This window comes from Ruegeria sp. G7, from assembly GCF_056535465.1.
Genome location: NZ_JBQFIL010000001.1, coordinates 2651994 through 2708141 on the forward strand (window position 1 = coordinate 2651994; position 56148 = coordinate 2708141).

The following is a 56148-nucleotide window of genomic DNA, read 5'->3' on the forward strand; positions in this document are numbered from 1 at the left end:
CACGACTGCGCCTGAACGTGCAGCGCGGGATGCAAAAAGTTGGGTGATCCAAGGATCGGGGTTTGGCCTGCGGGTTATCATGCCGGGAGCTTTGCCCAACAGGGTTAATCCTCCCTTAAGGCGTCAGCAGTTTTCTGTAGAGGGTTTCGACAAATGATCCGGCACCGTCGAAGGGGTCTTCCTCTCCCAGAATGGCGCGGACCTGGACGTCGAAATCGGCGTAGTGCTGGGTCAGCGCCCAGATCGAGAAGATCAGGTGATAGGGATGAACACGCGCAATTTTTCCCTGATCCATCCAGTCGGTCAGGATCGCGGTTTTTGCATCGACCAGTTTCTTCAGATCCGTCGACAGCGACTCGTGAATGCGCGGAGCGCCCTGAACCAGTTCATTGGCAAACAGGCGGCTCTCGCGGGGCAGATCGCGGCTCATCTCAAGCTTGCGGCGGATATAGGACAGGATCTCTTCAAGCGGGTCGCCGGTTTCATCAAGCGTGTGCAATGGGGCCAGCCAGACCTCGAGCAGGCCGGACAGAAGGGCGGTGTGAATCGCCTCTTTCGAGGGGAAGTAATACAGCAGGTTGGGTTTGCTGAGGCCCGCCTCGGCCGCGATCTGGTCGACGGTTGCGCCGCGAAACCCATGGGCTGAGAACACGTTCAGGGCGGCGTCCAGAATGGCGGCGCGGTTTTTCTGCTGGATCCGGGTTGGGGCGCGGTCTTTGGGCATGTTCACCTGATGTCTCTTTTTCGGCCAGTCGGGTGCTGAATATGTCGAAAATTCCGGCAGGGCACTGCAATTTCTTGACTGATATCGAACCCGTGATAGCGTGAGTTTGACCAGATGGTCAAATCAAGACATCAAAAGCGAGCCAAATCGCAAGCGATAGGGAAGAACAGGATGGCAGCTCCGGCGCAGAACCTCAGGATCAATGGCGACAGGTTGTGGGACAGCCTGATGGAGATGGCCAAAATTGGCCCGGGCGTTGCGGGCGGCAACAATCGTCAGACACTGACGGATGAAGATGCTGAAGGGCGTGCGCTTTTTCAGCGATGGTGCGAGGACGCCGGCTGCACCATGGGTCTGGATCAGATGGGGAACATGTTTGCCCATCGCGAGGGGACGGACCCCGAGGCCCTGCCGGTTTATGTGGGCTCGCATCTGGATACCCAGCCTACGGGCGGTAAATATGACGGCGTGCTGGGTGTGCTTGGCGGGTTGGAGATTATTCGCACGCTCAATGATCTGGGCATCAAGACTAAGCACCCTATCGTGGCTACGAATTGGACCAACGAAGAGGGGACGCGATATGCCCCGGCGATGTTGTCATCAGGTGTGTTCGCCGGAATGCACACTCAGGACTGGGCCTACGCGCGAGAGGATGCCGAAGGCAAGACGTTGGGAGATGAACTGAACCGTATTGGCTGGCGTGGTGATGAACAGGTCGGTGCGCGCAAGATGCACGCTTTCTTTGAGTTGCACATCGAACAGGGGCCAATTCTTGAGGCTGAAGGCAAGGATATCGGTGTCGTCACCCATGGTCAGGGCTTGAGCTGGACCCAAATCACTGTGACCGGCAAGGATGCGCATACAGGGTCCACTCCGATGCCGATGCGCAAGAATGCCGGGCTGGCGATGGCGCGTATTCTTGAGAAAGTGGACGAGATTGCGTGGTCGCATGCACCCCATGCGGTTGGGGCTGCCGGGCATATTGATGTCTATCCGAACTCGCGCAACGTGATCCCGGGCAAGGTGGTGTTTACGGTCGATTTCCGCTCGCCCGAGTTGGAGGTGATCACCGATATGGAGAACCGGTTGCGGGTCGCGGCAGAGGATATTGTCAATGAGATGGGTTTGCAGATCGAGTTCGAGAAGGTCGGCGGCTTTGACCCGGTGAAATTCGATGAGGGCTGCGTGGCCGCCGTGCGCGATGCGGCCGAGCGGTTGGGGTATTCGCATACGGATATCATATCGGGTGCCGGGCATGATGCCTGCTGGATCAACCGGGTCGCGCCGACGGCGATGGTAATGTGCCCTTGCGTGGATGGGTTGAGTCACAATGAAGCTGAAGAGATCAGCAAGGAGTGGGCTGCATCCGGTGCGGATGTTCTGTTTCACGCGGTCGTTGAGACGGCCGAGATCGTGGAATAGGGGGCTCTGCCCCCGTCGCCTAGGGGCGCTCCCCCGGGATATTTTTAGCCAGATGAAGCAAGCGGCGCAGACCGCATCAGGGAGTTTAAGATGAGCACTGTGATCAAGAACGGAACCGTTGTGACCGCTGATCTGACCTATATGGCGGATGTGAAGGTTGAGGGTGGGGTGATTACCGAGATTGGCCCAGACCTGCGGGGTGACAAGGAACTGGATGCGACCGGCTGTTATGTGATGCCGGGGGGGATTGATCCGCATACGCATTTAGAGATGCCGTTTATGGGGACCTATTCCAGCGACGATTTTGAAAGCGGGACGCGCGCGGCTTTGGCGGGTGGAACCACGATGGTTGTGGATTTTGCGCTGCCCAATCCGGGTGAGAGTCTGCTGGATGCGTTGAAGCGTTGGGACAACAAATCGACACGGGCGAATTGTGACTATTCCTTCCATATGGCCGTAACCTGGTGGGGCGAGCAGGTGTTTGATGACATCAAAACCGTCATCGAGACGCGCGGTATCAACACGTTCAAACATTTTATGGCCTATAAAGGCGCTCTGATGGTGAATGACGATGAGCTGTTTGCATCGTTCAAACGCCTGGCGGAGTTGGGCGGTACCGCGATGGTGCATGCCGAGAATGGCGATGTGGTGGCTGAGTTGAGCGCCAAGCTGTTGGCCGAGGGCAATACGGGCCCCGAGGCGCATGCCTATTCGCGCCCGCCGCAGGTTGAAGGTGAGGCGACCAACCGCGCGATCATGATTGCGGATATGGCTGGCGTGCCTTTGTACGTTGTGCATACGTCCTGCGAAGAGGCGCATGAGGCTATTCGGCGGGCCAAGATGCAGGGCAAGCGGGTTTGGGGAGAACCTCTGATCCAGCACCTGACCTTGGATGAGAGCGAGTATTTCCACCACGATTGGGAACATGCGGCGCGGCGGGTCATGAGCCCTCCGTTCCGGAATAAGCAGCATCAGGACAGCCTTTGGAATGGTCTTCAATCGGGGACGTTGAGCGTGGTCGCCACGGACCATTGTGCCTTTACGACCGAGCAGAAACGCTATGGTGTGGGCGATTTCACCAAGATCCCGAACGGCACCGGAGGGCTGGAGGATCGGATGCCGATGCTGTGGACCTATGGGGTGAATACCGGGCGGTTGACTCCGAACGAGTTCGTGGCCGTCACTTCAACGAATATCGCCAAGATATTGAATTGTTATCCGAAAAAGGGGGCGGTTCTGGTCGGTGCTGATGCGGATCTGGTGGTTTGGGACCCGGACAAGGCCAAGGTGATCAGCGCGGATACTCAGCAATCGTCGATTGATTACAACGTGTTTGAGGGCAAAGAGGTGCGCGGTTTGCCCCGGTTCACTCTGACCCGAGGCGCGGTGGCGGTGCATGATGGCGAGATCAAAACTCAGGAAGGGCATGGGACGTTTGTGGCACGTGAGGCGAATACACATGTGAACAAGGCACTAAGTACCTGGAAGGAGCTGACGGCTCCGCGCCCAGTAGAGCGGACGGGGATACCGGCGACGGGGGTTTAAGGTCTTTGATCCAACCGTTTGGTGATCCGGGTTCGGGTTTCTTCAAGGCAATGGAATGAATACAGAAAATACTACTCAGCCGGTCGTTGAGGCAAGCCAGCTCGATCTTACGTTTCAGACGAATGACGGGCCCGTCCACGCGCTGAAAGACGTAAACCTGACAATCGACAAGGGTGATTTCGTCAGTTTCATCGGCCCTTCGGGCTGTGGCAAGACCACCTTCTTGCGCTGTATCGCGGCGCTTGAGCATCCGACCGGCGGGTCTTTGACCGTCAACGGCATGACCCCCGATGAGGCGCGTCGGAACAGGGCATATGGGTATGTGTTTCAGGCCGCTGGGCTGTACCCGTGGCGGACGATTGCGAAGAACATCAAACTGCCGCTTGAGATCATGGGGTATTCTGCTGCGGAACAGGACGAGCGGGTGAAGAGTGTTCTGGAACTTGTTGATCTGAAGGGATTTGGTGGCAAGTTTCCGTGGCAGCTTTCGGGTGGGATGCAGCAGCGGGCCAGTATCGCGCGGGCGCTTGCGTTCGATGCGGACATCCTGTTGATGGACGAACCCTTTGGTGCGCTGGATGAGATTGTGCGCGACCACCTAAATGAACAGCTTCTGGATCTATGGGCGCGCACGGAAAAGACCATTGGGTTCGTAACGCACTCGATCCCCGAAGCGGTATATCTAAGCACCAAGATCGTGGTGATGAGCCCACGGCCCGGGCGGATTACGGATGTGATCGACAGCCCTCTGCCGAAAGAGCGGCCCTTGGACATTCGGGATACGCCGGAATTCATCGAGGTCGCGCATCGGGTGCGGGATGGGTTGCGGGCAGGGCGCTCCTATGACGACTGATGAGGCCTCATACCAGATCAGGCGTGCGGCGCGCCATGAGGTGCCAGCCTGTGCCAAAGTCGTGCACGATTGGCTGTGCCAGACGGAATGGATGCCTGATGAACTGTCCGTCGGACAGTTGACGGCCCTGATCGAAGAAGCCTTCGATGCACGCGATATCTGGGTCGTCGGAGATTCGGTAGAGGGTTACATGTCGGTGGATCCAAAAGAGCATAAGATTGGAGCGCTGTACTGCCGCCGAACCGGGCAGGGGCTTGGCAAGCGCTTTGTTGACAAGGCCAAGGAGGGGCGTGATTTCCTGTGGCTGACTACGCATATCCCGAACCGGGGTGCGCAAAGGTTCTATCAACGCGAGGGGTTTGAGATCATCGCAGAGGAACCTCCGGTGCCGCCCGATACCGTCGCTGTTTACCGGATGGAGTGGCGCGCATGAAGCAGTTCCTCTCGGTTATGGCGGTTTTGTGTGCGATTGCTGTGCTTTGGTATCTGGCCGTTGCGCCGATGAATATCCGCGTCTCGCTGGATCAGGCACAGCGGGCGGGGGAAACCGTGACACCCGAAGCCTCGCGGGATCGTCAGCAGATCTCGGTCTGGGTTCTGATGGCGCAGAACCCCTCGCAGATCGCGCTGGGGTATGCGTTGGATCGCCCACGTTTGCCGACGCCGGTTCAGGTGGGGCAGGAGCTGTGGAAAACCACCGCAGAGATGGCGATGAAAGGTCGCGCGATGTCGAAGCGGTCGTTGATCTATCATAGCTGGATCACGTTGCAATCGACGCTGTGGGGCTTTGTGCTTGGCACGACGGTTGGCATTCTGGCTGCCGTTGCGATCGTGTATTCCCGCGTGGTTGATATGAGCCTGATGCCATGGGCGATCATCAGCCAGACGGTTCCGATTGTGGCCTTGGCCCCGATGATAATCGTGCTGAGTTCCCAACTGGGGATACAGGGACGCGGCGTTCCCAAGGCGATCATTTCGGCCTATTTGTGCTATTTCCCGGTTCTGGTCGGCATGGTCAAAGGGTTGCGATCCCCCGCTGTGTCGCAGCTCGACTTGCTCAGGACTTACAACGCAACCGGATTGCAGGCGTTCCTGAAACTACGCCTGCCGTCTTCGGTGCCGTATCTGTTCACCTCGCTCAAAGTTGGAATCGCGGCGGCTTTGGTCGGGACCATAGTGGGTGAGCTTCCGACCGGAGCGATTTCGGGCCTTGGCGCGCGCATCCTGATCGGCGATCAGTTTGGTACGCCTCTGGCGATTTGGGCGGCCCTTTTCGCGGCGGCCATCCTGGCCGGTCTGTTGGTGACCTTGCTGGATATTCTGCAGAGGATCACCCTGAAACGCATGGGGATGAGCGCATGAGCTGGCTGATTTTTGCGCTGATCTTCTGGGCGGGTGCTTGGGCGCTGAATGCTTGGCTGGCGCGTTCGATCTACCGTGACTCGAAAGGCGTGCGCGTCTTTGTGCCTGTGCTGTTTGGCGTCACGCTGCTGATCCTGTGGGAAGGGGTGGTCCGTGGGCTGAATGTCTCTCCGGTCATTCTGCCACCGCCTTCGATGGTGGCGCAAACCTTTGCAAGCTCGACCGATATTCTGTGGCAGGACTTTAAGCAGACTGTGTTCAAGGGGGCCTTTACCGGCTTTGCCATCGGCAGTGTCGCCGCCTTTCTGACTGCAATCCTGATTGACCGCTCTGTCTTTCTGACCCGTGGGCTGCTGCCCATCGGCAACTTCGTGGCCGCATTGCCGATCGTCGGCATTGCCCCCATTCTGGTCAGTTGGTTCGGGTTTGACTGGCAATCCAAGGCCGCGGTGGTCGTGGTCATGGTGTTCTTTCCCATTCTGGTGAACACTGTTCAGGGCCTGCGTGAGGCGGACGCGATGCAGCGCGACCTGATGCGAACCTATGCGGCCAGCTATATGCAAACGCTGCTGAAGCTGCGCTTGCCTGCGGCGATGCCGTTCATTTTCAACGGGCTCAAGATCGCGACGACGCTGGCGTTAATTGGTGCTATCGTGGCCGAGTATTTCGGCTCACCGACCCGGGGTATGGGGTTTCGTATCTCGACCGGTGTGGGCAGTTTGTCGATCGACCTTGTCTGGGCCGAGATCGTCGTGGCCGCGCTGGCCGGGACGGCATTTTATGGGCTCGTGGCTCTGCTCGAAAAAACGGTGACCTTCTGGCACCCATCGCAGCGAGGATAAGAATTCAACAGACCCCGCCAACGGGGCGATAACTAGCAACTAGGAGACTTGAAGATGAAGAAGCTACTTAGCGGGGCGGTTGCCGCCTTCAGCCTGGCCGCCACCACGGCCTGGTCGGCGGATGAGGTCACATTGCAGCTGAAATGGGTGACGCAGGCACAGTTCGCGGGCTACTACGTGGCCAAGGACAAAGGGTTCTACGAGGAAGAGGGGCTGGACGTCACCATCCTGCCCGGTGGCCCTGACATCGCACCCACTCAGGTGATTGCAGGTGGCGGTGCAGACGTCACCGTGGAATGGATGCCCGCTGCGCTGGCGGCGCGGGAAAAGGGCCTGCCGCTGGTGAATATCGCGCAGCCGTTCAAAAGCTCAGGCATGATGCTGACCTGTTGGAAGGATGCCGGGATTTCCTCGCCCGATGATCTGAAGAACCGCACGCTGGGCGTCTGGTTCTTTGGTAACGAGTTCCCGTTCATGAGCTGGATGAGCCAGCTTGGCATCGACACCGGCGGCAAAAGCGAGAACGGTGTCGAGGTGCTGAAACAGGGATTCAATGTTGATCCGCTGTTGCAGCGGCAGGCGGATTGCATCAGCACCATGACCTACAACGAATACTGGCAGGTCATTGATGCGGGCGTCGCGCCCGAGGAACTGGTGACGTTCAAATACGAAGACCAGGGCGTGGCCACACTTGAAGACGGTTTGTACGTGCTGGAAGAGAATCTGAGTGATGCGGCTTTTGTCGACAAGATGCAGCGTTTCGTACGTGCCTCGATGAAGGGCTGGAAATACGCCGAAGAGCATCCGGATGAGGCCGCCGATATCGTGCTTGAAAATGACGCGACCGGCGCACAGACGGAAGAGCACCAAAAGCGCATGATGGGTGAGATCGCCAAGCTGACCGCTGGATCGAATGGCGCGCTGGACCCTGCGGATTTCGAGCGCACGGTGGCGACACTGCTGGCGGGTGGCTCTGATCCGGTGATTACCGCCCAGCCCGAGGGGGCCTGGACGCATCAAATCACCGATGGGGCGCTGAACTAGCGGCGGCGCGCATCGACTTCTTAGGCGCGGTCCCCTCGGGGGCCGCGTTTTTCTTTGGGGTGTCGGTTTTGTGTCTGTACTTGTTTGGCTGATGAATTAGTATTTCTATGTAATTTAAGGCATTTCGCGATGATATGCCAAATTATTGGAATGAAATGCAGGGATTTGCATCGGAATTCAGTCACGCGTTGGCTCTGATCCTGAACGGGGATGCAGAGCTTTGGGCGATTGTCCTGCTCTCTTTGCGGGTCTCGGTGTTTGCCGTGTTGATTTCGGCTGCGATCGGGATGCCCGTCGGGGCGGCGCTGGCGGTTGCGCGGTTTCCGGGGCGGCGGGCGCTGATCATCCTGATGAACGCGCTGATGGGCTTCCCCCCGGTTGTCGTCGGGCTGCTGGTCTATCTGATGCTGTCCCGCTCAGGTCCGCTGGGGGTGTTGGAACTGCTTTATACGCCAACAGCCATGATCATCGCGCAAGTGGTTTTGGTGACGCCCATCGTAGCGGCCTTGACCCGGCAGGTGGTCGAGATGTTGGCCGAGGAATATTCCGAGCAGTTGCGCTCACTGGGCGTATCCCGTCTGGCTTCGGTCCCGGTGCTGCTGTGGGATGCGCGCCTTGCGTTGGTCACGGCTCTGCTGGCCGGATTTGGGCGCGCCATCGCCGAGGTGGGCGCGGTGATCATTGTCGGCGGCAACATCAACCATGTCACCCGCGTGATGACCACGACGATTGCGCTTGAGACCTCAAAAGGCAATCTGGCGCTGGCATTGGCTTTGGGGGCGATCCTTATCGGCATCGCGGTCGCAGTGAACGCGATGGTCAGCGCGCTGACCCTGCGGGCCGAGCAGGAGGGGCTGCGCCATGCGTGACGTCGTCTCCGAAATAACCGGCACGCTTGACGTGCGCGATCTGTATATCAGTCGCAACGGCACGGCATTGCTGGACGTCTCGCGCCTCAGCCTGCGGGGACCGGGTCCGACTTTGATACTGGGACCGAATGGTGCGGGCAAAAGCCTATTGCTGCGCTGCCTGCATGGTTTGATTGTGCCGGATCGGGGGCGCGTGTGTCAGGATGGGGAACCCCTGGGTGCGAGTCACAAGGCGCGCCAGGCGATGGTGTTCCAGAACCCTGTCCTGCTGCGGCGTTCGGTTGCAGCGAACCTTGATTTTGTGCTGAAACGTCAGGCCCTGCCGCGCAGCTTGCGTAAACAGCGGATCGCCGAATTGCTTGCGGAAGGCGGCCTTGAGGGCAAGGCGCGCCAGTCCGCCCGCTCGCTGTCGGGCGGTGAGGCGCAGCGGCTGGCGATCTTGCGCGCGCTGGCCATTGGGCCCGAAACTCTGTTTCTGGACGAACCCACCAGCGCGCTGGATCCGAATGCAACACAGATGATCGAGCGGATGATCCTGCGCGCCTCAGAGCGCGGGGTACGCATCGTTATGGTCACACATGACATCGGACAGGCACGGCGACTGGCGGCGGACATCGTCATGATGCAGGCTGGCCATGTGGTGGAACAAGGACCGGCCCGGCAGGTGCTTGAGGCCCCCCAAAGCAGCGCGTCGCGCCGGTATCTGGCAGGCGGCTTAATCACTTGATTTATGTAAAACGGAGATTTCGGATGATCCGGAAAACTATTCTGGCGTCGTTGGTTTCGCTTGGGCTGGCCGCTTCGGCTGGGGCTGAAGAGCCCTTTATCGTGCTGCAATCCACGACATCTACGCAAAACTCGGGATTGTTGGATTACATACTGCCGGGGTTTGAGGCCGAGACCGGCATAGATGTACGCGTGGTCGCCGTTGGCACCGGTCAGGCAATCCGCAATGCGGTGAATGGGGATGGTGATGTGTTGCTGGTGCATTCCAAGCCTGCGGAAGAGCAGTTCGTGGCTGATGGCTGGGGCGTCGAGCGGCTGGATGTCATGTATAACGACTTTGTTCTGGTCGGCCCGAAAGCCGACCCGGCCGGGATCGGAGGCGGTGATGATATCGTCGCCGCGCTGGATGCCGTGGCGCGGGCGCAGGTTCCGTTTGCATCGCGCGGGGATGACAGCGGTACACACAAGGCCGAGATGCGCCATTGGCAGACGACGGGCGTCGATCCGACTGGCGCCTCTGGCACGTGGTACCGTGAAACCGGTTCGGGAATGGGGGCGACGCTGAATGTCGCCAGCGGCATGGACGCCTATGTTCTGACCGACAGGGCGACGTGGCTATCGTTCGGGAATCGGGGCAACCTGCAAATCCTTGTTGAAGGTGATCCGCGCTTGTTCAATCAGTATGGCGTTATCCTAGTGAACCCCGAAAAACACCCGGGCGTTCGCGCCACCGCCGGTCAGCGGTTCATCGATTGGCTCACTGGGCCTGATGGTCAGGATGCAATTGCATCCTATCGGCTGGAGGGCGAGCAGCTGTTCTTTCCAAACGCGCAGTAGTTTCGCCTTCGGCGAGAGTATTTGGAAAAAGATGAAGTTCTAGCCACTGGCGCCATTATGGTGGATCTGTCCCAGATCGCTCAGGTCATATCCTCCCAGTTCGGTTGCCCGTTCGCTGAAGCGCTTGGATTGCAGGAAGTGTATCAAAGTCTGCATGGGAGCCTCGAAGTAAGCGCGACGCCAGATGGCAAGGTCCAGACGCTCGGAATGGGTGGGAACGAAGCTGAGGTCATAGGGGCGCGCGAGCGCCCCAAGCCCAAATCCGGCCTCGGCCTTGCCATCGCGCAGGGCGGTGGCCAATTCCTCTTCGGTCCTTGCGCAGACAGGTAGGGTGTTCAGGTCGTCGCGGCTTAGCCCATGGGCGCTAAGTTCGGCATCGAACAGCCGTTGGCTTGCGGCGCTGTCCTGACGCAGGATCACCCGTCTCTCTTTCAAGTCTTCGAAGCCAGCGATGCCAGAGGTACCGGGGGCCAGTAGCAGGCCGCGTTGTCGGTGCGCGATCTGATAGAGGATCACCGGGGCCTCGCCCATTGCATCGCTCAGGGCCTGCGTATTGAACCCGTTGGCTTCATGAATGTGAAGCGCCGCCGCTTGTGCGCTGCGGTCAGCAAGACGGCTAAGGCCATCGAAAGACCCGTCGTAGTAAGTCGCCAGCCCTGAACCGCTTTCCCGCAGCGCCCAGTCCAGCAGCGGATCGTGGCTGCCTGCAACAATCGGGGGCAGGGGCGGCTCGGCGACGTCCGGGCCGGAGCGCGAGGCGTTGAGCCATGCGATGATCTCGGCCTTCGGGAAAAGCAATTTGCCCATCGCGCGCACGCAGGGAATCTCGCCCGAGGAGGCCAGATCATAGGCCTTGCGCTCACCAATGCGCAGAAGATCCGCCAGCTCGCGGGTGGTCAGGTATTGTGGCATTCAGTCGAGGCGTACAGCTGAACCGGACGTCTGGTCCTGCGCACTGAACCCGAACTGATCCAGGGTATAGGGCGCCGCGACAGTAATTACGACCATCGCGACGACGGCTGTCAGAAAGGCTTTCATGGTCTCCTCCGGCTCAGTCCTGTGATGCGGTGGCGCTGCGCAGGAACGCGATCAGATCGATCCGGTCCTGTGCTTGCGTGATCCGCTGCATCGGCATCTTTGACCCCGGAATGTAGTGGTCCGGACCCTCGTCGAAAAGAGCATTTATGGTCTCTTCATTCCAAATGATATCAGAGTCTTGCAACGTGTCCGAGTAGAAATATCCGGGCAGGCTGCCGGCGCGGCGTCCGAAGATGGCGTGCAAGGTCGGACCGGCGCGCCGTTCGCTGTCTGGCGTCAGGCTGTGGCAGATCGAGCATTTACGGGCGAATTGCCGTTCGCCATTTTCCATCTCGTTGGGGTCCTTGAGAAAGCTTGGCTCGGCAGCCGCCATCTGTTCCTGATCGCGCAGGGCGGCAACTGGCCAGCTGTACATCGCCTCATCAATACCTCCTGCATGGATGTTCTGCCCGTCTGCAGAGAAGGCCAGTGCCCAGACCGGTCCGCGCAAGGTGGCGCGGAAATCCTGTGCGATGCGCCAGTCGACCGTGTCGATGATCATGATGTAGCCTTCGCCGTCGCCAACCGCCAAAAGCCTGCGGTCGGGGCTGAGCGCCATGGCGAGGATGGGCCTGCGGTCCAGTGTGAAATCACGCTCGTCCCCGGTGGCCGGGTGCAGGATGCGCGTCACACCGTCAACCGCCCCATAGGCGATCCAGCCGTCTTGTGTGTTGAGCACCAGTTCGTTGATACCGAACCCATGTTCGACCAGTCGATCCGTTTCCTGACCGCTGTCCACATCCCAGATGCGCAGCGTACCATCGACCCCTGCCGAATAAAGCTGCGCGCCGTCTGGTGCGAAGGCCACGGCATTTACACCGCTGCCGGTAGGACCAAGCAGGGTAGGCTCTGATCCGTCTACGGGCCACAATCCAATTGTGCCGTCCCAACTGGCCGTTGCAATGTGGGTTTTCGAGGCTGCGATGCCCACGATTTTGCCCTTGTGACGTCCAACCACCGCGCCGCCCGGCCAGCGTCGCAAGGTGAAATCATCCCCTGCGGAATAGATCGCGGTGCCATTGAACGTGACCGAGTTCACGGCGGCCTCGTGCCCTTCCAGCCACTCGGGTGTCTGGTCAGTCCACAGGCCGATAGAATTGTCGAAACTTGCAGTGGCGATGCGCCCGTCCGGTGCGGTGGCGATCCCCATGATAGGACCGCCATGCCCCTTGAGCGTGAAGAATTCGGACCACGCGGGCAGGGGGATCAGGGCAAGCGCGACAGCGATCCAGCGCATCTATTCCGCGGGCGAGGCCGCTGCCTTGCTGGCCTCTTTGTCCTGCACCTCTTCCAGCCATAGCGAGTGATGTTCACGGGCCCATTGCTCTTCGACCTCGCCTGATCCCATGGCATCAAACGCGCCCTCCATCCCGACCGACCCAAGGTAGATATGGGCGATGATGATCGCGATGAACACATAGGCCACCATCACGTGCCAGACTTGGGCATACTGCATTTCTTCTTGTGGTGACATCTGCACCGGCAGGTTCAGTCCCAAAGCCTGCGGAATACCCGTGGAATTGGCGACTGCGAAGGTCTTTGCGAACATTGGCAATTCGAATGGGAACAGCAAAGACAGCCCCGACAGGCTTATCGAAACGCCCAGCAGAATGCAGGCCCAGAAGATTACCTTTTGGCCCGCGTTGAATTTCTTGGCGGGCGGGTGGCTGCCTTTGGTGAACAGCCCCCCTCCGGCGGCCAGCCATTTCAGGTCGGTCCGGTTGGGGATGTTATGGGCGATCCAGTTCACGGTGACGATGATCAGGCCCAGCATAAAGGCCCAGGCAAGGTTGTTGTGCAGCCATTTGCAGGCTTGCGCAATCGTGGCAAATCCTTCTTTGCCGAAAATCGGGATCAGGAAGTCGCGACCATAGAGCGTGAGCAGGCCAGTAACCCCCAGGATCAGGAACGACCCGGCAAACAACCAATGACCGAAGCGTTCGAAACTGTTGAAGCGCAGTACGGTACGGCCCGTCTTTTCGCCGTCTATGCGGATTTTTCCGCGGAGCAGGAAGAACAGCACGATGATCGCCACCATTCCTGCAATGATATAGCTGCCGTATTCGCGCAGCGGCCCGGTGCGGAATTCCCACCACCACATGCCGCCGTCCTGGATCAGGACACTGTCGGCAGGGCCGTGTGAGGACACGGTGACGTCCGCCGATCCAAAGCGCAGCGCGCGATATACGTCACTGTCCGAGGACACACCGCTGGGCCCAAACTGGCCCAAAAGACCTTCGACATTCCCCTGGCCGGTGTTTTCCGAGCGAAAGGTATTGTCAACTTTCTCGCCGCGTTGCCGGGCCAGAATATCTTCAAGCGTTGTTGCACCGCCGGTCGAGGCGCGCTCATTTGCAGGGGCCTCGGCCCCATCGGTTTGTGCGACGGTGGCTTGTGCCAGCCCGATGGTGAACAGCAATGCGATGAGTAAGCGGAGCATCTGAACCTCGGTCAAAATCCCTGTTCAGGCGACCCACATCTGCAGGTCGCCTGTTTAGGTCATGGAAAGCGGGCTTAGCCGTCTTTCTGGTCGTAGGCCGTGCCCCAACCCCATGCGCCCGAGCCAAAGCCGCGGGCGACGACGCGCTCGCGATAGATGGCCGAGACCACGTCGCCGTCTCCGGCGAGCAGGGCCTTGGTGGAACACATCTCGGCGCAGATGGGCAGTTTGCCCTCGGCGATCCGATTGCGACCATATTTGGCGAACTCTGCGGTCGAGTGCGTTTCCTCGGGGCCGCCGGCGCAGAAGGTACATTTGTCCATCTTGCCGCGCGATCCGAAGTTGCCCGCCTGCGGGTATTGCGGCGCGCCGAAGGGGCACGCGTAGAAGCAATAACCACAGCCAATGCACAGGTCTTTGGAGTGCAGGACGACCCCTTCTTCGTTCTGATAGAAGCAGTCGACCGGGCACACCGCCATGCAGGGCGCATCCGAGCAATGCATACAGGCCACCGAGATCGAGCGTTCGCCCGGGTCACCGTCATTGATCGTCACCACCCTGCGGCGGTTCACGCCCCACGGCACCTCGTGCTCGTTCTTACACGCGGTGACGCAGGCATTGCACTCGATGCAGCGTTCGGCGTCGCAGAGAAACTTTGCTCTTGCTGCCATTTTCTCTTCTCCTCCTTACGCTGCCCAGATCTTGCAAAGAGTCGCTTTGGTCTCTTGCATCTGGGTCACTGAATCATAGCCATAGGTCTGGGCAGTGTTGGTACTTTCACCCAGCACATAGGGGTCAGCACCGGCAGGGTATTTGTGCCGCTGATCTTCGCCCTGGAAATGGCCACCAAAGTGGAACGGCATGAAGGCCACACCGGCACCGACCCTGTTGGTCAGCATCGCCATAACCTTGACCTTGCCGCCCTCAGGACCTTCGACCCAGACCTGTGATCCGTCCCGAATGCCAAGGTTGTTGGCATCGCGCGGATTGATCTCAACGAACATATCCTGCTGCAGCTCGGCCAGCCACGGGTTCGACCGTGTCTCATCGCCGCCGCCTTCATATTCGACCAGACGACCTGACGTTAGGATGATCGGATAATCCTTTGAAAAGTCGTTCTTTTGGATCGAAGCATAAAGGGTGGGCAGGCGATAGGCCTGACGGTCGTCGTAGGTCGGATAGTCCTCCACCAGATCGCGCCGGTTCGTATAGAGCGGCTCGCGATGCAGTGGGATCGGATCCGGGAAGGTCCAGACGACCGCGCGGGCTTTGGCGTTCCCGAAGGGCGCACAGCCATGCTTGATCGCAACCCGCTGGATACCGCCGCTGAGGTCGGTTTTCCAGTTGGTCTCTGGCCCCGCAACAGCGTCGATCGCTGCGCGTTCCTCAGCCGTCAGGTCGCCATCCCAGCCAAGGTCCATCAGCATCTGCATCGTGAATTCCGGATAACCATCCTGAATTTCCGATCCAACGCTATAGACCCCTTCGGCCAGCAGGTTGTCACCATCGCGTTCCACGCCAAAGCGCGCGCGGAAGGTCAGGCCACCTTCGGCCACCGGTTTGGACATATCATACAGGTTCGGTGTCCCCGTATGACCCATTTCGGGCGTTCCCCAGCAGGGCCACGGCAGGCCATAATACTCGCCGTCGTTTGGTCCACCGATGGCTTGCAGCGTGGTTCTGTCGAACGTGTGCTGGTTGGCCATGTGGCTTTTCAGACGTTCAGGCGACTGACCGGTATAGCCGATTGTCCAGAGGCCCTTGTTGAACTCACGCGTGATGCTTTCAACATTCGGGGTTTCCGGGTCGTCCATCTCGATATTGCGGAAGAACCGATCCGCCCAGCCGAACTTGTTGGCGAACTTGGCCATGATGACCTCGTCCGGCAGACTTTCGAACAGGGGCTCAACGATCTTGTCCCGCCACTGCAGCGACCGGTTCGAGGCCGTGACAGAACCACGGGTTTCGAACTGCGTACAGGCGGGCAACAGGTAAACACCATCGGTGCGGTCATGCAGAACGGCCGAGACTGTGGGATACGGGTCGATCACGACCAGCATGTCCAGCTTCTCCATCGCCGTCTTCATTTCCGTCATCCGGGTCTGCGAGTTGGGCGCGTGGCCCCACAGAACCATGGCGCGGACGTTGTTGTCCTGATCCATGTTGGCCGGGTCTTCCAGAACACCGTCGATCCAGCGGGAAACAGGGATACCGCGCTCATTCTGCAGCGGTTTATCCTTGCCTTCCTTGTCCTTGATCGTGGCGAACTGACCCGCCAGCCATTCAGGATCTTCACCCCAGACACGGGCCCAGTGACCCCATGCACCCTTCGACAGGCCATAATAGCCGGGCAGGGTGTGGGACAGAACACCAAGGTCCGTCGCGCCCTGCACGTTGTCATGGCCACGGAAGATGTTGGTGCCACCTCCCGAGGTTCCCATGTTGCCCAGCGCAAGCTGAAGCACGCAGTAGGCGCGGGTGTTGTTGTTGCCGTTAGTGTGCTGAGTGCCACCCATGCACCATACGACAGTGCCGGGGCGGTTGTTCACCATGGTCCGGGCGACGCGGCGCAGCTGCGAGCCGGGCGTGCCGGTGACGCGCTCAACCTCGTCGGGGTTCCACTTGGCAACCTCTTCGCGGATCTGGTCCATACCCCAGACACGGGTGCGGATGAACTCTTTGTCCTCCCAACCGTTGTCGAAGATGTGCCACAGGATACCCCAGACCAGTGCTACGTCGGTACCGGGGCGGAAACGGACATATTCATCCGCATGGGCCGCGGTGCGCGTAAAGCGCGGGTCGCAGACGATCAGAGGGGCGTTGTTCTGCTCTTTCGCACGCAGGATATGCAGCAGCGAGACGGGGTGCGCCTCGGCCGGGTTACCACCGATGATAAAGATGGCCCGGCTGTTGTGCATGTCGTTGTACGAGTTGGTCATGGCGCCGTAGCCCCATGTGTTCGCAACGCCCGCAACAGTAGTCGAGTGGCAGATACGCGCCTGATGGTCCACGTTGTTCGTGCCCCAGTAGGCGGCGAACTTGCGGAACAGATAGGCCTGTTCGTTGTTATGTTTCGCAGAACCCAGCCAGTACACACTGTCCGGCCCGGATTCCTGACGGATGTTCATCATGCCGTCGCCGATCTCGTCGATCGCCTGTTCCCAGCTGATGCGCTTCCACTCTCCGCCTTCCTTTTTCATCGGATATTTCAGGCGGCGTTCGCCATGAGCGTGCTCGCGGACCGAGGCCCCCTTGGCGCAGTGCGCACCCAGGTTGAACGGGCTGTCCCAGCCGGGTTCCTGCCCGACCCAGACACCGTTCTGCACTTCGGCAACGACAGTACAGCCGACCGAGCAGTGGGTGCATACGGATTTGATGTTTTCAACGGCGGTATTCGCCGCTGTCTGGGCACTGGCTGGCGTCACGGTTCCACCCGTGGCGCTGATCGCGGCAAGGCCACCGATCGTCAGGCCCGAGCCACGCAGGAATGCGCGGCGATCGACGGTTTTCTCGCCGACCTGGGACAGGATACTTGTCCGCTGGGGGCGTCTCGCAACCCCGTTGGTCTTTTTCCTAAGCATTTCTTACCTCCCTTGCGCGCCGTGTCAGTCACGGCTGGCTTGGTACTTCGCGAAACCGACGTCAGGGCCAATCGCAACCGTCAGTCGGGTGTGACAACGTCCGGTTTAGAACCGGGCGCTCTCCAGATAGGCGCGCGTATGCGCGGTGTCCTGCATCCGGGTTTCGTCCGTAGGCAGCTCGGCTGCTTCGGCCTGTCCGGGCAGGCTGGCGGCGGCGACGGCAGCTGGTGCTGCAGTTCCGGCCAGTTTGAGGAAGTCGCGGCGGCTTGCGCCTTCTTCCTTGGTCTTGCTCATGGGGGTCTCCTTTCCCATTTGCAGTTTAACGCCCAGGTCTGGGCGCTGGCGAATGACAGCGCGTCACGCTGTCGTCATCCGGAAGGCCTCGCGCTCGATCTCCATGAACGCCCGACCGGCTGCGCCGACCGACGCATAGAGAACCGAGTTCTCGGCACCTTCCAAATCCGAATAGAAATGTGCGGCCCATGGGCCGATATGCTTGTTCCAGAACGTTTTTTGATCCTCAAGCCGAGCAGGCGCGCCGAACCGACCAACGATCATGCCCGCCATCATCTCCATCAGCGAGGCGATGTTGTCCTCGGGCTCATAGACATTCTGCGCCCGTGTGATCCCGCGTGCGGCCATGTCATTGCGCAGCTGCGCCAACGGTTTCTCGTTCAGGAAACCAGTCAGGTAGAAACTGGCATAGGGCAACAGCTCACCGCGTCCCAAGCCGATGAACAGCGCGTTGAACTCACGCTCGGCGGCTGCGGGTTTGGTGACCTTTGCGACCCGCGCCATCGCCTGAATCGCCTGACCCAGATCGCTGTCATCGCCGTTCAGACCGGCCATCTGGTCCAGCAGAAGCTGATCGGGTGGGCCAGCCAGTAGCAGCCCCAGAAAATTGTAAAAATCCGCGCGCAGACGATCCTCGGCCGAGATATCCATGTGTTGCGCTTCGCTTGCGGTCATCAGGTCATCCTTCAAATTCAAACTTCATGCGGCGAGGGGCAGGGGCGATGTCCTCTTCCTCGGGGTCTTCGGTCTTTGCCACCAAGATGGGTTCCGGGGGTACGGCGACCGGGGCTTCAGGATCTTCCTCCGCTTCTTCCAACTCGGGCGCGGCGACGTCCGGCTCGACCTCTTCCGCCTCGGCCGCCAACGCTTCGACATGAGCCAGCATGCCTTTGCCCACCTGATAAGCAGTTTGCAGGTTTTCGATCACGCAGGCGGCGTCGGTATAGTCTTCTCCGTAATCGACTAGCCCATCGACATTGGCCAGAACGGGATTCAGTCGCCATAACTTTCGCAAAGCACGACGGCGCAGACGATCCGGCACGGCCTTGGCCATAAAGCCCGAAACGTCATCTCCGGCCTGCAGCGTGTCGGGATCGGGCAGGTTGAACTCGGCCAGGATCTCGGCATCGCTCTTTTCGTCTAACTCGGCTTGCTGTGTCGCGACGATCTGTTCTTCGGCGGCCAGCGCTTCGGCCTTGGCTTCGGCCTGAACGGCGGCCTTGCGGCGGGACCAGAAATCGCGTGGCTGGCTCATTGCAGCACCCTGCGCGGCGCGCGATAGACATCCGAATCCTGACGAATGCGCGCATCGCCCTTGCCGTCCTCGACCAGATCGGTGCGTTTCTTGTCGCGGCGGCGTTTGACGAAAACCTCGTCCTGATGATGCTGTAGGGTGAAATCCCGCAACCAGGCAATCAGCCCTTCGGTCATCGGAATTTTCTCGACAATCTCTTCACCGGTATCAGCGTAATCCTGACCCTCGAACGGTGATGCCGTGACCAGCACCGCATCCATCGGACGCTCACCATCCAGCGCGTCGCGCAGTACCAGATAGATCGAGGGCTGACCGTCCGAAAGGTTGACCATATAGGCTTCGGTCTCATCCGCCCAAAGGGTCAGTGGTAAGGTGGCCGCGTGGTACTCGACTGCTTCGCCTTCACGGCGCAGTTCAACCCAGTCTGCGGGGCCCGCGCCAGGCAACACGGCAACGGCACGCCAGTTCCATTTGGCCCAGCGAGTTACCCCCGGGGTCTTGCGCACAACGACGCCAACCGGCATTTCGATCTGGCTTGCGGCCTTGGCCACTGGCTCCTCCCCGGAAGGCTCTCCCCTGCCTTCGCTTTGGTGTACTATGGTACATAAAAGGGGCCTGTGCCAAGCCCAGTTTGATCGCAATATGTCGCATTCACTAACTCTTTATTCGTTTGTTTCCATCGCCCAAACGTCAAAGATGTAAAATAATGCACGTTTTCGGGATTTCGCACCGCAACCGCATTGTCTCTGCGCCGATAAGGTCTAAGGTGCTGCGTTACCAAGCAGCGCCGGGAGGGGACATGGCCAGCAAGCTCGTATTATGTGACTGCGAGGGAACACAGAGCCTTGACGGGGAAGGAATCTCTGCAGCCTGTGACACCGCCTGCTCGAAACTACACACCGCGTTGTGCACGCGAGAGCTTCCGGCCGCCGCCGAACTGCTGAAAGGCGATGAACAGGTGGTGATTGCCTGCGGACAGGAAAGCGCCGTTTTCACGGAACTTGCCGAAGAACTTGGGGTCGATGTGCCCGGGTTTGTTGATCTTCGCGATCGGGCTGGTTGGTCCGAGCAAGGCGCAGATGCAACGCCCAAGATGGCGGCGCTGGCGGCTGAGGCCCTGCTGCCCCAGCCTGTGACGCCCAGCGTTGATGTTATCAGTGAAGGTACATGCTGCATCATCGGGGCTGGTGCGGTCGCCTATCCATTGGCTGAACAGTTGTCTGACGTGTTGGCGGTGACGGTGCTTGTGACGGACGGGGCGGACCCTCTTAGCCGTTCGTATGATGTCGCAAAGGCGCGGGTGCGCAACCTGACCGGCGCACTGGGTGGATTTACCTGGCATTTGGATCAGGTGCAGCAACTTGAGCCCGGCGGGCGCGGGAATTTCAGTTGGAGCGCGCCGCGCGACGGCGCCACATCACGCTGCGATATTGTCGTGGATGTGACGGGTGGCACGCCTTTGGTTGCCGCCCCGCAAAAACGCGAAGGTTATTTGCGCGCCGACCCTCGGGATGCAGTGGCCGTTGCACGCCTTGCGTTTGATGCGGCGCAACTGATCGGGACATTTGAAAAGCCGCTTTATGTCCGGCTGGATGAGACGCTCTGTGCGCATTCACGGGCCGAACAGACGGGGTGTACGAATTGTCTGGATATCTGTCCGACTGGCGCGATCACTCCGGCAGGCGATCACGTCGCGATTGATCCGATGATTTGTGCCGGCTGCGGCGCATGTTCGGCGTTGTGTCCGTCAACCGCCATTACTTACGAAGACCCTCCGGTATCGGCGGCCCTTTCGCGGATGCACATTCTTGCCCGGACGTTCCGGCGCGCTGGCGGTACGGCGCCTCGGCTGCTGGTGCATGACGCGCATGGGGCCGAGATGATCCGCATGGCGGCCCGGTTCGGTCGCGGTCTGCCCGCGGATGTCATTCCGCTGGAACTGAATGTGGTATCGGGATTTGGCCATGCCGAAATGCTGGCCGCTCTGTCGCATGGTTTTGCCCGTGTCGATGTCTTGGCGGGGCCGAAAACCGAGCGGGATGCTTTGGATCGGGAACTGGTGCTGGCGCAGGCCATCGCCGGGGAGCAGGCGCTGAGCCTGATTGATGAGGGCGACCCAGATGCGCTGGCCGATCTGCTTTACGCACAAGAGGTGCCAGCGCCCTTGACGGATTCGGTGCTGCCGCTTGGCAACCGCCGTCAAATCGCGCGGCTCGCGGCTCAGGCGCTGAACCCGGATGCCGAGGCGCCGTTGACCTTGCCCGAAGGCGCACCCTACGGCGCGGTCGCGGTGAACACCGATACCTGTACGTTATGTCTCAGCTGTGTGTCGCTGTGCCCCTCGGGTGCGCTGATCGACAACCCGGATAAGCCGCAGTTGAATTTCCAGCAGGACGCTTGCCTGCAATGTGGGATCTGCCGCACCATATGCCCCGAACAGGCGATCACGCTGGTGCCTCAACTTGATCTGAGCGATCAAGCTCTGTCGCAGCAGGTGTTGAACGAAGAGGAGCCGTTCGAGTGCGTCGAATGCGGCGCGGCCTTTGGTGTCAAATCAACCGTTGAACGGATCATGGAGAAGCTGTCAGGCACGCATCCGATGTTCGCCACTTCGGATCAGGCGCGGATGATCCAGATGTGCGACAATTGCCGGGTGAACGCCCAGTTCCATAGCACTGACAACCCGTTCCAGTCGGCCCCGAGACCAAAGGTTGTCACCACCGACGACTATTTCTCAAAGCGCAAGGATCACTGAAGTTGCAGCGGAGCGCCCAGATCGGCGGCGCTGAGGGCGGCGACGAAGGCCAGTATCGCTTCGAGGTCATCAAGGCTCATCTCAACTGGATGGATGGGCGAGGGGCGCTCGGGCGGGAAAGGTGGCGTCACGCCTTCGATCTGCGTGAAGGCGGGATGCGGGTTCAGCGCGAAAAAAGCCTGAAACCGCTCGGACCAGTCTGGCATTGCGCGCAGCACCGCAAAAGAGGGGGTCGAGCCCAGACCATTCATACGGTTCCGCGGACCGATCACATGGCAGCGGCCACAATGGGTCATCGACAGGTCTTCGCCCAACAGCGCGTTGCCGTCGATTTCGACGTCCTTGGTGACAACGGCGATCTCAAAGCTTGCGGTGAAGGGCGCACCTTCGCTGGGCGTAAAGCCCTCGACCGTGCGTTTGCCGATATCGGATTGCAGCCAGTCGCGGAACCGCTGTTGCTTGTCACTGTCATCGATGCGCAGGTGATAGATCACGCCGTCACGGGCAAAGACCGGATCGCCGGGTGCGGACGGGACCAGTGACATGACACCACTTTCATCTGCAACAACGCGTATCCCGGTCTTGAGAGAGAAGCGCGGAAGAATATGTTGCAATAAGCCCGAGTCTGTCACCTCATCCGGGGCGGCAAGGCCCAGCGTCTCTTGCGACCAAGAGGGGCTGGTGGTGAGCGTCAGGCTGAGGCACAACAGGACAAAGCGCATGCGCAACCCTAACGGCGACCAACGTTATGCGTCAAATAAACTGAATGAGACGGAGAGACATGCAATGAAAATCAACCACATGGTTGGACACTTCGACGGGGCCAAGGCATGAGTATCCGCGACGCAGTTCTGGCGAACCTGAAGAAGATCACTGACCCGGTGTCCGGGCAGGATATCGTCAGCGCTGGCATTGTGCGCGCGCTGAATGTCGAAGGCGACACCGTGCGGTTCGTGCTGGAGATCGATCCCAAGCAGGCCGAGAAGATGGAGCCCGTCCGCGCCACGGCTGAGAAAGCAGCGCAGATGGTTGATGGGGTTGCCAATGTCTCGGCGATGATGACAGCCCATTCGGACAAGGCCCCGCCGGATCTGAAGCCGAAACCCAAGCCTTCGCAAACCGGCCCGCAGGCCGTGCCCGGTGTGGACCGGATCATCGCTGTTGCGTCTGGCAAGGGCGGTGTCGGCAAATCGACCGTCTCGGCCAACCTCGCCTGTGCCTTGGCTGCGGAAGGGCGGCGTGTGGGTCTGCTGGATGCCGATGTCTACGGGCCGTCGCAGCCGCGGATGCTGGGCGTGTCAGGTCGTCCGGCCAGCCCGGATGGCAAGACGATCCTGCCGCTGCGCAATCATGGCGTCACGATGATGTCGATTGGTCTGATGACCAACGAAGGACAAGCGGTTGTCTGGCGCGGTCCGATGCTGATGGGCGCGTTGCAGCAGATGATGAGTCAGGTGCAATGGGGCGCGCTGGATGTGCTGATCGTCGACCTGCCGCCCGGAACCGGTGACGTGCAACTGACGCTGAGCCAGAAGTTTCAGGTGGATGGGGCCATCGTCGTCTCGACCCCGCAGGATGTGGCGTTGATCGACGCTCGTAAGGGGATCGATATGTTCAACCAGCTCAAGACGCCCATCGTTGGGATGATCGAGAATATGTCGACGCATATCTGTTCCAATTGCGGGCACGAAGAGCACGTCTTCGGCCATGGCGGCGTGGCGTCCGAGGCTGAATCGCTGGGCGTACCGCTGCTGGGGGAAATCCCGCTGCATCTGGATATCCGTGTGGCCGCCGACGGAGGCGCACCGATCGTGGTCAGCAAACCCGACAGCCCGCAGGCCGAGGCTTTCCGCAAGATCGCCCGTGATCTGATTGCTAAAGGCAGCGCATGACCCAGCCGGTCTTTCCCCCACTACTCGACGGGCACCCTGCCAAGGCCGGACAGGACCCGTTCGAGCAGGCGCAAGCCATGGCGGCGCTGGGCTGCGACGGGGGGACGGTGGTCTACAACATTCAGGCGGATCGCCTGCGCGTGGCCATCGTTTTTGCACCTGAGGTTCCGCTGCAGGACGCGATGGCGATGCTGCCGCTATGTTCGGTTGGGTTCCAGAACGCACTGGGCGCGCTGGCCCCGCCCGAGGTCGCGGTGCATCTGGGCTGGGATGGGCTGATCTGTGTGAATGGCGCGAAATGTGGGGTGCTGAAGGTTGCAGCCTCGTCGACTGAGCCGGATGAGGTGCCCGATTGGCTGATCGTTGGCTGGGAACTGGCGCTGCTGCAGACAAGCGACGCGCCGGGTGAAAACCCGGACGTCACTGCGCTTTATGACGAGGGGTGCGCCGAGGTGTCGGCGACGCAGCTGGTCGAAAGCTGGTCGCGTCACACGCTGACCTGGCTGAACCGTTGGCAAGAGGACGGCAATGCACCCTTGCACGCCGAATGGATGGGCCTGCTACGCGGTGTCGGAGAGCCAATCGGCGACACCGGCGTCTTTCTGGGCACCGATGAGCGGTTCGGTATGCTGATCCGTGACGGGGCCGACACCCACCTGCGCCCGCTGACAGATTTGTTGGAGACCACCTGATGAAACTCGCCCGTGCAATCCACTTCGATGAAAGCGATATGAATGTGTTCCATTCGCCCGCAAGAACCGGCGAGTGGTGCATCTCGGGTGGGTTCGAGTTTTCGAACTGGGGCGAGGGCGATCTTGAGGGCAAGTCGCGCCAGGCCTTTGCAAATGGCTGGCTGGGGCTGGAAACCTTCGGGCGCGTGACCTTTGTTGCCGTCACACAGGTTGAGCCAGCCGAGATTGATCAGATCACGCAGTATCTGGCCGAACATTTCGTGCAGTTCTATGGCGCACCCTCGGTCGAGGCAGCGATGGATGTGGCGCAGACCGAAATCGCGCATATGGCCGAAATGTGCGATGATCACGCGCCGAACACGCTGCTGACCGTTGCCCGCGAATTGACCGGGGCAGGGGTGCACGAGGCGTTTCGTGTGATCACCCCGCAAGAGACCCAGCTTGAGGCTTTGGCCGTTCACGGGTCGCTTGATGATTAGATCAGATCTGCGAAACCGCCAAACTGACCGCGTTTGAAGATCAGCCCCTGACCGGGGCGGTGCATGACCTTTTCGACATGACCGACAAGTATCAGGTGATCCCCGGCCTCGTGTCGGGCCGAGAGGCGACAGTCAAACCGGGCGAGGCACTCTGCCAGCCGGGGCCGCCCGGCGTCATCCTCTTCCCAATCCGCATGGGAAAAATCGAATCCATTGCGCGCAAACTGCAGGGCCTGATCATGCTGATCCTGCGCCATCACGTGAATCGCATAATGCTCGCACGTGCTGAACGCGTCATAACGGTTCGAGTTCTGATCCAGGCACCATAATACCAGCGGCGGGTCCAGCGAGACCGACGCGAACGAATTCACCGTGATCGCAGCAGGCCCTTGCGCGGTACTGGTGGTGACCACCGTCACGCCGGTGCCGAAACAACCCAACGCCTCGCGAAAGGCAAGGCTTTGTTCGGGGCCGGGAATGAATGTCTTTTCGGTCATCGCGCGCTTTCCACTGGGCCTGTCTCAGGTGCCACGCGGCGCGGGGATTGTCCACGAAAAGCTGACGCGATTTCGGGAATTTCCGGTCAGTTCAGATCTTCCAGCAACCGCCCGTGTTTGCGGGTCTCTGCGATGACGTCGCCAAAGGTCACCATGCCGCGCGCGTTCAACATTGGCAGCATCAAAACCAGCACTTCGGCAGTGGCGACAGCATCGCCCAATGCCGTGTGTCGCAAGGCTTCGGGGATGGTTATGCCCAGTCGCTCACAAACCGCATCCAGGGTGTGCGTTTCGCTGGCTCCGAACAGCACCGCCGACAGCAGGACCGTGTCCAGAATGGGGTGAGTCCACTCTACGCCCATACGCTCAGCATGGCGGTGCAGGAAGGCCATGTCAAATGGTGCGTTATGCGCAACAATTACCGCCTCGCGGGCGAATTGGTGAAAGCTACGGCCGGCCTCTGCAATATCAGGCGCGCCCTGTACCATGTGGTCGCTGACCTTGTGCACTTTGGTCGAAGCGGGGGGGATCGGGATGCCCGGATTGACCAGAGTATCCAACCGCTCCCCCTCGACGATCTTGCCTTTTACGACGCGCACCGCACCGATCTGTACGATTTCATCTTTATGCGGCAAAAGCCCGGTCGTTTCTGTGTCGAACACCACGAAACACAGATCCAGCAGGGGTCTTTCTTCAAACGCATCATCGCCCGGTGTTTCAAGCAACTCGAAATCATAGACCAGCGGGCGGGCCTCGTCAGGTTCGATCTGGGCGGCACTGTCGTCGAAGACCAGCATGTAACCGGGCGCATCGCCCAGCGGCTTCATCCGTGCCGAATAGGTTTGCCTGCCGTCAACGCTGGTCAGGGTGCAATGCACGTCCTTGCCGGTCTTGGTCAGCTTGGCATAGGCATCCGTCAGGCCCGTCGCTTCGAGGTAGTCGAACAACGAAGCATTCAGGCGCGGATGTGCGATCTGGGCCAGCACTTCGGCGGCCTGTGCATCGTAAAGAACGATCTGGTGTTTTGGCCCGGCCAGTAGCATGGCGACCGGGATCTCGGTCAGCAGCGCCGTCAGGCGTTGTTTTTCAGCGGCCAGATGGGCAGTTTCCGAGGCGACGGCCTCGGCCGTGCTCATGGCGTTGGCGGCCAGTTGTTCGGCCAGACCAGCCGCTGCGGGGGCCAGATCGCCAAGATAGCGGGCGGCCTGCAGGTCCAGATCGGTACTGACCCCGGCATGGGCCCGCGCCCGCAACTGGGCCGAGAGCCGCTCGATCGGTTTGGCGACATTATCGTCAAACAGCAGCCAGACACCGACGATCAGGGCCAGCAGGCCGAAGGCGATCAGAATCTCGGCGAAGATGTATGCCCCGATCAGGTCAGGATTATCAGCCCGTTCATAGCTGATCCACAAAGCCAGAGCGCTGATGACCAGCCCGCCCACGGCAAGCAAAAAGAAGAACAGGAATATTCTCAGGCGCAGGCTTAGATGGTTCAGCATGGTCACACCCCGCAGGTCGCGTCGATCACGGGATCATCGGCGTCTATCCTGACCCAGCTGGCGTTCAGGACCCGCCCGTCATCGGCGAATTCAGCGCCATCGACCAGGTTGGCGCGGGCATTTTCGGCGCAGTTCACAGCGACGGGTACTTTCGAGACCGGGGCCCAGCGGCCAAAGAAGTAAAGATCGACCAGCCGTTCGTCAGGGACGCTGGAGTTGGTGCGCACCGATGCGGCGTCGATCGCGGCAAAGCGGTCCACGAAGGGGACAGCATAAGTCCACGGACGATAGAAGGCGCGGCTTTCAACCTCTTGTACGATCGTCAGGCTTTCGGGTAGTTGTTCACGTGTGCGGTCATACCACGAATACTCGCTGGTGATCGTCATCCCGATCATACCGGCACCTGCCGCAACCGGCGCAGCCCAGCGGGGCAGGCGGCCTCCGGTCAGCTTGTTCAGCACCATCACGACGCCCGCGCAGGCGAAACCTGCAAAAATCGTGCCGATCAGTTCCAGAAACATAGTGTCTCTCCGTTCGTTCCTGCGGGGTTAGCCCAGCATGCCTTTGCCATGCCCGACCGCCGATTGCATCGTTTTTACCACGACAAAGGCATCGCGGAGATGACTTCGCTCAAAGTCGGACAATTCACTTGGCGGCAGGTAGTTGTCTGGTGCGTCATTGGATTTGACAAGTCTGACCTGATGTTCCAGCCGCGTCTCGGCGATCAGATCATATGCGTCCAGCAGATCGCGCGCGCCAGACGCACTGAGGACGCCAGCTGCTTCGGCGGCGCTCAGGCGGGCGCGGGTGTTGGCTTCGGTCAACTGTCCTTGCAGGCTGTAAACGCGCGCCAGATCCACGATGGGGACCACGCCATTGTGCTTCAGGTCCAGCGTGTTGCGATGTTCGCCCGACCGGATGGTCGCGAAGCCGCGCAGAAGGCCCAGCGGTGGCGTGTGTTTCAGCGAGTTTGCGATCATATGCGCCACGAAGATCGAATTCGCATTGGCCGCCGCCAACGTATCCGCTTGCAGGTCGGTGAACAGATCAAACGCGCCCCCGATCGGGCGCAGGTCAAACATCACCGAGGCCAGCATCTGCGCCTCGGGGTTTGGCTTGGCGATCCAGCTTTTGAAATAGTCGCGCCAGACACGTACCGGCTGACACCAGCGTGGATTGGTCGCCATCATGTCGCCGGGGCAATAGAAATACCCGCAAGTGTCCAGCCCGTCCGAGACGAATTTGGCCAGCGCCGCGAAATAGGCCATGTCGTCTTCGGTCGCACTGTCATCCAGCATCAGGCAATTGTCCTGATCCGAAACACCCGTCTGTTCCTGTCGTCCCTGCGAACCGCAGGCCAGCCACAGATAAGGGACGGGCGGTGCCCCAAGTTCGGCCTCGGCCAGGGCCAGCAGGCGTCTGGTGGCGGTGTCGGCAATATCGGTGATCAGTCGCGTCACGATTTCATGGCGGTTGCCACCCGCGACCAGTTGGACAAGCAGTTGTGGGATTTCAGCTGTGACCACAGCCATGTCTTGCGCCGTGTCCGCGCGTGCGATCCGGCCCACCAGTTCGGCGGAATTGACCGCCTGGTAGCGTGTAAGATCGGTTTGAGTCACGATCCCGACCAGACGACCGGCCTCGGAGATCGGGATATGCCCGATGCCGCGTTCCATCATGATATGCAGCACATCCGACCCGATATCGGTGGGCGCCAGCGTAATCGGATTAGCGGTCATGATGGCCGAAACTGCCGTATCCGCAGGCATCGCTTCGGCGACGAATTTGCCCGAGATATCGCGCAGCGTCGCGATACCCAGCAACCGCTCGCCCTCGGTCACGCACAGCGATGAGATGTGCCGGTCACGCATGATCTGCGCGGCGGTCTGAACCGGAGTTTCCGGTGGGCAGGTGGCTGGTTTCTTTGCCATCAGTACATCAACAGCACTGGTGGCCAGGCTATCGGGCCCGGTCCGCGTGCTACGGGTCCGGTCGAAGAATTTTGCGATGACGTCGTGCCCTTCAATCAGCTTGCGAACCAGATCGGGCGGCAGCAGGATCAGGACCGAGGGTGTATGGGCACGCGCTTTGGTGGCGGCTTTGCCGTCTTTCAGTAATCCACGCTCACCAAAAGAGTTTCTGAGCCCCAGATGCGAGACGACTGCGCCATTTTCATCCGTAATCTCAACCTGACCTTCATAGATCACGAACACGCCGGGCATCGCGTGGCCGACTTCGTAGACCGCGCTGCCTTCATCCAGTTCCCAGACGTCGATCTCATGCGCCAGATCGTCCAGCACCTGCGCGGGCAGGGCGTCATAGGGGTGTACGGATTTCAGGAACCGGGTGATTTCGGTGTGAGACAGGGGCATCTGCGTTCTCTGGTGATCTGAATGAAAAGTCCCGCCCGGTGGTATGCCAGGCGGGAACAGTAAGTCGAAAGACGCGGTCGAAGGCAAGGGCCGTCGACCGCATCACACTCAGTGATCCTGAGCTGCGCCCGCACCACGGGGAATACGCACGCTTTCGACCAGATCTTTGATCTCCTGCGGGGTTTCCTTGGTCGCACCGGCCACCACGTAGGCGACGGCGAAGTTGACCATGGCACCGATTGCGCCGAACGAGGTCGACTTGATCGGACCCAGCAGCGGGTCAGCATCGGTGAACGAGTTGGTGCCCGGAATGAACAGCCAGCCCTTGTGCAGGAAGATGTAGACCAGTGTGACGACCAGACCAGCCAGCATACCTGCAACCGCGCCGGTGTTGTTGATGCGGGTCGAGAAGATCCCCATCATCAGCGCCGGGAAGATCGAGGCAGCCGCCAGACCAAAGGCCAGAGCAACGGTTTGCGCCGCGAAGCCCGGGGGTTGAGACCCAGCCAGGTTGCAACCGCAATCGCCACAGCCATCGCGATACGCGCCGACAGAAGCTCGCCTTTTTCCGAGATCTGCGGGTTGATCGCACCTTTGATAAGGTCGTGGGACACAGCCGACGAGATCGCCAGCAACAGACCCGCAGCGGTCGACAGAGCAGCCGCAAGACCACCTGCAGCGACCAGACCGATCACCCAACCCGGTAGGTTGGCAATCTCGGGGTTGGCCAGAACCAGGATGTCACGGTTGAATTTGGTCAGCTCGTTTCCGACCCAGCCTTTTTCTTCCGCGATTGCAGTCATCGCTTCGGATTTGTCGTTGTAGTACTGGATCTTGCCGTCGCCGTTCTTGTCTTCCCAATCCAGCAGACCGGTTTTCTGCCATGTGGCCATCCAGTCATAGCGCGGATCGTTGTCGATTTCCTCGACCGAGACAGCGCCACCTTCGATGCCACCATTGGGCCACATCATGTCGGTGATGTTCAGACGGGCCATTGCGCCAACCGCAGGGGCGGTCAGGTACAGCAGCGCGATGAAGACCAGCGTCCAACCCGCCGACCAACGTGCGTCAGACACTTTGGGAACGGTGAAGAAGCGCATGATGACGTGCGGCAGACCCGCGGTACCGATCATCAGCGACAGCGTGAACAGAACCATGTTCAGCGTGTTCGAGTGGTGGGCCGTGTATTCGTTGAAGCCCAGCTCGGTCACGATGGCGTCCAGCTTGGTCAGCAGAGGCTCACCGCTTGCGGTGTCGCCGAACAGACCCAGTGCCGGGATCGGCGTGCCGGTCAGCTGCAGCGAGATGAAGATCGCCGGGATGGTGTAGGCTGTGATCAGCACGCAGTACTGAGCAACCTGGGTGTAGGTCACACCCTTCATCCCGCCAAACACCGCGTATGCAAACACGACACAGGCACCGATCAGCAGACCGGATGTGTTCGAAACCTCAAGGAAGCGGCCAAAGGCCACGCCAACGCCGGTCATCTGACCGATCACGTAGGTCACCGAGGCCACGATCAGACAGATCACAGCAACGATACGTGCAGTCTGGCTGTAGAAGCGGTCGCCGATGAATTCCGAGACGGTGAACTTGCCAAACTTACGCAGGTAAGGCGCAAGCAGCAGTGCCAGCAGCACGTAGCCACCGGTCCAACCCATCAGGAAGGTCGAGTTGTCATAGCCGGTAAAGGCGATGAGGCCAGCCATCGAGATGAACGAGGCCGCAGACATCCAGTCCGCCGCTGTCGCCATACCGTTGGTGACCGGGTGAACGCCGCGACCCGCAGCGTAGAATTCAGATGTGGAACCCGCACGGGCCCAGATCGCGATGCCGATGTATAGCGCAAAAGACGCGCCAACAAACAGCAGGTTGATGGTAAACTGATCCATTATCCCCGCTCTCCCTTAATCTTCTTCCACGCCGTGTTCGGCGTCCAGCTTGTTCATGCGCCAGGCGTAGTTGAAGATCAGCACGAGAAAGACCAGAATCGATCCCTGCTGAGCGAACCAAAAGCCCAGATCGGTGCCGCCAACGGCGATCCCCGACAGCAACGGACGCAGCAGAATGCCGAATCCAAACGACACCAGCGCCCAGATCGCGAGGCTGATGTAAATGAGGCGCAGGTTGGCCTGCCAATAGCCCTTGTCGGCCTCGGCAGTCTGCGCGGAGTTTGTTGATTGATCCGCCATCGCGGGTTCCTCCTTCGCTTCCTCGTTGGGCGGCCCGTTGCCCAACTCCTCCAGTGCGTTGGGCCGCTTCTCGAATGTACCAGACGCCCCGTGACGTCAGGCAAAACTTCTCTGGTCCGCCAAGGCGGGTCCATTGAAGTATTCTGTTATAAGGATCAAAGCCCTGGGGGGCTTATCTCCTCCCCTTAATTCATGACCTCACCGACCAGACCTTGCAGGTCGCGGGCGATGTCGTCGATCTGTCCCATGGCGTCGATGCCCTTCAGCACGCCCTGGCTCTGATAGTAGTCGATCAGAGGTGCGGTCTGTGCGTGATAGGCGGCCAGCCGCGAGGCGACCGTCTCGGCATTGTCGTCGGCGCGGCGTTTGAACTCGGTATGGCCACACTTGTCGCATTTGCCTTCAACGGCGGGTTGCTTGAACGTGTCGTGAAACCCTTCACCGCATCCGGCGCAGGTGTACCGGCCTGAAATCCGTGTCACCATCTCGGCGTCTTCGACCTCAAGGCTGATGGCCGCGTTGATCTTCTGATCAGCCGAAGCCAACAGTCCATCCAGCGCCTCGGCCTGAACCGTGGTGCGTGGGAAGCCGTCCAGAATGACGCCTTTCGAGCAATCGGGCTCGGCCATGCGATCGCGCAGGATGGCGATGACGATGCCGTCGCTCACCAGATCTCCGGCCTCCATCACCGCCTTGGCGGCCAGACCGGCCTCGGTGCCTGCGGCGACCGCTTCGCGCAGCAGATCACCAGTGCTGAGTTGAACCAGCCCGAACTTGTCTTCCAGCATACGGGCCTGTGTACCCTTCCCGGCGCCGGGAGGGCCGAGAAGGATCAGAACAGCGGGGGTTGTGGTCGTTGCAGCGTCCATTATTTCACCGCCCGGTTCTGGATCAGGTCATCGACAACCGACGGGTCAGCCAGCGTCGAGGTATCACCCAGCGAGCCAAAGTCATTCTCGGCAATCTTGCGCAGGATACGGCGCATGATCTTGCCCGAGCGGGTCTTGGGCAGGCCCGGCGCCCACTGAATGACATCTGGGCTGGCAATCGGGCCGATCTCGGTCCGGACCCAAGTGCGCAGCTCTTTCAGCAGCTCATCCGAAGGCTCACGATCATTCATCAAAGTGACATAGCAATAGATACCTTGTCCTTTGATATCATGAGGATAGCCGACCACCGCGGCTTCGGCCACGGCAGCATGTGCCACCAGCGCGCTTTCCACCTCGGCGGTGCCCATGCGGTGGCCAGAGACGTTGATCACGTCATCGACACGGCCAGTGATCCAATAATCACCATCTTCGTCGCGACGGCAGCCGTCGCCGGTGAAGTAATAGCCTTTGTAGTCCGAGAAATAGGTCTTCTCGAACCGTTCATGATCGCCCCAGACGGTGCGCATCTGGCCAGGCCAGCTGTCCTTGATGCACAGAACGCCCTCGACGCCGTTGCCGTTGATCTCGACACCCGATTGCGGGTCCAGAACCACCGGCTGAACGCCAAAGAACGGTTTCTGGGCCGAGCCGGGCTTCAACGCATGCGCGCCGGGCAGGGGGGTCATCATGTGACCGCCGGTCTCGGTCTGCCACCATGTATCGACAATCGGGCACTTACCTTTGCCGACCACGTCATTGTACCAGTTCCACGCCTCGGGGTTGATCGGTTCACCGACGGTGCCCAGCAGGCGCAGATCGCTCAGGTCGTGCTTTTCCACAAACTCGTTGCCCTGACCCATCAGAGCGCGGATCGCAGTCGGGGCGGTGTAGAACTGGTTGACCTTGTGCTTGGCGCAGACCTCCCAGAAACGACCGGCATCGGGGAATGTCGGGACGCCTTCGAACATCAGCGTGGTCGCGCCATTGGCCAGTGGCCCATAGACGATATAGCTGTGGCCGGTGACCCAGCCGACATCGGCGGTGCACCAGTAAACGTCACCTTCGTGATAGTCGAACGTGATCTCGTGCGTCAGCGACGCATAAACCAGATAACCACCCGTCGAGTGGACAACACCCTTGGGCTGACCGGTCGAGCCCGAGGTATACAGGATGAACAGCGGGTCCTCGGCGTTCATCTCGGCGGGGGCGCAGTAGTCGTCTGCTTCCAGTGCCATTTCGTTGTAGTCGAAGTCGCGATCGGCGACCCATGTGGTCTGACCGCCGGTGCGCTTGACCACGAGGCATTTCACGGTGTCCTTGCAGTGCAGCAGGGCGGCGTCCGCGTTCGATTTCAGCGGGGTCTTGCGGCCACCGCGCGGCGCTTCATCCGCGGTGATGATTACCTTGGCGTCACATCCGTTGACCCGTGCCGCCAGCGCATCAGGCGAGAAACCGGCGAAAACGATCGAGTGGATGGCACCAATGCGGGCGCAAGCCAGCATGGCATATGCGGCCTCGGGGATCATCGGCAGGTAGATGATTACACGGTCGCCCTTGCGCACACCCATGGATTCCAGAATGTTGGCCATCCGGCAGGTGCGGCGGTGCAATTCGGCATAGGTGATGTGCTGGGCTTCGTCCTGAGGATCGTCGGGTTCCCAGATGATCGCAGTCTGATCGCCGCGGGTTTTCAGATGACGATCCAGGCAGTTGGCCGAGACGTTCAGCGTGCCGTCGGCATACCAGTTGATTTTGACCGAGCCGAAATCATAGTTGACGTCTTTGACCTGACTATAAGGTTTGATCCAGTCTAGGCGCTTGCCTTGCTCATCCCAGAACACCTCGGGGGTGTCGGTCGAGGCCGCGTACATATCTGCGTATTTGTCGGCATCGACATGCGCACGTGCAACGGTTTCTGCAGATGGCGGATAGGTCTTGGCATCTGCCTGGGCAGCGTTGGTCATGGTTGAGGCTCCTCCCTCTAGAACTGGATTACATTGGATTGATATCGCCGCCGATCAGGCAATGTCGATCCGGTTCCTCCCCAACTCGGATAATACGGGGTTTGGAAAAGAAAGAAATAAATTGCCGTAATCTATGGATTAGTTTGTAAAGAAATTTTTAGAATGACTCAAATTTTGTAAATAAATGAGAGTATGTCTGGTAAAAGCGGTTAAAAAACAAATGCTAAACTGTCATGCCTTCATTACGCCTCGGAAGGTGCCGCGCCGCCTTGTCATGACACCGCGCAAGATCGGCGGAGCAATGCCGGCTGGTTCGCGGGGGTTGGCACATTCGGGACTTAGCGCTAGCTTCGATTTCAAGCGCCTCGCCAAGGGGTGCAACAATGGGAGGAAACACTATGAAAAAGATGTTGAGCGGTGCAGCCGTCACCGCGCTGAGCTTTGCGTTCGTCGCCGAGGCCGCAGCGACGGAATGGAATGCTTCGGTCTGGGGAAAACGCCGCGCTTTCACTGAGCATGTCGAGAAGCTGGCCGAACTGGTCAGCGAAAAGACCGGCGGTGAGTTCACCATCAATGTCAGCTATGGCGGTCTGTCGAAGCCGCGCGAAAATCTGGACGGGATCGAGATCGGCGCGTTCGAGATGGCACAATTCTGCGCGGGCTATCACCGCGACAAGAACCGTGCGATCACCGTGCTCGAGCTGCCGTTTCTTGGGGTGAGCACCCTCGATGAGGAGGTCGCGGTCAGCCACGCGGTCTACGACCACCCGGCGGTTCAGGACGAGATGGCGCAATGGAATGCGCGGCTTCTGATGACCTCGCCCATGCCGCAGTATAATCTGGTCGGTACTGGCGATGCTCGCGATAAGCTCGCCGATTTCGACGGCATGCGCGTCCGCGCGACAGGTGGTCTGGGGCAGGCGTTCGAAGCAGTGGGTGGCGTTCCGACCTCGGTCCCGGCGACGGAAGCTTACAATGCGATGGAATCCGGGGTCGTCGATACGGTGGCGTTTGCACAACACGCGCACCTGTCCTTCGGCACGATTAACGAGGCTGATTGGTGGACCGCGAACCTGAACCCGGGCACGGTCAATTGTCCGGTCGTGGTTAACATCGATGCCTATGACTCACTTTCGGATGCGCATCGCGAAGCGTTGGACAGTTCCGTGGACGAAGCTATCGCGCACTATCTGGCCAACTACGGTGGTTTGTTAGAGCAGTGGGACAGCGTGCTGGAAGAAAAAGGCGTGCAGAAAGTCATGATCGAGGATGCCGTGATCGAAGAATTCCGCGCCAAGGCTGCAGATCCCATTCGCGAACAGTGGATTGCGGATATGAGCGCACAGGGTCTGCCCGCGCAGGAGCTTTATGATCTGGTGCAGGCCACATTGCAGCAGCAACGCGGTGGTAATTGATTGCACAGGCCGGGCATCATCCGATGCCCGGCTTTTCCTGACAGCGAGGTAAAACCAAGATGGCAGGCCATGCCACAGTGCTGCAGGACGGCAGCCTGATCAGCCGTCTCGACCAGCAGCTATTGCGACTGGAGCGTAGTCTTGCCTTGATCAGCGGATTGGCAGTCTTCGGGCTGATGGTGCTTGCTGTGGTCTCGGTCAGCGGGCGCAACGCCGCCAATGCACCGCTGCCGGGCTATGTTGACTGGATTGAGCAGGCCATGCCGCTGATCGCGTTCTTGGGCATTTCTTTTGTCCAGCGCGATGGCGGTCATATTCGCATGGATATCGTGATTTCGCGGCTGAAGGGGCGCGCGCTCTGGGTGTTCGAGCTGATATCTGTCCTTTTGATCCTTCTGCTGATGGTGGCCCTTGTCTGGGGTAGCTGGTCACATTTCGATCGCTCTTTTGATTTCGATGCACCGATGTGGAGCCGCGACAGCTCGATTGATATCGGCATTCCCTTGTGGCCCGCCAAGCTGCTCGCTCCGGTGGCGTTCTCGGTACTGTGTCTGCGGCTGCTTTTGCAGATTTGGGGCTATGGCCGGGCGCTGATCACGGGCGAGGCGCACCCGGTTGCTGTCCCGCTGATTCAGGACGCGGCGGCGCAGGCAGCCGCCGAAGCCGAACAGTACGAAAGGCAAAACTGACCCATGGACACGATCGATATCGGCCTGTGGGTCACCGGAGGGCTGCTGCTTCTTGTGGTCACGGGAATGCGCGTCGCCTTTGCCGCCGGTCTGGCAGGCCTTGTGGGTCTGATCTGGATTTTCTGGGCCAAGTTCGGCTACGATCCTGACCGGTTTGGCCGGGCCGTCACGGTGGCGGTCAAGACAGCCGGACAGGTGCCGCATTCGAAAGTGGCGTCGCATACGCTCAGCCTGATCCCGACCTTCATACTGATCGGCTATCTTGCGTATTATGCCGGTCTGACGCGGGCATTGTTCGAGGCAGCAAAGCGCTGGATCGCCTGGGTGCCTGGTGGCCTCGCAGTTTCGACCATTTTTGCCACGGCCGGTTTTGCGGCGGTCTCGGGTGCCTCTGTTGCGACATCGGCAGTGTTTGCGCGTATTGCGATCCCCGAGATGCTCTCGGTCGGCTACAACAAACGCTTCGCTGCAGGTGTGGTTGCGGCAGGCGGGACGCTCGCATCGTTGATACCGCCCTCTGCGATCCTGGTAATCTATGCCATCATCGTTGAGCAAGATGTGGGCAAACTGCTGCTCGCCGGGTTCATCCCGGGTGCATTTTCGGCTGTTGTCTACGGTTTGTTGATCATTGGAATTGCAGTGGTGTTCAAATCGGTCGGCCCTCCCGTCACCGGCTTCAGCTGGAAAGAGCGATTTACAGCTTTACCGGGCGCCATCCCGATCGTCGCAGTGATCCTGATCATCATCTGCTTTGTCTATAACCCGTTCGGTGACAAAGCCTGGGGTACACCGACCGAGGGCGGTGCGATTGGTGCATTCATCGTGTTCTGCTTTGCCCTGTTCCACGGCATGCGCTGGCCCGAGTTCAAGTCGGCGCTGCTGGAGACGGCCAAGCTGACGGCCATGATATTCTCGATCATCTGGGGAGTGCTGATCTACGTCCGTTTTCTGGGCTTCGCCGATCTTCCGGGCGCGTTTTCGGATTGGATCACCTCACTTGAAATGTCACCGATGCTGATCCTGATCTGCATTCTCCTGGCTTACGCGGTACTGGGGATGTTTATGGATGCAATTGGGATGCTTCTGCTGACACTTCCTGTCGTTTATCCCGCGGTCATGGCCCTGAACGGAGGGGAAACTGTCAGCGCCGCAGACAGCGCCTTTGGCATGTCAGGTCCGATGTGCGCAATCTGGTTCGGCATATTGGTGGTGAAGATGGCCGAGTTCTGTCTGATCACACCTCCCATTGGCCTCAATTGCTTTGTCGTCGCCGGGGTGCGCTCTGATCTGAGCGTTCAGGATGTATTCAAGGGCGTCACTCCGTTCTTTATTGCCGATGCAGTCACCATCGCGTTGCTCGTGGCCTTTCCGGGAATAGTGCTGTACCTGCCATCGCTCGCCGGATAGCGCAGGGATTCTGCGAGGCTCTGCCTCGCGCTCCGGGATATTTTTGGCCAGATGAAGTAACGGACCCTTAATCATTTCGTTGGGTCAGGAGTGGGGGCTACAGGCGGGACGCCGATGTCCGCGCCAGATGAAGCCCCTGGCACGCGGTTAGGGGTGGACCGATCCGTTTCATCTGGCCAGAAATATCCCGGGGGGCCGCCGAAGGCGGTGGGGGCAGAGCCCCCTCCAGGATTTTGGTTTTCTGGGGTTTGAAATGGGCGCGATGCCTAAGTCGCGCGCATCAACATGCCAAACAGGTCGCGCGGGTCATCCGGGTCGGCCAGCATGTCCAACGGCTCGAAGAAATCCGTGCCTTCGATGGCGCGCTTGATGTAGCGCAGGGCTGAAAAGTCCTCGATGGCGAAGCCAACACTGTCAAACAGCGTGATCTGGCGGTCATCGGTGCGGCCCTTGGCTTTGCCGCTGATGACCTCCCACATTTCGGTGACCGGATGATCCGATTCCAGCGCCTGAATCTCACCTTCGATGCGGGTCTGTTCGGGGTATTCCACGAAGATATCCGACCGCATCAGGATATCGCGATGCAACTCGGTTTTGCCGGGGCAGTCGCCGCCGATCGCGTTGATGTGTACGCCCGGGCCAACCATGTTGTCGGTCAGGATCGTCGCGTATTTCTTGTCGGCCGTGCAGGTGGTGATGATCTGCGCGCCTTCGATCGCGTCTTCCGGCGTCTTGCATGAGATCACCGTCAGCCCTTTGCCTTCGAGGTTTGCTGCGCATTTCGCCGTAGCCTGCGGGTCGTTGTCATAGAGGCGGACGGTGCTGATCCCGCACATCGCCTTGAAAGCAAGACACTGGAACTCGGATTGTGCACCGTTGCCGATCATTGCCATTACCGTGGCCGATTTCGGGGCAAGATAGCTGCCCACCAGCGCCGAGGTTGCTGCCGTGCGCAGGGCGGTCAGCATCGTCATCTCGGTCAGCAGTGTCGGATAGCCGGTGTAGACATCGGCCAGCAAGCCAAACGCAGTCACGGTCTGAAGCCCCTCGGATGTGTTCTTGGGGTGACCATTGACGTATTTGAACCCATAAGCCTCGCCATCCGAGGTGGGCATCAACTCGATCACACCATGGGGCGAATGTGCCGGGATGCGGGGTGTTTTGTCGAAGCTTTCCCAGCGCTTGAAATCAGCCTCGATCTGCGCCGCGATCTGGATGATCATCTGCTCCAGCCCGATGTGATGGATCAGGCGCATCATGTTGTCGACGGATACAAACGGCACAAGGGCCTTGTCAGAGGGTTGGGTCATCAGAAACTCCGGGTCGGGCGGTCAAAGATGCGGCGGCCCATCAGCGAGGCGGCCAGATCGACCATCAGTTTTGCGGTTCGGCCACGTTCATCAAGGAACGGGTTCAGTTCGACCAGATCCAGTGAGCAGACAAGGCCGCTTTCGTGGAGCAGTTCCATCACCAGATGCGCCTCACGCTCGGTAGCGCCGCCAGGGACGGTGGTACCAACGGCGGGCGCAATCGACGGATCCAGGAAATCGACATCCAGCGAAACATGCAGGAGGCCATTTGCTGCGCGTACCTTGTCGAGGAAGGCCAACAGCGGAGCCTTAATGCCGTGCTCATCAATGCTGCGCATGTCGGCCAGCATGGCCTTGTCTTTCTCAAGCGCCGCGTGCTCTGCCGGATCGACCGAGCGGAGGCCGATCATGCCGACGCGATCTGTAGGGACCGGGGCGGTGAGGGGGGGGAAGGCCTCGAACCCCGGCTGTCCTGTGAAGTACGCGACTGGCGTGCCGTGCAGGTTGCCGCTGGCAGTGCTGCCGGGGGTGTGAAAATCGCTATGCGCATCCAGCCACAGTACAAACAAGGGGCGACCTATACTGTGCGCGTGCGTCACCATGCCCGCGACCGTGCCCATCGACAGCGCGTGATCCCCGCCCATGAAAATCGGCAGGCCGTGCTGCGCGGCCTCTTGCGCCGTACGACTCAGGGCGCGGGTCCAGCCGACGCATTCGGGCAGTGCGAACAGGTGTGCGTGCTCGGGCATATCGACCTGATCGGGGACGGTGTCGCCAATGTCTGTGACGGTATGTCCCAGATCGGTCAGCGCCTGCGTCAGCCCGGCCACGCGATAGGCGTCGGGCCCCATGCGGCAGCCTTGACGGCGTTTGCCGGAATCCATCGGGGCCCCGGCCAGAATGAGAGTTTTCTTGTCCATAAGGCTGTATATGAATGCAGGATGGGTTGAGAAAAGAGGTCAAAATGATCAAACTGGATCAGTGAAATTCGATTTGGAAAGGTTCTATGGACGAACTGGATAGCCGATTGCTGAATGCTCTGCATCGGGACGCCCGTGCCTCATTATCCGAGTTGGCCGAGCTCTTGGGCGTGACCCGCACCACTGTGCGCAGCCGGTTGCAGCGCCTCAAGCAATCTGGTGAGATTGTGGGCTTCACGGTGGTGACCCGTCAGGGCGTCTCGGAAAGCCCGGTTCGCGGGTTGATGATGCTTGAGATCGAGGGTCGGGGGACTGAACGAATCCGGTCTCGGATCGCGGCCATGCGCGAGGTAGGGGCGGTGCATTCCACCAATGGCAGCTGGGATCTGATCGTCGAGATCGGCACCGATACTTTGGCCGAGTTCGATGGTGTTTTATTCGCGATCAGGCGGATGGAGGGCGTTACCCGGTCCGAGACCAACCTGTTGCTGTCGACCCGCAAAGGCCGGACGTAAGACCAGACGCAACATGCTTTGATCGCTTGCAAATATGTGCAAAGCTTTGATCTGACGCCTGAACCGGCAGCAGGGCAGGGACATTTCAGAATGACTTCAGAAGCGACAAATGACGAGTCGCGGGCCCAGAGGCTGGCCGAGCGCGTGACCGGATTGCTGGAAAAGCCTCTGGTCCGGGTCGCGGTGCCGGTGTTGATCACGTTGATTGCGCTGTTTGTACTGCATGATCTGTCGGCGCATGTGAAATGGGCGGATGTGAAGACGGATATTGCCGCGACCTCGTGGAAGTTGATGTTTTTTGCGCTGTGCTGGACCGCGTTCAGCTTTCTGTCGCTGTCCTTCTATGACGTTTTCGCAGTTCAGAGCGTTGCGGATGGGAAGGTCCCGCTGCCTATTGCGGGCATGGCCGGGGCCAGCGGCTATGCGGTGTCGAATTGCCTTGGTTTTTCCTACATCACCGGCACGGCGATCCGGTATCGAATCTACGCGTCGCTGGGGCTGGATCTGGGGCGCGTCGCCGGGGTCATCGCGACCTCGTGGGTGGCGTTCTGGATGGGGCTGATCCTGATTTTGGGCATCCTGTTGACCCTGCATCCCGATGGGATATCCAACGTGCTGCCGATCGGAGAGACCACCGAAACGGCGATTGGCCTGTGCCTGCTGGCCGGTCTCGCCGCCTTGTTCGTGTGGTTGTCCAGCGGGGGGCGGCGTCTGGCCTATGGCGGCTTTGGCTTCAACCTGCCCGGTGGCAAGCTGGCCAGCCTGCTGACCATCGCAGCGATTGGGGACTTGTTCGGGGCATCCATGGCGCTTTACGTGCTGATGCCGGACGATCTGGGGGTCGGTTATCCCTATTTCTTCACCATCTATATCGCGGCGATTGCGGCGGGTATCCTCAGTCACGCGCCGGGCGGGATCGGGGTGTTCGAGGCGACGCTGATTGCTGGCCTCGGCGCCTCGGGGCGTTCGGATGTGATTGCCGCGCTGCTGCTCTATCGCATCGTCTATACGTTCTGCCCGTTTGGCATAGCCAGCCTGTCCATTGCCGGGGCCTCGGTGCTGACGCAACGGCACAAGATCGGCGGCGCGGCGACATGGGTCTACCGCGCCATCCGTCCGATCGTGCCAATGGTCGCTGCAGGGGTTGCGGCGGTGGCGGGGGTGATCCTGCTGGTCTCGGGGGCGCTGCCTGCCGGGTCGCAGAACCTGAGCGTCTTGCGCGAGGTGTTGCCGTTGTCTTTTGTCGAAGCCTCGCATCTGGCGGGCAGCGCTGTGGGTGTGCTGCTGCTGCTGGTGTCGCGTGGGCTGTTCCGCAAGCTTTACCGCGCGTGGGTTGTTGCGATGCTTCTGATGGTGGCGGGCTTCTTTGCGTCGCTGGCCAAGGGTCTGGGCACGCATGAGGCCATCTCGCTGCTGGGCACCATCGCTCTGTTGGCGATGTTCCGAGGCGCGTTCTACCGTGTCAGCGGCGCGTCGATTTTCCGGTTGAATATCCCGTGGCTGGTCAGCGTGATGGCCTTGCTGCTGGTGATCTTCTGGGTGGGGTTATTTGCCTATTCCCATGTCGAATACCAAAACGCGCTGTGGTGGGAATTCGCGTGGAACGGTGACGCATCACGTTTCCTGCGCTCCAGCCTCGTGGTGGCGGTGATCCTTGGCGTGGTAGCTGTGAACTCGCTGTTTGGCCGTGAGATACCGACCCCGACCCGCACCGAAATCCCCGAAGTGGTCGAGCGGCTGGTGATGGAATGCGAGGACACCGAATCCCAAATCTCGCTGACTGGCGACAAGCAATTCCTGATCTCGGACGATGAAACCGCCTTTCTGGCCTACGCCGACACGGGCAACGCGCTGATCACCAAGGGTGAGCCGGTCGGAGATGAAACGGCGGGCCAGCAGTTGATCTGGCAACTGCGCGAAATGGCGGATCGCGAAGGCAAGCTGTGTGCGTTCTATAGCGTTTCGACCAAGTACCTGCCGACGTTTCTCGACCTCGGCCTGTCGATCCTGAAAATCGGTGAGGTCGCGCGGGTGCCGCTGACCGATTTCTCGCTGGACGGCAAGCCGCGCAAACGGTTCCGGCAGGCCAAGAACCGGGCCGAGCGCGAGGGCTATGTGTTCGAGATCATTCCCAAAGAGGAACTGGCCCCGGTGCTGCCTGAGCTGCGCAAAATCTCGGACGATTGGCTGGCCAGGAAGGCGGGCGAGGAGAAAGGGTTTGCCCTGGGGGGCTTTGACGAAAAGTACCTGTCTTACTTTGACCACGCGGTTCTGCGGGATGAGACCGGCAAGATCATGGCCTTCGCGAACCTGTTTCAAGGCGGCCACAAGTCCGAACTATCGCTGGACCTGATGCGCTATGAGCCCGACAGCCCCAGCTTTGTCATGGATGCGCTGTTTGCCGAGATGATGTCTTGGGGGGCCGAACAGGGGTTCCACTGGTTCTCGCTGGGCGCCGCGCCGTTCTCCGGGATCGAGAACCGGCAACTGGCCTCACTCTGGAACCGTATCGGCGGGTTCGTCTATGAACATGGCGAGCAGTTTTATCACTTCGAGGGTCTGCGCAGTTTCAAGCAGAAGTTCGACCCAGAATGGAGCCCGAACTACCTCGCCAGCCCCGGCGGGTTGGCGGCGCCGCGTATTCTCTACGAGGTGAATATCCTGATCTCGGGCGGCTTGCGCGGGTTGACGAAATAGGGGTCAGTTCAGGCTGACACCGGTTGGCGTTTTCTCAAGCAGATCACCCCAATCGGTGCGATAGGCCATCTCGGCCAGCACCGTTTCGGGCAGGAATTCCTGATTTTGGCGAATCTGCCAGCCGCCGCCCAGACCTTTGTAGATCGCGACCAGATTGGACGAGACCTCCTGCCGCGCTTCGATCAGATTGGCCTGAGACCGCAGCAGTGCGGTCTGCGTGTTCAGAATACGCGAATAGCTGGCGATGCCGTCGCGGTACTGGTCGACCGCGATATCGGCGGCCTTGCGCGAGGCCTCGACGCTGCGTTGGTAGAAGGTGACCTGTTTGCGCGCCTCAGTGTACGCGACCATGGCGCTTTCAACCTCGGAATAGGCGGTCAGAACGGTGTTCTGATAATTCGCGATCAGCGCCTGATATGCGGCGTCCTGCGCGCGCACGTTGTTCTTGATACGGCCATAGTTCAACACGTTCCAGACAACGCCGGCGTTGGCCAGACCGGTCGCGCTGTTGGTGCTGAACAGGTCGCGCCCGCCCGAGGCCTGTAGCCCGATCGAGCCCGACAGGATGAATTGGGGATATAGATCAGCCAGCGCAATGCCCACCTGCGCCGATTGCGTCGCGGCGGCCAGTTCGGCGGCGCGCACGTCGGGGCGGCGGCGCAGCAGTTCGGCGGGGACGCCCACTGCGACGTTCGAGCGCGCCGACGGAATGCGACCCGAATTGCCCAAAAGCCCCGCCATTTGCGACGGGGTTTTCCCCAGCAGCACCGCCAGCGCGTTTTTGGCTTGTTGCAGGTCACTTTCCAACTGCGGCACCAGCGCCTTGGTGTTGTTCAACAGCGCGGTGGATTCCTGCACATCCAGTTCAGTGGTCACACCATTGTTGAACCGCAGCTGCGTCAGATCTGCAGATTCCTGTTGAATCCGGATATTCTCTTGCGCAACGGCCAACGCCTCTTGCAGCGAACGGATGTTGATATAGAGAGCGGCGACATCGCCGGTCAGCGTCACAAGGGCATCGTCATAGTTGGCGACCTGCAACGCGAGGTTCGAGCGTGCTGCCTGCACGCCGCGCCGTTGCTGGCCCCAGACATCCAGTTCCCACTGCGCATCGAATCCCACTTGCGAGGTCGAGAACTCGGTATCCAGCGGAATGATGCGCCGGACGTCCGCGATTGGCCCCAGATTGTCACTGATCTGTCGCCGCTCCAGCGATCCACCAATGGCTTGTGATTGGGGGTAGAGCTCTCCGAAAGCGATGCCAAGCTGCGCGCGGGCCTGCAGCACGCGGGCGCCGGCGACTTGCAGGGTCAGGTTCTGGGCATAGGCCTCGGCGATCAGCTTGTTCAGGGTGGGGTCGTTGAACGTCTCCCACCAGCGCACGACGGGCGCGCTGCGCGACGTCAGGCCGCTTTGACCGGCGCTGGGGCTGTTCACCTCGATCCACTGTTTCACGACCGGAGAGTTCGGGCGCACGAAATCGGGCCCCACCGGGGTGCAGGCCGCAAGGGTGGCGGCGCACAGGGCGGTGCCCAACAACCGGCGGAGTGTCATGGCACGCATCCTCAGATATCCAGCGGTCGGATGAAGTTGGCAAAGGAGTAGAGGCGGATGTTAATGCGCCTCAGGAACTCGAAACTTTTCCCCATGCCGGTATAGATCGCCACCGCCCCATGACCGCCGGCGGGGAAGGTATGACCCTCGGGTACCTCGACCGAGATTTGCACCGCGATGCGACCGGGCAGCTTGGGCAACTCGAAACCGGGCAGGCGGCCCGAGGGCAGGTACTGGCCCTGACGGGTGGCCCACCAGATCGCCTCGACCTTGCCGGTCAGAATCTCGCCGGGATAGAGATCCAGCGCGACCTCGACCGGCTGGCCGACCTCGACGAATTTCAGGTTCTGCTGGCGGAAGGTGGCGAGGATATAGGGGCTGTCTTCGGTTACGAAACTGGCAATCGCGCCCAGCCGCAGGTCACCGACGACAAGGCCCGGACGCGCCTGCTGCGACACGATCATGCCGTTCTCGGGGGCGTAGATCGTGGTGTTGTTCAGGAAGTATTCAGCCTCGGCCAATTGTGCTTGGGCCTGCAGGATGCCGGTGTTCACGCCGTCGATCTGCGAGGACTGCGCCAGCTTGGCTTTCTCAAGATTGGCCTCGGCCTCGTTCACCAGCGCCTGATCCTCGGCCACCTGTTCGGTCCAGCGATCCAGTTCGTCCTGCCGCGCCCCTCCGGCGGGGACAAGGTTTTCGTACCGCGCCTGCTCGGTCAGGGCATAGGCCAGCTTGGCATTTGCGCGCTCGACCGCCTCGGTCGCGGCAATGACATCCTGTTCCAGAATCTTGGCATTTTGCTCGGCCGCCACCAGTTGCGCGTTGGCCTTATCGACGGCCAGCGAAAACACCGTGTCGTCAAAGCGATAAAGTGGTTCGCCCTTAGTGACCCATGTGTTGGGCTCGACCAGCACCTCGGTCAACAGCGTGGGCTGGGTCAGCCGCGGCAGGATCTGGATGGTCGAACGCACCACATGGCCGTCGATCGAAAAGGGCTGAAAGAACCGCAGCGCGACCAAAAAGATCAGCAACAGATGCGCCCCAACCCAGAACGAGACGATCCCCCACATGATGTTGAACTTCAGCCACTGGGCCTTGAAGAACACGAACCAGACAAAGATGATGTAAAACAGCGTGATGCCGAGGGCGACAAGCATGTGTATTGATTTCCTCTGGCCTTAGCTTTTCTGCGTGTCGTCTATATCAAGTGGATCCTGATACTCGGGCTTTACCTTGCCGCCCAGCCGCTTGATCTCATCCCGGATGGCTTTGCGCTCATCTTCGGGGCCGCGGCGCATGTCCACGGTCACACCGTCATGAAAGGCCCAGATGAAGGCGTGGACCCATGGCACGATAGCCAGAAACCCCATCCAGCCCATCATCTTGACGGCCTCGGCATGGGGATGGTTGCGCTTGATTGCGATCCGGCCGGGCAGGCCCATGATGAACAAGAACAGCGCCATCACAGCCGCCAAAAGCAGGATCAACGCCACAAATGTCAGATAGTCGTAATAGCCCAGCGGCTGCCCCAAAAGTCCCATGCTCGCGCCTCCTGTTGGGAAGGTTACTGCATCCTCAGTTGTGCGCTGCGCTTCGTCAATCAGTTTATGGGTGTTTTGGAGAAAGTGATGACCTATTGCCTGTCACCGCACATGACGATCTGTGTCTGCCATTCGGTACATTTCGCGGGCAGGTCTGCGGGCAGGGGCGCGTCAGTATAGATCGCATCCACATCCGCCAATGAGGCAATGCGGGCGGGGGCGGTGCGGCTGAACTTGGAATGGTCCGCCACCAGACTCGTACGCCGCGCCTGCGCGATGATGGTCTGGCTGACCAGCACCTCTTGCAGGTCGAAATCCATCAGATCACCATCGGCATCCAGCGCCGAGCATCCGATGATCGCATGATCGAACTTGAACTGACGAATGGTCGACACCGCCAGATTGCCCACAAGACCACTGTCCGACCGGCGCAGAACGCCGCCAGCAACCACGATTTCGCAATCCGGGTTCTCGGCTAGAATGGTTGCGACGTTCATGTTGTTGGTGATCACCATCAGGTTCTTGTGCTGCAGCAATTGGCGCGCGACCGCTTCGGTCGAGGTGCCAATATTCATAAAGACCGAACTGCCATCCGGGATATCCGCAGCACAGCGCGCGGCGATGCGCGTTTTGACCTCGTGGTTCAGGGCGCGACGATCCTCATACCCGATATTCGAGACGCCCGAGCGTAGAACGGCCCCGCCATGCACCCGGTCCAGCACGCCCGCATCCGACAACTCGGACAGATCGCGCCGGATGGTCTGGACAGTGACCTGAAAGCGCTCGGCCAAGCCATCGACTGTGACCCGGCCTTCGGTTCTGGCGATTTCAAGGATGTCCGATTGACGAAAGGACAGGGACATTGGGCGCTCCGCAGATGATTGTGTTCGTTTTTGCTCTTTTTGGTCAGTTTGGCAAGGCCATTGGGTGCGATGACGCGCATAGTTGCGGTATAAGAGCAAAAACGAAAGAATATATTGACGAAACGAACATCCGCAGGGTTAATGCGCGCAACGCTGCTAAACCAGGGAATCACGCGATATGTCATCGGATACCAATCAGGTCACCGATCTGTTTATCATTGGCGGAGGCATCAATGGCTGCGGCATCGCACGCGATGCGGCGGGCCGGGGGCTGTCGGTGGCTCTGGCCGAGATGAACGACCTTGCGTCGGCTACGTCTTCAGCCTCGACCAAGCTGTTCCATGGAGGGCTGCGCTACCTGGAATTCTTTGAATTCCGTCTTGTTCGCGAGGCGCTGATCGAACGCGAGACTTTGCTGCGCGCCATGCCGCACATCTCGTGGCCGATGCGCTTTGTGCTGCCCTATCACGGCGATATGCGGTTCGATGCGGAAACACCCACATCCAGATTGCTGAGCACGGTGATGCCGTGGATGCGTGGGCGGCGCCCGGCTTGGCTGATCCGGCTTGGCTTGTTCATGTATGATAACCTCGGAGGGCGGAAGATCCTGCCCGGCACCCGATCTCTGAACCTGCGGAGCGTGCCCGAAGGAGGTCCGCTGCAGGACAAGTTCGAAACCGCATATGAGTATTCCGATTGCTGGGTCGAGGATTCGCGCCTTGTGGTCCTGAACGCCCGCGATGCCGAGGCGCGCGGGGCGCAGATCATGGTGCGGACCGAGGTGATCTCGGCCGAGCGTGTGGATGATCTGTGGCAAATCACGCTGCGCGATCGCGACAGGGATGAGACCAGCACAGTTCATGCCCGGATGCTAATCAATGCCGGAGGGCCGTGGGTCGGCGACATCATCCAGACCAAGATCCGCATGAACTCTCGTGAAGGTGTCCGGTTGGTGCGCGGCAGCCATATCGTGACGCCGAAGCTGTATGATCACGACAAATGCTATTTCTTTCAGGGTGAGGACGGACGGATCATCTTCGCCATTCCTTATGAGCAGGATTTCACCCTGATCGGAACCACGGATCAGGATCATGCGGACCCGTCCGAGCCTCCGGTCTGCACAGAGGCCGAGCAGGAGTATCTGTGCGCTTTTGCTTCGAAATACTTCGAGAAGCCGGTGACACGCGAGGATATCGTGTGGACCTATTCAGGTGTGCGGCCTTTGTATGACGATGGGGCCAGCAGCGCCACAGCGGCAACGCGGGATTACACGCTGAAAGTGGATTCCGAAGGCGGCGCGCCGGTCCTCAATGTCTTTGGCGGCAAGATCACCACCTATCGCCGACTGGCGGAAAGTGCGCTTGAGAAGGTGGGCGAGCATCTCTCGGGTGTGTCGGGGCCATGGACAGCGGGCGTGCCATTGCCGGGGGGCGACTTTCCGGTCAATGGGGTTGATGCGCTGATCGAAAGCCTGATGGCAGATTATTCGTTCCTGACGCAGATATGGGCGCGGCGGCTGGTTCGGGCATACGGGACCGACGCGCGCGCCATATTGGGTGCGGCACAGGATCAACCCGATCTGGGTGAGGATTTTGGAGCCACTCTGACAGCGGCAGAATTGAACTGGCTGATGGACAAGGAATATGCGCGCTCGGCCGAGGATGTGATCTGGCGGCGCAACAAGCTGGGTCTGCGGCTGGCGCCCGAGCAGGTTGCACGGATTGATGATTGGATGAGCAATCGCTAGAAGCAAAACGCCCCGCTCAGTTGCGGGGCGTTTTGTTTTGTCTGATCAGGCGGCCTCTTCCGACGGGCCCGGATCGTGTTTGCTGCCTTTGATCCGCTCGCGCAGCCCTTGCATCACGGCATAGAGGACGGGCACGAGGATCACCCCGAACAACGTCGCCGCCAGCATGCCGCCAAAGACCGCGACACCGATGGCCTTCTGGCTGGCCGCGCCCGCGCCGTTCGCGGCCAGTAGGGGCACAACACCCAGCAGGAACGAAAGCGCGGTCATCATCACGGCGCGAAAACGCTGATGCGCAGCCTCGGCTGCAGCCTCTCTGATCGACAGGCCCTTGGCGCGCTGCTCCATGGCGAATTCCACGATCAGAATCCCGTTCTTCGAGGCAAGCCCCACAAGCATGATCATCCCGATCTGCGTATAGAGGTTGATATCGCTGCCCACGACGGCCACCGCCGCCACCGCGCCAAACAGCGCGACGACCACGGACATCAGGATCGACACGGGCATCGTCCAGCTTTCGTATTGCCCCACAAGGAACAGATAGCCGAACAGGATCGCCAGGCCCAGGATCACGACCACCAGCCCGCCCGAGGCGAGCTGTTGCTGCGCCGTGCCGGTCCATTCGAACGCATAACCGGGGGGCAGGGCGGTTGCCGATTCCTCGGTCATGACATTGATCGCGTCACCGGTGGACAGACCGGGAGCAGGCACCGCTGTCACCGTGGCCGAGCGGAACAGGTTGTGCCGTTTCAACAGAACCGGCCCCAGCACGTTTTCCACGTCGATCAGAGTGCCCAGCGGCACCATCTCACCCTTGGTGGAGCGCACGTAGAGGTCCGAGATATCCTCGACCTTGTTCCGGTACGAGCCCTCGGCCTGAATCATAACGCGGTAGACCCGGCCAAACAGGTTGAAGTCATTCACGTAGTAGGACCCAAGTTGCGCCTGCATGGTCTGGAAAATCTCGGCCACCGAAACCTGCAGGGTCTTGGCCTTTTCCCGGTCCAGATCAACGAACAATTGCGGCACGTTTGCCCGGAAGGTGGTATAGGCCTGCGCAATCTCGGGCCGCTGGTTGGCTGCATAGACGTAAGAGCCAACCGCCGAAGCCAGATCCTGCGGTGAGCCGCCACCGGTCTGCTGCACCTCCATCTCAACACCGGCGGACATGCCGAGGCCCTGAATGGGCGGCGGGTTGAAGGCGACGATCGAAGCCGCCGATTCCTGGTTCGCAATCGCCAGCACTTTGCCCAGAATGGCATCCGCGCTCAGGTCGGGCTCTTGTCGTTCCTCCCAATTGGTGAGGTTGACGAAGATGGCGGCACCGTTGGTCGTTGTCCCGTTCAGCAGCGAGAAACCGTTCACCAGAACAGTGCTGGCAACACCGGGGATTTCCTGCATCTGCGCATCCAGTCGCGCCGAGACGGTCTCGGTCCGTTCGAGCGTTGCCGCGTCGGGCAGTTGGATGTCGACGAATAGATAACCATTGTCCTCAAGCGGGATGAACCCTTTCGAGGTATTCCCCATGATCGTACCGGTTCCCGCAGCAAAGGCGGCGATGATGCCAAGCGAGATGACCGGCAGGATCAGCAGTTTGCGCACTATAGCTGTATAGCCGCTGCGCATCGTACCGATGAAACCTTCGAACACCGCCAGCAAACCCTTAGGTGGCCCCGAGCGCGCCTTCAGCACCAGCCCGCACAAGGCCGGAGACAGCGTAAGCGCGTTGATCGATGAGATCACAACAGCGGTCGAGATCGTTACTGCGAACTGCGAATACAATCGCCCAGAGATGCCGGGCATGAAGGTCACCGGCACGAACACGGCCAGCAGAACCAGCGTGGTCGCAATCACCGGGCCTGTGATCTGGCCCATGGCCTTGCGCGTCGCTTCGGGCGGGGACAGCCCCTCTTCCGCGATGATGCGTTCGACGTTTTCAACCACAACAATTGCGTCATCCACCACAATCCCGATGGCCAAAACCAATGCAAACAACGAGATCGTGTTCAGCGACATTCCGAAGGCCAGCAGGAACGCAAATGTCCCGATTAAGGACACCGGTATCGCCACCGCCGGAATGATGGTCGCGCGCCAACTGCCGAGGAAGATGAACACAACCGTGATCACCAGAATGAAGGTCAGGATCAGGGTCGAAACAACGTCGTTCAGGGACTGTTCAACAAAGTCCGTTGTATTGAACGGCACTGCGTATTCGACATCGGTCGGGAAAGAACGTGACAGGCGATCCAGCTCGGCCTGCACACGCTCGGACACGGCCAGCGCGTTGGCGCCGGGGGCTTGGTAGATACCGATCACGGTGGCCGGGACGCTCTGGAAAAAGCCCGAGGCTGAATAGAACTGCGCCCCCAGCTCGGTGCGCGCGATGTCTTTTACGCGCACAATCGCACCGGCATCTCCGGTTCGGATCACGATGTCCGAAAACTCTTCGGCCGAGGTCAGGCGGCCTTTGGTCTTGATCGTGTATTGAAAAGCTTGCCCTTCGGGTACCGGCGGCGACCCGATCGAGCCTGCCGAGACTTCGATGTTCTGTTCGCGGATGGCGTTGATCACATCACCCGGAGTGATGGACAGCGCTGCCATCTTATCGGGGTCCATCCAGATTCGCATGGCGTATTCCAGATTGGTCAGAACGTCGGCCCTGCCGACACCCTGAATCCGCGCCAGCGCATCTTTCAGGTTGATCGAGGCGTAGTTCGACAGAAACACGCTGTCATATGTGCCATTGGGCGAGGTCAGCGTGACCAGCAACAGCATGTTTGTCGACGCTTTCTGCGTCACCACGCCGGACGATGTGACCTCGGACGGAAGCGAGGCCATGGCCTGCGCCACCCGGTTCTGTACGTTCACTGACGCGATGTCGGGGTCGGTTCCGACCTCGAACGTCACGTTCAAAGAATAAGATCCGTTGTCGGATGAGGTGGACGTCATGTAGATCATATCGTCCACGCCGTTAACCTGCGCCTCGATGGGCGCGGCAACGGTGTTTTCAACGGTCTCGGCGTTTGCACCGGTATAGGTGGCCGTCACGCTGACGACCGGGGGCGTGATGTCCGGAAACTGCGCCACCGGCAGCACCAGATAGCCGATCCCGCCCAGAATGGTCAGGACCAGCGAAATGACAAGCGCCAGCTTGGGCCGGCTGATGAACAGGGCTGAGAACATCGGTTACTCTCCCGGCTGCTCAGAGGCGACAACCGCGTCGACAGCCACGCCGGGGCGCACCCGCTGCAGGCCCTCGACAATCACGCTTTCGCCTTCGCGCAGGCCGTCGGAGACGATGATCGCCGATCCGACGGTATCTCCGGTGGTGATGTAACGCTGCTCGACCATCTGTTTGTCATTGACGACCAGAACGAATTCACCCCGCTGGTCACGCTGCAGCGCGGCCTGTGGGATCAGTACCTGCAATGTGGGTTCCAGTGCCTCAATCTGAACATTCACAAACGCACCGTCGATGATGAGACGATCGGTGTTTTCGAACTGCGCACGCACGGTAATCGCGCCGGTCAGAGGGTCGATCCGGTTGTCGACAAAAACGATCTCGCCCGTCTCATCCAACTCGGTTCCATTGGGCAGCGTAACGTGAACGTTCGGGCTTTTGTTGCTTTCGGCCAAAGACGCTGCGTTCTCGCCAACCTGTTGAAGAACTGTGGTGAATTGCTTTTCGTTAAGCGAAAAATTCACATAGATCGGAGCTTCGCTGACAAGATTGACCAAGGGTGGGTTGTTTGGTCCTACGACATCTCCGACGCTGGTGGCTACGCGCCCAAGGCGTCCGGTGAATGGGGCGTGGATCTCGGTGTAACCCAGATCCAGTTCAGCCTGCTGGATCGCGGCGTTTGCGGCTTTGACCTCGGCCTCGGCAACCAGTTCGTTGGCGCGTGCAATGTCGCGCTCGGATTCCGGGGTCGCCTGCCGCCGGAACAGCTCTTCCTTGCGGGCCAGATCGACCTTGGCCAGCTCAAGATTGGCCTCGGCCCGATCCAGATCGGCCTTGCGGGCCTGCAAGGTGGCCTCGTAGAGGTCTGGTTCGATCTTGAACAGCAGATCGCCCTCGTTCACCAACGCACCGTCTTCGACGTCCTGGCTTTCCAGAAAACCGCTGACCCGTGCCACGATGTCGACCTTGTCGATGGCCTCGGCCCGCCCGATAAAGGTGGCCTGATCGGTAATTTCCTGGGAATAGGCTGCCGCGATGGACACTTTCGGCGCGGGTGCGTCACCCTGATCCTGCGCGGCTGCAGAATGCCAGAACCCAAGACACGAGAGTAGGGCCAGGGTCGGACCAAGCGCCGTGGCGGGTCTGTAGCGACGGGGGGAGGTGGGAACAAATTCAGGGGACATAACACATGCCTCGTTCAGACGATAAATATGCGCCGCGGCATAGGCGCACCGCGACGAGTCGATCACATTGAGATCAGGATGGCCGCTTTGCGGTCATTTCTCAAGCATGTTGACGACCGGGTTGTCGCCAACAACCGATAAAATTCTCAGGCGAATGGCAGAGTTACACCGCAAAGCTGACGATTGTGGCGCATAGTGCAAGGTTCAAGCGAGCACACTGAAAGACCGGAGGCAGCTAAGCCCCCGGTTCGAGATTTCTGAACGGTCGTGGTTCAGGTGCGCGTTCCGGCGAATTTCGCCTGCCAGTCTTCGCGCTGCTCATCGGTGATCTTGGCAAACAGCACATCGGGCACCGAGAATTGATGGCCGGTGGGCAGGGCGCTCAGCGCGGCCTCAACATCGTCGGGCCAGCCGGTATCCAGCGTGTTCATCGCGCTCAGCATCCGGGCCGAGGTGTCGGGGATGAACGGCGCGCTGAGCACGGCATACAGCCGGATCAGGTTCAGGCCCAGTCGCACCTGCGCGGCGGCCTGTTCGGGGTCTTCCTTGAAGGTCGACCAAGGTGCCGCGGCCTGCAGGTATTCGTTGCCTGCCACCCAGATTGCCCGCAATTCCTGCGCGGATTTGCGAACCTCCATCGCCTCCATATGGCCTTCATAGGCGCGGATGCGTTTGGTGAGATCGGCAATCAGCGTCTGCTCGCGCTCGCCAAAGGTACCGCCCTCGGGTACGGCCTCGCCGAATTTCGAGCGGCAGAACTTGGTGATCCGGCTGACGAAGTTGCCCAGAACATCGGCCAGGTCCTTGTTCACCGATTGCTGGAAGTTCTCCCACGTGAACTCACTGTCGCTGCTCTCGGGCGCATGGCTCAGCAGCCACCAGCGCCAGTAGTCGGCGGGCAGGATCTCCAACGCCTGATCCATGAACACGCCACGGCCTTGGCTGGTCGAGAACTGGCCGCCGTCGTAGTTCAGATAGTTGAAGGATTTCAGGTGATCGACCATCTTCCAAGGCTCACCCGAGCCCAGAATGGTGGCCGGGAAGCTGAGCGTATGGAAAGGCACGTTGTCCTTGCCCATGAACTGGACATAGCGCACGTCATCCGCGCCCTTGTCGGTGCGCCACCAGCGCTCCCATTCGGCATCCGGTTTGCCGGTAGAATCCGCCCATTCCTTGGCGCAGGCAATGTATTCGATGGGGGCATCGAACCAGACATAGAAGACTTTGCCCTCCATCCCCGGCCAGTCCTGATCGCCTTTCTTGACGGGCACACCCCAGTCCAGATCGCGGGTGATGCCGCGATCCTGCAGGCCGTCGCCATCATGCAGCCACTTCTTGGCAATCGAGGTGGTCAGGATCGGCCAGTCCGTCTTGCTGTCGATCCAGGCGTCCAACTGATCCTTCATCGCGGATTGACGCAGATACAGGTGTTTGGTCTCGCGCACCTCAAGATCGGTCGAGCCGCTGATCGCGCTGCGCGGCTCGATCAGATCAGTCGGGTCCAACTGTTTGGTGCAGTTCTCGCACTGATCGCCGCGCGCACGGTCATAGCCGCAATTGGGGCAGGTGCCCTCGATATAGCGATCCGGCAGAAACCGGCCATCGGCGTTGGAATAGACCTGTTTTTCGCTGACCTCACGGATCAGGCCTGCCTCGTCCAGCTTGCCCGCAAAATGCTGGGTCAGGCGCTTGTTTTGCGCGCTGGACGAGCGGCCAAAGTGATCGAAGCTGAGGCCAAAACGCTGCGCGATCTCGGCCTGAACGGCATACATATCCGCGCAGTATTCGGCGACGGGCTTGCCCGCTTTCGCCGCTGCCAGCTCGGCCGGGGTGCCGTGTTCATCCGTTGCACACAGGAACATCACCTCATTCCCCCGGCCACGCTGGTAACGTGCATAAAGATCGGCGGGCAGTTGTGAGCCGATCAGGTTGCCGAGGTGCTTGATCCCGTTGATGTAAGGGATCGCCGAGGTAATAAGAATCCGGGCCATTTTGCGTTTCCACGTAACTAACTGCGCGCCCGTCTACAGTATGTGACCGCTCAGCAAAAGCCCGGTTTAGGTGTTGGTGCCTTATTCTCACCCGGAAACGCCGCCTTCGCGAAAACTCCGGACGGTGTGTTACGATGGCCAAAGCAGTTTTGCAGGGGGGATTTATGTATTGCTCTTATTTGGCGCGTGTATTTCGCGTCTCCGCCATCGTTGCAATGACCCCAGTTCTTTCACCGACCAGAACAAAGCGACGGCCGATTTTGTAGGCTATGAGCGTATGCAGCAGCATGTTGGGGTCTGGGTCTTCGGTAATCCGCGCGGGGCTGGAGATCGACCCGCTGGGGTATGAAGCGGGCTCTGTCCTGGATGAGATGGTTCAGTCGTCGCCGCCTGTAGAATAAGCCTTTAATCCTCGCGTGATCGTTTCAGAAGGCGGCCGATGGTGAATGAGGTTCGAGGAGCATAGACGTAGTTCGTTCTTTCTTGGGGCGTTGGGCGCGACCGCATCCGGGCAAGGCCAAAAACGATCAGCCCCAGATGCCCGACGGCGACAAAGGCAAATAGCGCACCCGGCCCGAATTGCTGGATCAGCGTCGATGAGACATAGGGCGAGGCGATTGCCCCCAGCGCGTACCAGAACATCAATGCGGCAGACAGCTCAACGCGTTGTTCAGTTGTTGCGAAGTCATTGGCGTGCGCAGACGAGACCGAGAAGATCGGAAAGGTGGTCAGCCCGAAGAATCCGGCAGCCAGCATGACACCCAGCGTGCCTGCACCGCTTGCGGCCATCGTAATGGCACAGCTTAGCACGGCGGCGGCGGACAGCCAGATCAGGACCCAGCGGCGGTCGTATTTGTCTGCCAGCCACCCCAGCGGATATTGGGCCAGCGCGCCGCCCAGAACAAACGACGCCAGAAAAAAGGCGATCTGGTCCACGCCCAGACCGACCTCTTGGCCGTAGACCGGGCCCACCATGCGGAACGACGCCGAGCTGAGCGCTGCAACGATGACCCCGGCGACCGCAAGTGGCGAGTTTTGCCAAGCCATTCTGG

At 60.0% G+C, this 56148-nt stretch carries 51 protein-coding genes and 1 pseudogene (2 of these 52 running past the window's edge); 21 read left to right on the forward strand and 31 right to left on the reverse strand.

Annotation, left to right across the window (positions count from 1 at the left end; genetic code table 11):
- A protein-coding gene (locus ACR3EN_RS13330) for a hypothetical protein (protein WP_480821704.1) crosses the window boundary here: on the reverse strand, window positions 1–3 show its start. It extends 144 nt beyond the left edge of the window; only the first 3 of its 147 coding nucleotides appear in the window; it begins with the start codon at window positions 1–3; its stop codon lies off the left edge, out of view.
- Window positions 4–115: 112 nt separating this feature from the next.
- Entirely contained in the window at window positions 116–724 is a 609-nt protein-coding gene (locus ACR3EN_RS13335; RefSeq protein WP_480822409.1) for a TetR family transcriptional regulator C-terminal domain-containing protein, read from the reverse strand.
- A 171-nt stretch (window positions 725–895) separates the two neighbouring features.
- Here ACR3EN_RS13335 and ACR3EN_RS13340 point away from each other — a divergent pair, with 171 nt between their 5' ends.
- From ACR3EN_RS13340 to ACR3EN_RS13385, 10 genes are all read left to right on the forward strand, one after another.
- Window positions 896–2146 (forward strand): Zn-dependent hydrolase, encoded by a 1251-nt coding sequence (locus tag ACR3EN_RS13340; RefSeq protein ID WP_480821706.1) that lies wholly within the window; start codon window positions 896–898, stop codon window positions 2144–2146.
- Window positions 2147–2236: 90 nt separating this feature from the next.
- The gene (hydA, locus tag ACR3EN_RS13345) at window positions 2237–3691 is read left to right on the forward strand and encodes a dihydropyrimidinase (RefSeq protein WP_480821708.1); all 1455 of its coding nucleotides are present in this window, start codon (window positions 2237–2239) and stop codon (window positions 3689–3691) included.
- A 55-nt stretch (window positions 3692–3746) separates the two neighbouring features.
- Window positions 3747–4544, forward strand: coding sequence for an ABC transporter ATP-binding protein (locus ACR3EN_RS13350; protein WP_480821710.1), 798 nt, complete (start codon window positions 3747–3749; stop codon window positions 4542–4544).
- Entirely contained in the window at window positions 4534–4977 is a 444-nt protein-coding gene (locus ACR3EN_RS13355; RefSeq protein WP_480821712.1) for an N-acetyltransferase family protein, read from the forward strand. The genes ACR3EN_RS13350 and ACR3EN_RS13355 overlap by 11 nt, the downstream gene beginning before the upstream one ends.
- Window positions 4974–5906 (forward strand): ABC transporter permease, encoded by a 933-nt coding sequence (locus ACR3EN_RS13360; RefSeq protein ID WP_480821714.1) that lies wholly within the window; start codon window positions 4974–4976, stop codon window positions 5904–5906. The genes ACR3EN_RS13355 and ACR3EN_RS13360 overlap by 4 nt, the downstream gene beginning before the upstream one ends.
- Window positions 5903–6748: an ABC transporter permease gene (locus tag ACR3EN_RS13365; RefSeq protein ID WP_480821716.1), complete on the forward strand. Its 846-nt coding sequence runs from the start codon at window positions 5903–5905 to the stop codon at window positions 6746–6748. The genes ACR3EN_RS13360 and ACR3EN_RS13365 overlap by 4 nt, the downstream gene beginning before the upstream one ends.
- A 54-nt stretch (window positions 6749–6802) precedes the next feature.
- The gene (locus tag ACR3EN_RS13370; RefSeq protein ID WP_480821718.1) at window positions 6803–7792 is read left to right on the forward strand and encodes an ABC transporter substrate-binding protein; all 990 of its coding nucleotides are present in this window, start codon (window positions 6803–6805) and stop codon (window positions 7790–7792) included.
- 155 nt (window positions 7793–7947) lie between these two features.
- Entirely contained in the window at window positions 7948–8661 is a 714-nt protein-coding gene (locus tag ACR3EN_RS13375) for an ABC transporter permease (protein WP_480821720.1), read from the forward strand.
- Window positions 8654–9388: an ATP-binding cassette domain-containing protein gene (locus ACR3EN_RS13380; protein WP_480821722.1), complete on the forward strand. Its 735-nt coding sequence runs from the start codon at window positions 8654–8656 to the stop codon at window positions 9386–9388. The genes ACR3EN_RS13375 and ACR3EN_RS13380 overlap by 8 nt, the downstream gene beginning before the upstream one ends.
- A gap of 23 nt (window positions 9389–9411) precedes the next feature.
- Complete coding sequence (locus ACR3EN_RS13385) at window positions 9412–10224, forward strand: ABC transporter substrate-binding protein (RefSeq protein WP_480821724.1); 813 nt, start codon at window positions 9412–9414, stop codon at window positions 10222–10224.
- A 39-nt stretch (window positions 10225–10263) separates the two neighbouring features.
- Here ACR3EN_RS13385 and ACR3EN_RS13390 read toward each other — a convergent pair whose 3' ends face one another.
- From ACR3EN_RS13390 to ACR3EN_RS13435, 10 genes are all read right to left on the reverse strand, one after another.
- Window positions 10264–11136 (reverse strand): substrate-binding domain-containing protein, encoded by an 873-nt coding sequence (locus tag ACR3EN_RS13390; RefSeq protein ID WP_480821726.1) that lies wholly within the window; start codon window positions 11134–11136, stop codon window positions 10264–10266.
- Window positions 11137–11262: a hypothetical protein gene (locus tag ACR3EN_RS13395; protein WP_480821728.1), complete on the reverse strand. Its 126-nt coding sequence runs from the start codon at window positions 11260–11262 to the stop codon at window positions 11137–11139.
- Window positions 11263–11275: 13 nt separating this feature from the next.
- The gene (locus tag ACR3EN_RS13400; protein WP_480821730.1) at window positions 11276–12538 is read right to left on the reverse strand and encodes a c-type cytochrome; all 1263 of its coding nucleotides are present in this window, start codon (window positions 12536–12538) and stop codon (window positions 11276–11278) included.
- Window positions 12539–13741, reverse strand: a complete 1203-nt coding sequence (locus ACR3EN_RS13405) for a formate dehydrogenase subunit gamma (RefSeq protein ID WP_480821732.1) — start codon at window positions 13739–13741, stop codon at window positions 12539–12541.
- 74 nt (window positions 13742–13815) lie between these two features.
- Complete coding sequence (gene fdh3B, locus ACR3EN_RS13410) at window positions 13816–14412, reverse strand: formate dehydrogenase FDH3 subunit beta (RefSeq protein WP_039530246.1); 597 nt, start codon at window positions 14410–14412, stop codon at window positions 13816–13818.
- Window positions 14413–14427: 15 nt separating this feature from the next.
- On the reverse strand, window positions 14428–17322 hold the full coding sequence (locus ACR3EN_RS13415) for a formate dehydrogenase subunit alpha (RefSeq protein ID WP_480821734.1): 2895 nt from the start codon (window positions 17320–17322) through the stop codon (window positions 14428–14430).
- 105 nt (window positions 17323–17427) lie between these two features.
- The gene (locus ACR3EN_RS13420) at window positions 17428–17616 is read right to left on the reverse strand and encodes a twin-arginine translocation signal domain-containing protein (RefSeq protein ID WP_480821736.1); all 189 of its coding nucleotides are present in this window, start codon (window positions 17614–17616) and stop codon (window positions 17428–17430) included.
- A gap of 63 nt (window positions 17617–17679) precedes the next feature.
- Window positions 17680–18291 (reverse strand): TorD/DmsD family molecular chaperone, encoded by a 612-nt coding sequence (locus tag ACR3EN_RS13425; RefSeq protein WP_480821738.1) that lies wholly within the window; start codon window positions 18289–18291, stop codon window positions 17680–17682.
- A 4-nt stretch (window positions 18292–18295) separates the two neighbouring features.
- The gene (locus ACR3EN_RS13430) at window positions 18296–18871 is read right to left on the reverse strand and encodes a DUF3306 domain-containing protein (protein ID WP_480821740.1); all 576 of its coding nucleotides are present in this window, start codon (window positions 18869–18871) and stop codon (window positions 18296–18298) included.
- Window positions 18868–19422 carry a DUF3305 domain-containing protein gene (locus tag ACR3EN_RS13435; protein ID WP_480821742.1) on the reverse strand — a complete coding sequence of 185 codons (555 nt, stop codon included), beginning with the start codon at window positions 19420–19422 and terminating at the stop codon, window positions 18868–18870. Before ACR3EN_RS13435 ends, ACR3EN_RS13430 begins: the two co-directional genes overlap by 4 nt.
- Window positions 19423–19670: 248 nt before the next feature.
- Here ACR3EN_RS13435 and ACR3EN_RS13440 point away from each other — a divergent pair, with 248 nt between their 5' ends.
- Window positions 19671–21626 carry a 4Fe-4S binding protein gene (locus ACR3EN_RS13440; RefSeq protein ID WP_480821744.1) on the forward strand — a complete coding sequence of 652 codons (1956 nt, stop codon included), beginning with the start codon at window positions 19671–19673 and terminating at the stop codon, window positions 21624–21626.
- On the opposite strand, the gene ACR3EN_RS13445 is transcribed toward ACR3EN_RS13440, so the two are convergent.
- A complete protein-coding gene (locus ACR3EN_RS13445) occupies window positions 21620–22348 on the reverse strand; it encodes a hypothetical protein (protein WP_480870849.1) in 729 nt (242 codons plus the stop codon). The genes ACR3EN_RS13440 and ACR3EN_RS13445 overlap by 7 nt on opposite strands.
- Before the next feature lie 108 nt (window positions 22349–22456).
- Between ACR3EN_RS13445 and ACR3EN_RS13450 the strand changes: the two genes are divergently transcribed.
- From ACR3EN_RS13450 to ACR3EN_RS13460, 3 genes are read left to right on the forward strand one after another with little or no spacing between them, the layout of a single operon-like run.
- On the forward strand, window positions 22457–23518 hold the full coding sequence (locus ACR3EN_RS13450) for an Mrp/NBP35 family ATP-binding protein (RefSeq protein ID WP_480821748.1): 1062 nt from the start codon (window positions 22457–22459) through the stop codon (window positions 23516–23518).
- The gene (locus ACR3EN_RS13455; protein WP_480821750.1) at window positions 23515–24210 is read left to right on the forward strand and encodes a biotin/lipoate--protein ligase family protein; all 696 of its coding nucleotides are present in this window, start codon (window positions 23515–23517) and stop codon (window positions 24208–24210) included. The genes ACR3EN_RS13450 and ACR3EN_RS13455 overlap by 4 nt, the downstream gene beginning before the upstream one ends.
- Entirely contained in the window at window positions 24210–24689 is a 480-nt protein-coding gene (locus tag ACR3EN_RS13460) for a DUF6505 family protein (RefSeq protein WP_480821752.1), read from the forward strand. Before ACR3EN_RS13455 ends, ACR3EN_RS13460 begins: the two co-directional genes overlap by 1 nt.
- On the opposite strand, the gene ACR3EN_RS13465 is transcribed toward ACR3EN_RS13460, so the two are convergent.
- From ACR3EN_RS13465 to acs, 8 genes and pseudogenes are all read right to left on the reverse strand, one after another.
- Complete coding sequence (locus tag ACR3EN_RS13465) at window positions 24686–25186, reverse strand: flavin reductase family protein (RefSeq protein WP_480821754.1); 501 nt, start codon at window positions 25184–25186, stop codon at window positions 24686–24688. The genes ACR3EN_RS13460 and ACR3EN_RS13465 overlap by 4 nt on opposite strands.
- Window positions 25187–25272: 86 nt before the next feature.
- Window positions 25273–26685 carry a 3'-5' exonuclease gene (locus tag ACR3EN_RS13470; RefSeq protein WP_480821756.1) on the reverse strand — a complete coding sequence of 471 codons (1413 nt, stop codon included), beginning with the start codon at window positions 26683–26685 and terminating at the stop codon, window positions 25273–25275.
- Between the two features lie 2 nt (window positions 26686–26687).
- The gene (locus ACR3EN_RS13475) at window positions 26688–27206 is read right to left on the reverse strand and encodes a hypothetical protein (RefSeq protein WP_480821758.1); all 519 of its coding nucleotides are present in this window, start codon (window positions 27204–27206) and stop codon (window positions 26688–26690) included.
- 27 nt (window positions 27207–27233) lie between these two features.
- On the reverse strand, window positions 27234–29057 hold the full coding sequence (locus ACR3EN_RS13480; protein ID WP_480821760.1) for a DUF294 nucleotidyltransferase-like domain-containing protein: 1824 nt from the start codon (window positions 29055–29057) through the stop codon (window positions 27234–27236).
- Window positions 29058–29165: 108 nt separating this feature from the next.
- Window positions 29166–30949 (reverse strand): annotated as a pseudogene (locus ACR3EN_RS13485) (sodium:solute symporter family protein).
- A gap of 15 nt (window positions 30950–30964) precedes the next feature.
- Window positions 30965–31249, reverse strand: a complete 285-nt coding sequence (locus tag ACR3EN_RS13490; RefSeq protein ID WP_480821764.1) for a DUF4212 domain-containing protein — start codon at window positions 31247–31249, stop codon at window positions 30965–30967.
- Window positions 31250–31434: 185 nt separating this feature from the next.
- The gene (locus tag ACR3EN_RS13495; RefSeq protein WP_480821766.1) at window positions 31435–32118 is read right to left on the reverse strand and encodes an adenylate kinase; all 684 of its coding nucleotides are present in this window, start codon (window positions 32116–32118) and stop codon (window positions 31435–31437) included.
- Window positions 32118–34082, reverse strand: coding sequence for an acetate--CoA ligase (acs, locus tag ACR3EN_RS13500; protein WP_480821768.1), 1965 nt, complete (start codon window positions 34080–34082; stop codon window positions 32118–32120). The genes ACR3EN_RS13495 and acs overlap by 1 nt, the downstream gene beginning before the upstream one ends.
- A 398-nt stretch (window positions 34083–34480) precedes the next feature.
- Between acs and ACR3EN_RS13505 the strand changes: the two genes are divergently transcribed.
- Genes ACR3EN_RS13505 through ACR3EN_RS13515 form a run of 3 tightly spaced genes read left to right on the forward strand, consistent with a single transcriptional unit; the run spans window position 34481 to window position 37593 of the window.
- Window positions 34481–35497 carry a C4-dicarboxylate TRAP transporter substrate-binding protein gene (locus ACR3EN_RS13505; protein WP_480821770.1) on the forward strand — a complete coding sequence of 339 codons (1017 nt, stop codon included), beginning with the start codon at window positions 34481–34483 and terminating at the stop codon, window positions 35495–35497.
- Window positions 35498–35556: 59 nt separating this feature from the next.
- Window positions 35557–36186: a TRAP transporter small permease subunit gene (locus ACR3EN_RS13510; RefSeq protein ID WP_480821772.1), complete on the forward strand. Its 630-nt coding sequence runs from the start codon at window positions 35557–35559 to the stop codon at window positions 36184–36186.
- 3 nt (window positions 36187–36189) lie between these two features.
- On the forward strand, window positions 36190–37593 hold the full coding sequence (locus ACR3EN_RS13515; RefSeq protein ID WP_480821774.1) for a TRAP transporter large permease: 1404 nt from the start codon (window positions 36190–36192) through the stop codon (window positions 37591–37593).
- Between the two features lie 266 nt (window positions 37594–37859).
- On the opposite strand, the gene ACR3EN_RS13520 is transcribed toward ACR3EN_RS13515, so the two are convergent.
- Together ACR3EN_RS13520 and rocF are read right to left on the reverse strand one after the other, a co-directional pair.
- Window positions 37860–38903 carry an ornithine cyclodeaminase gene (locus tag ACR3EN_RS13520; RefSeq protein ID WP_480821776.1) on the reverse strand — a complete coding sequence of 348 codons (1044 nt, stop codon included), beginning with the start codon at window positions 38901–38903 and terminating at the stop codon, window positions 37860–37862.
- Complete coding sequence (rocF, locus tag ACR3EN_RS13525) at window positions 38903–39823, reverse strand: arginase (protein ID WP_480821778.1); 921 nt, start codon at window positions 39821–39823, stop codon at window positions 38903–38905. Before rocF ends, ACR3EN_RS13520 begins: the two co-directional genes overlap by 1 nt.
- 86 nt (window positions 39824–39909) lie before the next feature.
- Between rocF and ACR3EN_RS13530 the strand changes: the two genes are divergently transcribed.
- A complete protein-coding gene (locus ACR3EN_RS13530) occupies window positions 39910–40338 on the forward strand; it encodes an Lrp/AsnC family transcriptional regulator (RefSeq protein ID WP_480870847.1) in 429 nt (142 codons plus the stop codon).
- A 90-nt stretch (window positions 40339–40428) separates the two neighbouring features.
- Window positions 40429–43035, forward strand: coding sequence for a bifunctional lysylphosphatidylglycerol flippase/synthetase MprF (gene mprF / locus ACR3EN_RS13535; RefSeq protein ID WP_480870845.1), 2607 nt, complete (start codon window positions 40429–40431; stop codon window positions 43033–43035).
- Window positions 43036–43038: 3 nt separating this feature from the next.
- On the opposite strand, the gene ACR3EN_RS13540 is transcribed toward mprF, so the two are convergent.
- From ACR3EN_RS13540 to ACR3EN_RS13555, 4 genes are all read right to left on the reverse strand, one after another.
- Window positions 43039–44589 (reverse strand): efflux transporter outer membrane subunit, encoded by a 1551-nt coding sequence (locus ACR3EN_RS13540; protein WP_480821784.1) that lies wholly within the window; start codon window positions 44587–44589, stop codon window positions 43039–43041.
- Window positions 44590–44600: 11 nt separating this feature from the next.
- Complete coding sequence (locus ACR3EN_RS13545; protein ID WP_480821786.1) at window positions 44601–45746, reverse strand: HlyD family secretion protein; 1146 nt, start codon at window positions 45744–45746, stop codon at window positions 44601–44603.
- Between the two features lie 21 nt (window positions 45747–45767).
- Window positions 45768–46130 (reverse strand): DUF3302 domain-containing protein, encoded by a 363-nt coding sequence (locus ACR3EN_RS13550; protein WP_480821788.1) that lies wholly within the window; start codon window positions 46128–46130, stop codon window positions 45768–45770.
- 92 nt (window positions 46131–46222) lie between these two features.
- A complete protein-coding gene (locus ACR3EN_RS13555) occupies window positions 46223–46993 on the reverse strand; it encodes a DeoR/GlpR family DNA-binding transcription regulator (protein WP_480821790.1) in 771 nt (256 codons plus the stop codon).
- A 178-nt stretch (window positions 46994–47171) separates the two neighbouring features.
- Here ACR3EN_RS13555 and glpD point away from each other — a divergent pair, with 178 nt between their 5' ends.
- Window positions 47172–48740: a glycerol-3-phosphate dehydrogenase gene (gene glpD, locus ACR3EN_RS13560; RefSeq protein WP_480821792.1), complete on the forward strand. Its 1569-nt coding sequence runs from the start codon at window positions 47172–47174 to the stop codon at window positions 48738–48740.
- Window positions 48741–48785: 45 nt separating this feature from the next.
- Here the strand turns inward: glpD and ACR3EN_RS13565 are convergent, their stop codons facing one another.
- The 3 genes from ACR3EN_RS13565 to metG all read right to left on the reverse strand — a co-directional run bounded on the left by ACR3EN_RS13565 (window position 48786) and on the right by metG (window position 55096).
- Window positions 48786–51923 (reverse strand): efflux RND transporter permease subunit, encoded by a 3138-nt coding sequence (locus tag ACR3EN_RS13565; protein WP_480821794.1) that lies wholly within the window; start codon window positions 51921–51923, stop codon window positions 48786–48788.
- A 3-nt stretch (window positions 51924–51926) separates the two neighbouring features.
- A complete protein-coding gene (locus ACR3EN_RS13570; RefSeq protein ID WP_480821796.1) occupies window positions 51927–53105 on the reverse strand; it encodes an efflux RND transporter periplasmic adaptor subunit in 1179 nt (392 codons plus the stop codon).
- A 272-nt stretch (window positions 53106–53377) separates the two neighbouring features.
- Window positions 53378–55096 carry a methionine--tRNA ligase gene (metG, locus tag ACR3EN_RS13575; protein WP_480821798.1) on the reverse strand — a complete coding sequence of 573 codons (1719 nt, stop codon included), beginning with the start codon at window positions 55094–55096 and terminating at the stop codon, window positions 53378–53380.
- A 269-nt stretch (window positions 55097–55365) separates the two neighbouring features.
- Between metG and ACR3EN_RS13580 the strand changes: the two genes are divergently transcribed.
- On the forward strand, window positions 55366–55497 hold the full coding sequence (locus tag ACR3EN_RS13580) for a hypothetical protein (protein ID WP_480843549.1): 132 nt from the start codon (window positions 55366–55368) through the stop codon (window positions 55495–55497).
- Window positions 55498–55501: 4 nt separating this feature from the next.
- On the opposite strand, the gene ACR3EN_RS13585 is transcribed toward ACR3EN_RS13580, so the two are convergent.
- Window positions 55502–56148, reverse strand: the 3' portion of a protein-coding gene (locus ACR3EN_RS13585; RefSeq protein ID WP_480821800.1) for an MFS transporter. Its footprint extends 574 nt past the window's final position; the window shows 647 of its 1221 coding nt (coding positions 575–1221); its start codon lies off the right edge, out of view; its stop codon occupies window positions 55502–55504.

Excerpts from the sequence above, each read along its gene's own strand:
- ACR3EN_RS13400 (WP_480821730.1), bottom strand. The coding sequence starts at position 12,538 with ATGCGCTGGATCGCTGTCGCGCTTGCCCTGATCCCCCTGCCCGCGTGG.
- ACR3EN_RS13440 (WP_480821744.1), top strand. The coding sequence starts at position 19,671 with ATGGCCAGCAAGCTCGTATTATGTGACTGCGAGGGAACACAGAGCCTT.
- ACR3EN_RS13350 (WP_480821710.1), top strand. The coding sequence starts at position 3,747 with ATGAATACAGAAAATACTACTCAGCCGGTCGTTGAGGCAAGCCAGCTC.
- ACR3EN_RS13470 (WP_480821756.1), bottom strand. The coding sequence starts at position 26,685 with ATGCTGAACCATCTAAGCCTGCGCCTGAGAATATTCCTGTTCTTCTTT.
- ACR3EN_RS13515 (WP_480821774.1), top strand. The coding sequence starts at position 36,190 with ATGGACACGATCGATATCGGCCTGTGGGTCACCGGAGGGCTGCTGCTT.
- ACR3EN_RS13520 (WP_480821776.1), bottom strand. The coding sequence starts at position 38,903 with ATGACCCAACCCTCTGACAAGGCCCTTGTGCCGTTTGTATCCGTCGAC.
- fdh3B (WP_039530246.1), bottom strand. The coding sequence starts at position 14,412 with ATGGCAGCAAGAGCAAAGTTTCTCTGCGACGCCGAACGCTGCATCGAG.
- ACR3EN_RS13455 (WP_480821750.1), top strand. The coding sequence starts at position 23,515 with ATGACCCAGCCGGTCTTTCCCCCACTACTCGACGGGCACCCTGCCAAG.
- ACR3EN_RS13480 (WP_480821760.1), bottom strand. The coding sequence starts at position 29,057 with ATGCCCCTGTCTCACACCGAAATCACCCGGTTCCTGAAATCCGTACAC.
- ACR3EN_RS13430 (WP_480821740.1), bottom strand. The coding sequence starts at position 18,871 with ATGAGCCAGCCACGCGATTTCTGGTCCCGCCGCAAGGCCGCCGTTCAG.
- ACR3EN_RS13475 (WP_480821758.1), bottom strand. The coding sequence starts at position 27,206 with ATGTTTCTGGAACTGATCGGCACGATTTTTGCAGGTTTCGCCTGCGCG.
- ACR3EN_RS13340 (WP_480821706.1), top strand. The coding sequence starts at position 896 with ATGGCAGCTCCGGCGCAGAACCTCAGGATCAATGGCGACAGGTTGTGG.
- ACR3EN_RS13425 (WP_480821738.1), bottom strand. The coding sequence starts at position 18,291 with ATGACCGCAAGCGAAGCGCAACACATGGATATCTCGGCCGAGGATCGT.
- ACR3EN_RS13460 (WP_480821752.1), top strand. The coding sequence starts at position 24,210 with ATGAAACTCGCCCGTGCAATCCACTTCGATGAAAGCGATATGAATGTG.
- ACR3EN_RS13510 (WP_480821772.1), top strand. The coding sequence starts at position 35,557 with ATGGCAGGCCATGCCACAGTGCTGCAGGACGGCAGCCTGATCAGCCGT.
- ACR3EN_RS13580 (WP_480843549.1), top strand. The coding sequence starts at position 55,366 with ATGAGCGTATGCAGCAGCATGTTGGGGTCTGGGTCTTCGGTAATCCGC.
- hydA (WP_480821708.1), top strand. The coding sequence starts at position 2,237 with ATGAGCACTGTGATCAAGAACGGAACCGTTGTGACCGCTGATCTGACC.
- ACR3EN_RS13565 (WP_480821794.1), bottom strand. The coding sequence starts at position 51,923 with ATGTTCTCAGCCCTGTTCATCAGCCGGCCCAAGCTGGCGCTTGTCATT.
- metG (WP_480821798.1), bottom strand. The coding sequence starts at position 55,096 with ATGGCCCGGATTCTTATTACCTCGGCGATCCCTTACATCAACGGGATC.
- rocF (WP_480821778.1), bottom strand. The coding sequence starts at position 39,823 with ATGGACAAGAAAACTCTCATTCTGGCCGGGGCCCCGATGGATTCCGGC.
- ACR3EN_RS13555 (WP_480821790.1), bottom strand. The coding sequence starts at position 46,993 with ATGTCCCTGTCCTTTCGTCAATCGGACATCCTTGAAATCGCCAGAACC.
- ACR3EN_RS13495 (WP_480821766.1), bottom strand. The coding sequence starts at position 32,118 with ATGGACGCTGCAACGACCACAACCCCCGCTGTTCTGATCCTTCTCGGC.
- ACR3EN_RS13390 (WP_480821726.1), bottom strand. The coding sequence starts at position 11,136 with ATGCCACAATACCTGACCACCCGCGAGCTGGCGGATCTTCTGCGCATT.
- ACR3EN_RS13365 (WP_480821716.1), top strand. The coding sequence starts at position 5,903 with ATGAGCTGGCTGATTTTTGCGCTGATCTTCTGGGCGGGTGCTTGGGCG.
- ACR3EN_RS13490 (WP_480821764.1), bottom strand. The coding sequence starts at position 31,249 with ATGGCGGATCAATCAACAAACTCCGCGCAGACTGCCGAGGCCGACAAG.
- ACR3EN_RS13380 (WP_480821722.1), top strand. The coding sequence starts at position 8,654 with ATGCGTGACGTCGTCTCCGAAATAACCGGCACGCTTGACGTGCGCGAT.
- ACR3EN_RS13540 (WP_480821784.1), bottom strand. The coding sequence starts at position 44,589 with ATGACACTCCGCCGGTTGTTGGGCACCGCCCTGTGCGCCGCCACCCTT.
- ACR3EN_RS13550 (WP_480821788.1), bottom strand. The coding sequence starts at position 46,130 with ATGGGACTTTTGGGGCAGCCGCTGGGCTATTACGACTATCTGACATTT.
- ACR3EN_RS13420 (WP_480821736.1), bottom strand. The coding sequence starts at position 17,616 with ATGAGCAAGACCAAGGAAGAAGGCGCAAGCCGCCGCGACTTCCTCAAA.
- ACR3EN_RS13450 (WP_480821748.1), top strand. The coding sequence starts at position 22,457 with ATGAGTATCCGCGACGCAGTTCTGGCGAACCTGAAGAAGATCACTGAC.
- ACR3EN_RS13405 (WP_480821732.1), bottom strand. The coding sequence starts at position 13,741 with ATGCTCCGCTTACTCATCGCATTGCTGTTCACCATCGGGCTGGCACAA.
- ACR3EN_RS13445 (WP_480870849.1), bottom strand. The coding sequence starts at position 22,348 with ATGCGCTTTGTCCTGTTGTGCCTCAGCCTGACGCTCACCACCAGCCCC.
- ACR3EN_RS13375 (WP_480821720.1), top strand. The coding sequence starts at position 7,948 with ATGCAGGGATTTGCATCGGAATTCAGTCACGCGTTGGCTCTGATCCTG.
- mprF (WP_480870845.1), top strand. The coding sequence starts at position 40,429 with ATGACTTCAGAAGCGACAAATGACGAGTCGCGGGCCCAGAGGCTGGCC.
- ACR3EN_RS13355 (WP_480821712.1), top strand. The coding sequence starts at position 4,534 with ATGACGACTGATGAGGCCTCATACCAGATCAGGCGTGCGGCGCGCCAT.
- ACR3EN_RS13360 (WP_480821714.1), top strand. The coding sequence starts at position 4,974 with ATGAAGCAGTTCCTCTCGGTTATGGCGGTTTTGTGTGCGATTGCTGTG.
- ACR3EN_RS13335 (WP_480822409.1), bottom strand. The coding sequence starts at position 724 with ATGCCCAAAGACCGCGCCCCAACCCGGATCCAGCAGAAAAACCGCGCC.
- acs (WP_480821768.1), bottom strand. The coding sequence starts at position 34,082 with ATGACCAACGCTGCCCAGGCAGATGCCAAGACCTATCCGCCATCTGCA.
- ACR3EN_RS13385 (WP_480821724.1), top strand. The coding sequence starts at position 9,412 with ATGATCCGGAAAACTATTCTGGCGTCGTTGGTTTCGCTTGGGCTGGCC.
- glpD (WP_480821792.1), top strand. The coding sequence starts at position 47,172 with ATGTCATCGGATACCAATCAGGTCACCGATCTGTTTATCATTGGCGGA.
- ACR3EN_RS13465 (WP_480821754.1), bottom strand. The coding sequence starts at position 25,186 with ATGACCGAAAAGACATTCATTCCCGGCCCCGAACAAAGCCTTGCCTTT.
- ACR3EN_RS13505 (WP_480821770.1), top strand. The coding sequence starts at position 34,481 with ATGAAAAAGATGTTGAGCGGTGCAGCCGTCACCGCGCTGAGCTTTGCG.
- ACR3EN_RS13370 (WP_480821718.1), top strand. The coding sequence starts at position 6,803 with ATGAAGAAGCTACTTAGCGGGGCGGTTGCCGCCTTCAGCCTGGCCGCC.
- ACR3EN_RS13570 (WP_480821796.1), bottom strand. The coding sequence starts at position 53,105 with ATGTCCCCTGAATTTGTTCCCACCTCCCCCCGTCGCTACAGACCCGCC.
- ACR3EN_RS13530 (WP_480870847.1), top strand. The coding sequence starts at position 39,910 with ATGGACGAACTGGATAGCCGATTGCTGAATGCTCTGCATCGGGACGCC.
- ACR3EN_RS13545 (WP_480821786.1), bottom strand. The coding sequence starts at position 45,746 with ATGCTTGTCGCCCTCGGCATCACGCTGTTTTACATCATCTTTGTCTGG.
- ACR3EN_RS13395 (WP_480821728.1), bottom strand. The coding sequence starts at position 11,262 with ATGAAAGCCTTTCTGACAGCCGTCGTCGCGATGGTCGTAATTACTGTC.
- ACR3EN_RS13415 (WP_480821734.1), bottom strand. The coding sequence starts at position 17,322 with ATGCTTAGGAAAAAGACCAACGGGGTTGCGAGACGCCCCCAGCGGACA.